The 50477-nt window shown below is 53.4% G+C and carries 52 protein-coding genes and 3 pseudogenes; 32 read left to right on the top strand and 23 right to left on the bottom strand.

The features are described from left to right. Window positions 1-137 precede the first annotated feature (137 nt). From ACQUTP_RS24795 to ACQUTP_RS24760, 8 genes are all read right to left on the bottom strand, one after another. The gene (locus ACQUTP_RS24795) at window positions 138-701 is read right to left on the bottom strand and encodes a methyltransferase (protein ID WP_047062065.1); all 564 of its coding nucleotides are present in this window, start codon (window positions 699-701) and stop codon (window positions 138-140) included. Window positions 702-748: 47 nt separating this feature from the next. After that, a complete protein-coding gene (locus ACQUTP_RS24790) occupies window positions 749-2104 on the bottom strand; it encodes a DUF3560 domain-containing protein (protein WP_023320091.1) in 1356 nt (451 codons plus the stop codon). Window positions 2105-2155: 51 nt separating this feature from the next. Then, the gene (locus ACQUTP_RS24785) at window positions 2156-2386 is read right to left on the bottom strand and encodes a hypothetical protein (RefSeq protein WP_001568051.1); all 231 of its coding nucleotides are present in this window, start codon (window positions 2384-2386) and stop codon (window positions 2156-2158) included. Between the two features lie 91 nt (window positions 2387-2477). After that, window positions 2478-2705, bottom strand: coding sequence for a hypothetical protein (locus ACQUTP_RS24780; protein ID WP_047062066.1), 228 nt, complete (start codon window positions 2703-2705; stop codon window positions 2478-2480). A gap of 784 nt (window positions 2706-3489) precedes the next feature. Continuing rightward, complete coding sequence (locus tag ACQUTP_RS24775; protein WP_004118473.1) at window positions 3490-3807, bottom strand: hypothetical protein; 318 nt, start codon at window positions 3805-3807, stop codon at window positions 3490-3492. Between the two features lie 34 nt (window positions 3808-3841). Then, a complete protein-coding gene (locus ACQUTP_RS24770; protein WP_023320090.1) occupies window positions 3842-4096 on the bottom strand; it encodes a DNA polymerase III subunit theta in 255 nt (84 codons plus the stop codon). 236 nt (window positions 4097-4332) lie between these two features. Beyond that, window positions 4333-4758: an antirestriction protein gene (locus ACQUTP_RS24765; protein ID WP_047062067.1), complete on the bottom strand. Its 426-nt coding sequence runs from the start codon at window positions 4756-4758 to the stop codon at window positions 4333-4335. Between the two features lie 522 nt (window positions 4759-5280). Then, window positions 5281-5511, bottom strand: a complete 231-nt coding sequence (locus ACQUTP_RS24760; protein WP_047062068.1) for a hypothetical protein — start codon at window positions 5509-5511, stop codon at window positions 5281-5283. Window positions 5512-5723: 212 nt separating this feature from the next. On the opposite strand from ACQUTP_RS24760, the gene umuD reads away from it, so the two are divergent. From umuD to ACQUTP_RS24740, 4 genes are all read left to right on the top strand, one after another. Beyond that, on the top strand, window positions 5724-6149 hold the full coding sequence (umuD, locus tag ACQUTP_RS24755; protein ID WP_047062069.1) for a translesion error-prone DNA polymerase V autoproteolytic subunit: 426 nt from the start codon (window positions 5724-5726) through the stop codon (window positions 6147-6149). Continuing rightward, window positions 6149-7420, top strand: coding sequence for a Y-family DNA polymerase (locus ACQUTP_RS24750; RefSeq protein WP_004118485.1), 1272 nt, complete (start codon window positions 6149-6151; stop codon window positions 7418-7420). The genes umuD and ACQUTP_RS24750 overlap by 1 nt, the downstream gene beginning before the upstream one ends. Window positions 7421-7498: 78 nt before the next feature. After that, window positions 7499-7750, top strand: a complete 252-nt coding sequence (locus ACQUTP_RS24745) for a type II toxin-antitoxin system Phd/YefM family antitoxin (protein ID WP_004118488.1) — start codon at window positions 7499-7501, stop codon at window positions 7748-7750. A gap of 53 nt (window positions 7751-7803) precedes the next feature. Beyond that, entirely contained in the window at window positions 7804-8109 is a 306-nt protein-coding gene (locus tag ACQUTP_RS24740) for a hypothetical protein (protein WP_016156495.1), read from the top strand. 937 nt (window positions 8110-9046) lie between these two features. On the opposite strand, the gene ACQUTP_RS24735 is transcribed toward ACQUTP_RS24740, so the two are convergent. Next, a complete protein-coding gene (locus ACQUTP_RS24735) occupies window positions 9047-10018 on the bottom strand; it encodes a ParB/RepB/Spo0J family plasmid partition protein (protein WP_047062010.1) in 972 nt (323 codons plus the stop codon). Continuing rightward, entirely contained in the window at window positions 10018-11184 is a 1167-nt protein-coding gene (gene sopA / locus ACQUTP_RS24730; protein ID WP_000523813.1) for a plasmid-partitioning protein SopA, read from the bottom strand. Before sopA ends, ACQUTP_RS24735 begins: the two co-directional genes overlap by 1 nt. 751 nt (window positions 11185-11935) lie before the next feature. Here sopA and ACQUTP_RS24725 point away from each other — a divergent pair. Next, window positions 11936-12946 carry a RepB family plasmid replication initiator protein gene (locus tag ACQUTP_RS24725; RefSeq protein WP_000200071.1) on the top strand — a complete coding sequence of 337 codons (1011 nt, stop codon included), beginning with the start codon at window positions 11936-11938 and terminating at the stop codon, window positions 12944-12946. A 716-nt stretch (window positions 12947-13662) separates the two neighbouring features. Here the strand turns inward: ACQUTP_RS24725 and ACQUTP_RS24720 are convergent. From ACQUTP_RS24720 to ACQUTP_RS24685, 8 genes and pseudogenes are all read right to left on the bottom strand, one after another. Further along, window positions 13663-14403, bottom strand: coding sequence for a tyrosine-type recombinase/integrase (locus ACQUTP_RS24720; RefSeq protein ID WP_428902479.1), 741 nt, complete (start codon window positions 14401-14403; stop codon window positions 13663-13665). Between the two features lie 331 nt (window positions 14404-14734). After that, window positions 14735-15065 (bottom strand): annotated as a pseudogene (locus ACQUTP_RS24715) (type II toxin-antitoxin system RelE/ParE family toxin). Continuing rightward, a complete protein-coding gene (locus ACQUTP_RS24710; RefSeq protein WP_153669782.1) occupies window positions 15052-15324 on the bottom strand; it encodes a type II toxin-antitoxin system ParD family antitoxin in 273 nt (90 codons plus the stop codon). Before ACQUTP_RS24710 ends, ACQUTP_RS24715 begins: the two are co-directional and overlap by 14 nt. Before the next feature lie 224 nt (window positions 15325-15548). Further along, entirely contained in the window at window positions 15549-15896 is a 348-nt protein-coding gene (locus ACQUTP_RS24705; protein WP_227542162.1) for a hypothetical protein, read from the bottom strand. A 253-nt stretch (window positions 15897-16149) separates the two neighbouring features. Then, window positions 16150-16533, bottom strand: coding sequence for a hypothetical protein (locus ACQUTP_RS24700; protein ID WP_225045521.1), 384 nt, complete (start codon window positions 16531-16533; stop codon window positions 16150-16152). A 251-nt stretch (window positions 16534-16784) separates the two neighbouring features. Next, window positions 16785-17219, bottom strand: coding sequence for a hypothetical protein (locus ACQUTP_RS24695; RefSeq protein ID WP_016236299.1), 435 nt, complete (start codon window positions 17217-17219; stop codon window positions 16785-16787). Window positions 17220-17783: 564 nt separating this feature from the next. Then, a complete protein-coding gene (locus tag ACQUTP_RS24690; RefSeq protein ID WP_428902478.1) occupies window positions 17784-18593 on the bottom strand; it encodes a hypothetical protein in 810 nt (269 codons plus the stop codon). Window positions 18594-18610: 17 nt separating this feature from the next. Next, window positions 18611-18973 carry a hypothetical protein gene (locus tag ACQUTP_RS24685; RefSeq protein ID WP_000533745.1) on the bottom strand — a complete coding sequence of 121 codons (363 nt, stop codon included), beginning with the start codon at window positions 18971-18973 and terminating at the stop codon, window positions 18611-18613. Between the two features lie 568 nt (window positions 18974-19541). Between ACQUTP_RS24685 and ACQUTP_RS24680 the strand changes: the two genes are divergently transcribed. From ACQUTP_RS24680 to ACQUTP_RS24620, 13 genes and pseudogenes are all read left to right on the top strand, one after another. After that, a complete protein-coding gene (locus ACQUTP_RS24680; protein ID WP_110222068.1) occupies window positions 19542-20636 on the top strand; it encodes a transcriptional regulator in 1095 nt (364 codons plus the stop codon). Window position 20637: 1 nt separating this feature from the next. Beyond that, complete coding sequence (locus ACQUTP_RS24675) at window positions 20638-22866, top strand: KAP family P-loop NTPase fold protein (RefSeq protein ID WP_181466055.1); 2229 nt, start codon at window positions 20638-20640, stop codon at window positions 22864-22866. A gap of 300 nt (window positions 22867-23166) precedes the next feature. After that, the gene (locus tag ACQUTP_RS24670; RefSeq protein ID WP_032415726.1) at window positions 23167-23415 is read left to right on the top strand and encodes a hypothetical protein; all 249 of its coding nucleotides are present in this window, start codon (window positions 23167-23169) and stop codon (window positions 23413-23415) included. Further along, window positions 23412-23984: a hypothetical protein gene (locus ACQUTP_RS24665; protein WP_181466054.1), complete on the top strand. Its 573-nt coding sequence runs from the start codon at window positions 23412-23414 to the stop codon at window positions 23982-23984. The genes ACQUTP_RS24670 and ACQUTP_RS24665 overlap by 4 nt, the downstream gene beginning before the upstream one ends. A gap of 30 nt (window positions 23985-24014) precedes the next feature. Further along, complete coding sequence (locus ACQUTP_RS24660; protein ID WP_181466053.1) at window positions 24015-24509, top strand: DNA-binding protein; 495 nt, start codon at window positions 24015-24017, stop codon at window positions 24507-24509. 60 nt (window positions 24510-24569) lie between these two features. Further along, a complete protein-coding gene (locus tag ACQUTP_RS24655; protein ID WP_004213596.1) occupies window positions 24570-24773 on the top strand; it encodes an HHA domain-containing protein in 204 nt (67 codons plus the stop codon). Window positions 24774-24786: 13 nt separating this feature from the next. Continuing rightward, window positions 24787-25017, top strand: coding sequence for a hypothetical protein (locus tag ACQUTP_RS24650; RefSeq protein ID WP_181466052.1), 231 nt, complete (start codon window positions 24787-24789; stop codon window positions 25015-25017). A gap of 116 nt (window positions 25018-25133) precedes the next feature. Further along, the gene (locus tag ACQUTP_RS24645) at window positions 25134-25388 is read left to right on the top strand and encodes a hypothetical protein (RefSeq protein ID WP_044246670.1); all 255 of its coding nucleotides are present in this window, start codon (window positions 25134-25136) and stop codon (window positions 25386-25388) included. Between the two features lie 414 nt (window positions 25389-25802). After that, window positions 25803-25951, top strand: a pseudogene (locus ACQUTP_RS24640) (aldo/keto reductase); the annotation flags it as partial. 438 nt (window positions 25952-26389) lie between these two features. Then, window positions 26390-28891 (top strand): phosphoenolpyruvate--protein phosphotransferase, encoded by a 2502-nt coding sequence (ptsP, locus tag ACQUTP_RS24635; protein WP_009484311.1) that lies wholly within the window; start codon window positions 26390-26392, stop codon window positions 28889-28891. A 23-nt stretch (window positions 28892-28914) separates the two neighbouring features. Then, complete coding sequence (locus ACQUTP_RS24630) at window positions 28915-29934, top strand: PTS fructose transporter subunit IIC (RefSeq protein ID WP_023287117.1); 1020 nt, start codon at window positions 28915-28917, stop codon at window positions 29932-29934. A gap of 1 nt (window position 29935) precedes the next feature. Continuing rightward, complete coding sequence (locus ACQUTP_RS24625; RefSeq protein ID WP_009484314.1) at window positions 29936-30790, top strand: helix-turn-helix domain-containing protein; 855 nt, start codon at window positions 29936-29938, stop codon at window positions 30788-30790. Further along, window positions 30787-31176, top strand: coding sequence for a PTS fructose transporter subunit IIB (locus ACQUTP_RS24620; RefSeq protein WP_009484315.1), 390 nt, complete (start codon window positions 30787-30789; stop codon window positions 31174-31176). Before ACQUTP_RS24625 ends, ACQUTP_RS24620 begins: the two co-directional genes overlap by 4 nt. Before the next feature lie 97 nt (window positions 31177-31273). Here ACQUTP_RS24620 and ACQUTP_RS24615 read toward each other — a convergent pair whose 3' ends face one another. From ACQUTP_RS24615 to ACQUTP_RS24605, 3 genes are read right to left on the bottom strand one after another with little or no spacing between them, the layout of a single operon-like run. Continuing rightward, complete coding sequence (locus ACQUTP_RS24615; RefSeq protein WP_009484316.1) at window positions 31274-32014, bottom strand: phosphatase; 741 nt, start codon at window positions 32012-32014, stop codon at window positions 31274-31276. Between the two features lie 56 nt (window positions 32015-32070). Continuing rightward, the gene (gene tkt / locus ACQUTP_RS24610) at window positions 32071-34065 is read right to left on the bottom strand and encodes a transketolase (protein ID WP_009484317.1); all 1995 of its coding nucleotides are present in this window, start codon (window positions 34063-34065) and stop codon (window positions 32071-32073) included. Next, the gene (locus tag ACQUTP_RS24605) at window positions 34066-34731 is read right to left on the bottom strand and encodes an HAD-IA family hydrolase (RefSeq protein WP_023287118.1); all 666 of its coding nucleotides are present in this window, start codon (window positions 34729-34731) and stop codon (window positions 34066-34068) included. A gap of 362 nt (window positions 34732-35093) precedes the next feature. On the opposite strand from ACQUTP_RS24605, the gene ptsP (ACQUTP_RS24600) reads away from it, so the two are divergent. From ptsP (ACQUTP_RS24600) to tal, 5 genes are all read left to right on the top strand, one after another. Beyond that, on the top strand, window positions 35094-37604 hold the full coding sequence (ptsP, locus tag ACQUTP_RS24600; protein ID WP_023287119.1) for a phosphoenolpyruvate--protein phosphotransferase: 2511 nt from the start codon (window positions 35094-35096) through the stop codon (window positions 37602-37604). 60 nt (window positions 37605-37664) lie between these two features. Next, window positions 37665-37985 carry a PTS fructose transporter subunit IIB gene (locus ACQUTP_RS24595; RefSeq protein WP_009484320.1) on the top strand — a complete coding sequence of 107 codons (321 nt, stop codon included), beginning with the start codon at window positions 37665-37667 and terminating at the stop codon, window positions 37983-37985. Between the two features lie 166 nt (window positions 37986-38151). Beyond that, window positions 38152-39255 carry a PTS fructose transporter subunit IIC gene (locus ACQUTP_RS24590; RefSeq protein ID WP_023287120.1) on the top strand — a complete coding sequence of 368 codons (1104 nt, stop codon included), beginning with the start codon at window positions 38152-38154 and terminating at the stop codon, window positions 39253-39255. A 9-nt stretch (window positions 39256-39264) separates the two neighbouring features. Further along, window positions 39265-40518 carry a class II D-tagatose-bisphosphate aldolase non-catalytic subunit gene (locus tag ACQUTP_RS24585; protein WP_001515338.1) on the top strand — a complete coding sequence of 418 codons (1254 nt, stop codon included), beginning with the start codon at window positions 39265-39267 and terminating at the stop codon, window positions 40516-40518. 84 nt (window positions 40519-40602) lie between these two features. Continuing rightward, the gene (tal, locus tag ACQUTP_RS24580) at window positions 40603-41553 is read left to right on the top strand and encodes a transaldolase (protein WP_009484323.1); all 951 of its coding nucleotides are present in this window, start codon (window positions 40603-40605) and stop codon (window positions 41551-41553) included. A gap of 447 nt (window positions 41554-42000) precedes the next feature. Here the strand turns inward: tal and merR are convergent, their stop codons facing one another. Then, window positions 42001-42456 (bottom strand): Hg(II)-responsive transcriptional regulator, encoded by a 456-nt coding sequence (gene merR / locus ACQUTP_RS24575; RefSeq protein ID WP_001166628.1) that lies wholly within the window; start codon window positions 42454-42456, stop codon window positions 42001-42003. Between the two features lie 71 nt (window positions 42457-42527). Between merR and merT the strand changes: the two genes are divergently transcribed. From merT to ACQUTP_RS24530, 9 genes are all read left to right on the top strand, one after another. After that, complete coding sequence (gene merT / locus ACQUTP_RS24570; protein WP_001294656.1) at window positions 42528-42893, top strand: mercuric ion transporter MerT; 366 nt, start codon at window positions 42528-42530, stop codon at window positions 42891-42893. 15 nt (window positions 42894-42908) lie between these two features. After that, a complete protein-coding gene (merP, locus tag ACQUTP_RS24565) occupies window positions 42909-43184 on the top strand; it encodes a mercury resistance system periplasmic binding protein MerP (protein ID WP_000732275.1) in 276 nt (91 codons plus the stop codon). A 27-nt stretch (window positions 43185-43211) separates the two neighbouring features. Beyond that, window positions 43212-43637, top strand: a complete 426-nt coding sequence (gene merC / locus ACQUTP_RS24560; RefSeq protein WP_000522996.1) for an organomercurial transporter MerC — start codon at window positions 43212-43214, stop codon at window positions 43635-43637. A 38-nt stretch (window positions 43638-43675) separates the two neighbouring features. After that, complete coding sequence (gene merA / locus ACQUTP_RS24555) at window positions 43676-45361, top strand: mercury(II) reductase (protein ID WP_000209296.1); 1686 nt, start codon at window positions 43676-43678, stop codon at window positions 45359-45361. 17 nt (window positions 45362-45378) lie between these two features. Next, the gene (gene merD, locus ACQUTP_RS24550; protein ID WP_001277466.1) at window positions 45379-45744 is read left to right on the top strand and encodes a mercury resistance co-regulator MerD; all 366 of its coding nucleotides are present in this window, start codon (window positions 45379-45381) and stop codon (window positions 45742-45744) included. Further along, window positions 45741-45977 (top strand): broad-spectrum mercury transporter MerE, encoded by a 237-nt coding sequence (merE, locus tag ACQUTP_RS24545; RefSeq protein WP_001087807.1) that lies wholly within the window; start codon window positions 45741-45743, stop codon window positions 45975-45977. Before merD ends, merE begins: the two co-directional genes overlap by 4 nt. A 65-nt stretch (window positions 45978-46042) precedes the next feature. Beyond that, window positions 46043-46255, top strand: a complete 213-nt coding sequence (locus ACQUTP_RS24540; protein WP_000993245.1) for a DUF3330 domain-containing protein — start codon at window positions 46043-46045, stop codon at window positions 46253-46255. 175 nt (window positions 46256-46430) lie between these two features. Next, complete coding sequence (locus ACQUTP_RS24535) at window positions 46431-46991, top strand: recombinase family protein (RefSeq protein WP_001161490.1); 561 nt, start codon at window positions 46431-46433, stop codon at window positions 46989-46991. Window positions 46992-46994: 3 nt separating this feature from the next. After that, window positions 46995-49961 carry a Tn3-like element TnAs1 family transposase gene (locus tag ACQUTP_RS24530; protein ID WP_001138014.1) on the top strand — a complete coding sequence of 989 codons (2967 nt, stop codon included), beginning with the start codon at window positions 46995-46997 and terminating at the stop codon, window positions 49959-49961. A 138-nt stretch (window positions 49962-50099) separates the two neighbouring features. Here the strand turns inward: ACQUTP_RS24530 and ACQUTP_RS24525 are convergent. Beyond that, a pseudogene (locus ACQUTP_RS24525) lies at window positions 50100-50366 on the bottom strand (DDE-type integrase/transposase/recombinase); the annotation flags it as partial. Between the last annotated feature and the right edge of the window lie 111 nt (window positions 50367-50477).

Genomic DNA, 50477 nt, shown 5'->3' with positions numbered 1-50477 from the left:
AGGCAGCAAACAGGGAAGACGCGGAAAGGAAATGCGGGCGGCGCGTCAGCGCGGCCCGGTTTTCCCGGCGCCGCAGGCGCGCGGTCTTTCGAGGCGCGGCCAGACGGGGACAGGTGCCCCGCCGGCTTAACGTGTCATCAGACGGTAATTCTGAGAATGGCGGTCGCTACCTGGGTATACGTGAATGTTCCCCGTGGCAACGGCTCCCAGACGTCCGCCAGGGACTCCAGCGCCTTTTGCTGACGCGGCCCGTCCAGACATATGCCCGTCAGAATCCCGCCAGGATCAAGCAGAGTTAATGCCCGCCGGATATGCCGGATATCATCACCGCGATGAAACGGCGGATTCATGATAATTCGGGTATACCGGCGCTCCGGATGATATTCGAGAAAATCTCCGCACCAGATCCGGACCTCCGGGAAATGCGCCTGCAGGTGACGGGCTAACCCGGCGTGCAGCTCCACGGCGTCACACTTCGCCCGGGGGACTGCATCCCTGATCGCCTGCAGTATGGCGCCCGTTCCGGCACTGGGTTCCAGTATGCGATCGGTTTCCCGGACATCAGCCAGCTCAACCAGCCGGCGACATTCCGGGGAGGGGGTAACAAAAAGCTGCGAGCTACCCTGAATTTCAGCGACAGGGGCGCGCCCTTCCAGTTTGTCCCGCATCGCCTGAATACGGTGTTTAAGGTCATGATGCATGAATGTACTCCCTGACCTCCCCGGCAAGATGCCGGGGAGCCTTCCTGTTATTTTTTCGGAATTTCAACGGTTTTCATGTCTGTGATATACACATTCACGAGCGTACAACCGTGCGTCATGCACCGGCGGAAGCGGTAGGCGCCGTGTGTTTCGGTTTCTGCAGCACCCCGCACGCCTTTATAATCAGCGGGTAATTTCGCCCACTCGGCTTTTGTCATTTCCCGGAACCCTTCCCCCGGATAATTGACGATCGGTGGGCGCTTCGCCGCTTTCTTCGCGTCGCTGGCTTCCTCCGCTGTCGGGGCTTTGTAGTCCGTGATACGGTCGGGCGTGAGTTTCATCGTGCCGCTGTAGCCCAGAAAGCGATAACCGGGCGTTTCGACTGAACTCACCTCCCCCTTACTCCGGTTAACCCGGAGAATGGTTAACCATTCTCCCCGGCTCAGTACCTGCCCGCCTGGTTCAAATTCCTGTGTTCGGGTGACAACTCCACCGTTTTCATTGAGCATCGCGCGTTCGTAGGCCAGGCGGTTCTGGTAATGATTAACCCAGCGCTGTTGGTGGTTAATCGTGCGCTCATGACAGCGGATCGCAATATCACGCGCCTGTTCAAAAGTAATGATCTCCTCAGACAGGGCAGAATGGAGAGACATCGAGCCCTCATACTGGCTTTTCTCTGCCGGGCGGGGGTATTTGTCGAGCGTGAAGCAGGCATGAATATGATCATAATTACTGACCAGTAACGCCATTTTCAGATCGAGCGTCTGCGCACGCCACATCGTCATATACTTTTCAGACCGGGCAATGTGCTTTTGGGACTTGCGTAATTCCGCCTCGATTTTTTTGATACGGCGGTAACGCACATCCGGACGCTCCTTGTATTTCGCGTGCCGCAGAGAGGCCTGCGCGCGCTGTTCCCAGTATTCGGCGCGCTCGAACAGCATCACCGCACGTTTCATGCCGTTCTCAATTTTCTGCGCATGCCGGCGCGCGCGGCGCTCGCTGTGGTGGCCTACCAGGATCGGCTGTCCCAGCGGGACAGCCGATGCCAGCGAATCAACATGCGCAAGCGCCTGCTCCGATTCAACCGCCCGCCGGTCACTGTAGTCACTGAACCGCCCGGCGCGCTGCTCCTGGCGATCAAACAGGGTGCTGTCCTCGTCCTCGATATCACCGGCGAGGGAAAGCAGGACATCCTCCCGCCCCGGCGTCCAGGCTGGCGCCACAAAGAGTTCCTGTTTGGGCGCCCAGCGAAAGCCTGCTTTGTTGATCAGGGAATACGTTTCTTCATCGAGCCGTAATGATGCGTAAAGTCGCAATTTATTATCATCGGGTGAATAGGTTGCCCGGTAAGTCTGGCTGACGGTATTTTCCGTCATGATCTGTGCGGTAGTCGGTGCCATTGTGTTTTCTCCTTCCTGCAGTTGCCGCCCCTCGCGGGGCGGCTCACCTCATCAGTTAAATGCGCGTTTCAGTTCCAGCGTGCGGAGTACCTGCCCGAGGGCGGTATTTTTCATCGCGGGGATGTGGACACCGCGCCCTTTGCGGTGACTTCTGGCGATATGACGCCCGAAAGCTCTGAGAGCGGGATCAATCTCAGGTGCGGTGATATCTGCACGCAGAATGCGCGAATGACGACGGGGCTTTACAGCGCCTGCGGAAGGTGAAAAAATAGAAACGATCATAAAGTTGACTCCTTATGGTAGTTAACTAAGCCGGAAAAACCGTTCGTGCGATTTTTACGGCGTGGGAGAAGCAGGGTTTACCCTGCTTTTTTCATACCTGCGGTTTGCTTCCCGCCTCTTCTTCCTCCTTCTTAACTTGATCGGTAATGTCTTCAGGTGCGCCCAGAAACCAGCCTTTGACGGGTTTACAGCGTTCAATAAACGCTTTTATCGCCCGTTTTCCGGTCGTGGCCTGCACCCGGGTAAACATCGGCAGATTGCCGCTGGCATTGCTTCCCAGAAATGCGATCCGATACGTTCGCAATGAAGGATCCTGCATTTTTCTTTTTCCTGATTTTTAAAGAACATCACCCGTTGAGTTGCCGGGGCCGCGGTTTTGACTTTGTGCGGGGACCTGCTGAACCTGCCCCCTGGATATAACCTTCACCCGTTTGAGAGCCGTTCGCCGCGAGGGCGTAAACGAGCACGGCCCGGTGCAGATGTCCGGGGGTGAGCGGGAAATTTTTTTCGGTCTAATGAAGCGCAGCGGAATGGCCGGGAAAAATTTATTGCGAAAGGCTCTGCCATCCCCTGGACAGCAAGACGGGTTGTGCTTGTCTCAGCCCCGGCGAATGGACTCAAACGGGTGATACGGCGCCAGGGGGAAGGAGCAGGCACCCGCCGCAACGACGAAGAGCGCGGGCGCGAAACGGCGTTGCCCTGCAGAGTGCCGGCAGCCCTTCGCCGGCACGGTGAAAGCGGCGCGGCCGGAACGGTCGCAGCAAGCGCTGCCGTTGACCTTGACCTCAGACATCAGACACTAGCCGTCAGGCCCGAAACCGCTTGCGGGTTCGGCGGAGCCCGGCGGGTGCGAAGCAGCTGCCCTGGCGGAGTGTGGCTCGACGACCGGACAGCGCAGCTGGCCGGGAGCCGAAGGTGTCCAGTGCGGATGTGCTTTTAAAGCCTTTAAGGGTTAAAAAGAGACATCACAGCAGGAAGAAGAAGAGAAAGCAGACAGACAGCAGGGATCAAACCGGAAACGTAAGGATGCAGGCTGGAGAGAATATGTTTTTCATGCCGCCGGAAAGTAGCCATGATAAACCGGCGGCATACCAGACGGGGCGTCAGGAACGGAGCTTATTTTCCTTCCTGAACTGCGCAACGCTATACCAGATTGAAGCCAGGAAAGCGAAAACGGTGATCAGAACACGAAATTCGTCACCCGGCTCTTTCCCCTTCAGCATCAGCGTTATGATGATGCCGGCAACGATAATCCACGCAATACCACTCCAGAGGCGCAGCTTATCCGCCACGACATTAATCAGAACAAAAGCAACGGCCAGGATAGCCCCCCACAGAGCCGGAACAGGCTGAAACGGAATAAAAAACAGGTTAATACCGGTTAAAAGCGTCACGGCAGCAAACATCAGAGACATACGCACAGATTACCCTCCCTGGACACACTGAGTAAGAAAATCAATTCTGCTGATCCTCGCCCGGTTTATTATATTCAGGCGCATTTGCGCGCGGCAACTGCTGACTGTTCAGCCGATGTACGCGGAGCCGTTCACGGAAATACTCGCGCAGGTGCTCAGGCTGTTCCCGTTCAACAAGTTCCGGCACGACGGGCTTGCTCATCCTTTCCTGCCAGGCGACAGCAGCGGCCACCTTATCGACGGCAACTTTGTCCTGCTCCTCTTTTGAAAAAGAGGCAATATTCCACTGCGACATACGCAAATTCCGCAAAAGGAGAAAAGGTACGCAGATATTACGCTCTTAATCCTTAACTGGCGACCTGTTGAGGTGAGGCCAGTACGCAGCGCCGCAGGCGTGGCGAACCGCCTCACCGGCAGGCGAAGCCTGCCAGGATTTTCGCGCGGCCGCACCGATCTGCGAAGCCGGGTAAGCTCCCCACAGATCGTGCCGTCTCAGACCTTAAACGGGGCGTCGGGCGCCCCGATGTAGTATCAGTCCAGAGCCGCATAAATAGCAGCGCATTCGTCATGAGAGTCAATGAAATTCCACAGCTGCGATTCCCGCAGCATCAGGTGGCGTGTCAGGGCTGCATCACCGCGTTCATGGTGCAGCCAGATACGGCGGTTGATCGCCAGCGCCGTAATGATAACTCCGGCCGCATCCGCGCTGACGGACCGATCAAACCAGTTATCCGGGTTAGTCAGATGGAAACGGTCACCGTCAGGCATCATGTAGCCGCCGCCCTCCGGAATACGGATGAAATGCCAGAAACCTCCGCAGTAATCGGTGATGTGTTTCTCAGCGAGCGCATAGACCTGCATCTCTCCGGCAAGAAAATCGTTACCAAACAGATCCGGCAGGAACGAGAGACGGTCGGTCTCCTCTACATTCAGCATGGTTTGACGGGCATGATACATAGCAACCTCCACAGGTTCATAAGATTGCGGCACCGGGTTGTGCCGTGCCGACACGACAGCCCGGCGGAAAGCGGAAGATGCAGGGGCGACACCGGAGGCCGCAGCGCAGATAAAGCACGAAGCTGGTCTGGACGGTTTTCGAGCGAAACCTGAGCGAGAAAACGACGGGAAGAACGGCGAGCATCATAAAAAAACTGCGACCGGGCGAGGATGGCGGCGTCAGCGAACCCTTGCATCTGCAGCAGCCGGGCTAAAGTGAAGGCACGGCACTACCCGTCGCGATGAAGGAGGTTGAATAAAAGGTTTCTCTAACCCGTATTTCGACCGCAGGGAGAAAAGCGGAAGCAAATGTCGCAACGCGACAGACGCAGGAATCAGGCCGCAGACCGGAGGGAGGGGGCCGGACAAAGCGGAGCCGGCGGCAACGACAAGCCGGCGACGTCCTTATCCGGTGTTGATGGCATGGCGCCAGTTTATCAGTTGCCTGTCACCAGGCGGCCCGGGAGACCTCTCGTTCTGAGCTTACCGGCGATCTGGTTGATCACTGGCCACGGAGATACCAATGTACATACCGCTTCCCCAGATAATCTGAGAGAGCACAAATAGCCACTGAGGGACGTCAACAATCAACAGCGGAAGAAGAGCAACCGTCACGATTAAAATCAGGCGGCTACCGAATTGCCGGCGCACCGGTTCAGCGGCGTCAACCGGGACGCCTGCATATCGCAGAACCTGCCTTAAACCCGTATTCATAATCACTCCACTCAGAATAAATGCACTGTACTTCAGTATATTACATTTTATTAGATAACGATTCTCCGGACTGGCAGTGATCCTTCTGAAATTTCCCTGTTTTTGCAGGAACAGCAAATGGTTACAGACAACGGCAACAAGATGACTTGAAAAAAAACGGCCTTCGCAAAATAATACTGTATATATATACAGTTTCAAGCGAGGGAAAAACGATGAAGTTCATTCCTGCAGTATCAGAAGCCAGCATAGTAAAAATTCCTTTGTTCACAGAGCGATGCCCTGCGGGTTTTCCGTCACCGGCTGCGGACTACACGGAGTCTGAACTGGATCTGAATGAGTACTGCATTCACCGGCGCCACTCCACCTATTTTGTCAGGGCGATTGGCAACTCAATGACTGATATTGGCCTCTATTCCGGCGATCTGATGGTCGTGGATAAAGCAGAACAGCCGCGGCACGGGGATATTGTTATCGCGGAAATTGAGGGTGAATTCACCGTAAAACGCCTGCTTCTGACGCCGCGGCCAGCCCTGCAGGCGATGAACCCGGACTTCCCTTCCCTGTACCCGGATCCGGAAACGCTGCAAATTTTCGGCGTGGTGACGGCCTTCATTCATAAAACCCGGAAGGCAGACTGATGTTCGCCCTGGCAGACGTCAACTCCTTCTACGCCAGTTGCGAGAAGGTTTTCAGGCCGGATTTGCGCGGCAAACCTGTCGTCGTTCTCAGTAACAACGATGGCTGCGTTATTGCCCGGAGTGCTGAAGCCAAACGGCTGGGTATAAAGATGGGAACCCCCTGGTTCCAGCTCAAAGAGGCGCAGTTTCCTGAAAAATTGTACGTTTTTTCCAGCAACTACGAGCTCTACGCGAGCCTGAGTAACCGTGTGGTCGCCCTGCTGGAAGAGCTGTCGCCCCGCGTCGAACAATACTCAATTGACGAATGTTTCCTGGATGCCCGGGGAATTGGCCACTGTATGGATCTGGAGGATTTTGGCAGGCAGCTGCGTGGGCATGTTCTCAGTGGAACCGGACTGACGATCGGTGTCGGCTTCGGCGCCACAAAAACACTGGCCAAATCGGCGCAGTGGGCGTCAAAGGAATGGCCACAATTCAGTGGGGTGCTGGCGCTGTCGCCCGAAAATCCACGCAGAACGGCAAAATTACTCAGCCTGCAGCCGGTGGAAGAAATCTGGGGCGTAGGGAACCGGATAGCGAAAAAGCTGCACGTTATGGGGATCACCACTGCCCTGCAGCTGTCGCTGACGAACCCTACATTTATCCGGAAAAACTTCAACGTAGTGCTGGAGCGCACGGTACGTGAGCTGAACGGCGAGAGCTGCATTTCGCTGGAGGAAGCGCCGCCGCCGAAACAGCAGATTGTCTGCAGTCGCAGCTTCGGGCAGCGGATCACCACCTACGAAGAAATGCGCCAGGCCGTCTGCCAGTATGCCGAGCGCGCGGCGGAAAAGTTGCGCGGTGAGCGACAGTACTGCCGGCATATCAGCACCTTCATCAAGACATCCCCTTTTGCGGTTAATGAGCCGTATTACGGTAACGTGGCCACGGAAAAACTGAACACCCCTACCCGTGACACCCGGGACATTATCGCGGCAGCGGTCAGGTCTCTGGACAGGATCTGGCTCGATGGCCACCGCTACGCAAAAGCGGGGATAATGCTCAATGATTTCAGTCCGAACGGCGTCGCGCAGCTGAATCTGTTCGATGACGTGCAGCCACGGCCGCACAGCGATGCGCTGATGAAGGTACTCGACGGCATTAATCATTCCGGACTCGGGAAAGTCTGGTTTGCCGGACGGGGTATTGCGCCGGACTGGCAGATGAAACGGGAGATGCTGTCACCGGCATATACCACCCGCTGGAAGGAGCTGCCGGTTGCCCGTTTCTGACCGTCGAAATGACAGACGGGACTTGCCGCAAGAGCTTACTTTACCGATCATACAGATGACTTGTCTCAGGGGGGAACCATGACAAATATCATTCTGTGTGATGTGACTGCCAGCATCAGCGAACTTAAAAACGATCCGGTGGCCACCGCCAGTGCCGGCGGCGGCTACCCGGTCGCGATTATTGACCGCAACCGCCCTGTTTTTTATTGTGTGCCCGCGGCTCTGTATGAACAAATGCTCGATGCGCTGGACGAAAAAGACCTGGTGCAATTGATAACAGAACGTCAAAACCAGCCGCTGCGTGAAGTGGATCTCAATCAGTATCTGTGATGTGCTCCGGTGCGAGGAGCAAGGAATGTATTAAATCAATGTTAAGGAACAATATGGGTAGCAAAATCGCAGGTGTGGTTTTCTTATTCTTCACTGTCTGGGGAATGGCTTCAGTGATTGAATTGCAGTACTGGCGTAACGCTGATACCTATCCTGTCTGGCTGACAAAACATCTCCGGATCTCTCCCGAAAATAACGAAAAGAGCCTGATAAGGATAGGAATGGAAACCTTTGACAAGGTATGTGGTGATAACAGGGGCCTCCTTGCCGTCACCCAAAAACAAAACGGTATGTTTATGCGCTGTGATGATTCCCCCGGATTTTTTTCATGGTTCAGCGGCGTTTACAAAGTCAGTTAATCAGATAACGTGTTGGACTTTCAATATGTTACCCACACGGTTATCCCCCGTTACTGTGAATAATCAATATATTGTGTCTCAGACAGCTGCTTTTTCTACCATATGTTGTGTCCCTGATATCCCCTCGGACGGCGTGACAAACGACATCACACTGGAGACGCTGATGACGGGACCATGTTCATCCAGGGTCGTAAGAACGGCCGGGACTGGTTACCGGCCGGACGAAGGACCGGCCAACGCGCAGCGGCGGCAGCTGGTTTTAAAAATGCTGGCGAAATTTAAAATTAAGCCGCACACCCCGCGAAATTTTGCAAATTTCACTCAACATGCTTCGTTCAGATCCCAACAGAGCTTTCACCATCACCTGTAATAGCCGCCCTGCTGCGTGATTACTCCGCTCAACAGGTTGCTGGCGACAAGCCAATACCTGTTCGTGACAGGCATTGCTTAACCGTTGTCCCAAACTAATAATGTGCCGACGATGCAGGTGGGACCGTGGTCCCAGGCAGATTACCTGACCGACGATGCAGGTGGGACCGTGGTCCCAGGCAGATTACCTGACCGATGACGCAGGTGGGACCGTGGTCCCAGACAGATAACCTAACCGACGACGCAGGTGGGACCGTGGTCCCAGACAGATTACCTGACCGATGACGCAGGTGGGACCGTGGTCCCAGACAGATTACCTGACAGATGACGCAGGTGGGACCGTGGTCCCAGACAGATAACCTGACCGACGACGCAGGTGGGACCGTGGTCCCAGGCAGATAACCTGACCGATGACGCAGGTGAGACCGTGGTCCCATGCAGATAACCTGACAGACGATGCAGGTGGGACCGTGGTCCCAGAGAGAATATTCAGGCCAGTTATGTTTTCTGGCCTGTGAGAAAGGAAATGAAGTAAAGGGAGATAACCGTAGACTAAAGCGTGTCCGTATTAGACTCTTGGTTTCTCAAGCTCCTTAAGAATGGCTTCTATTTTCTCTATACACTCCGCAGGAATGCGGGACCGATCTAGGTTAAGCACCATTTTATCGCCCTTATACAATGCTGTTGCCCCTGGAGCAAACTGATGACGTGAGCTCAGATTAACTCTTGATGCGCGAGATTGTTTCAGTACGGATGTTAAAAGACTAATGACCTCTTCAGCTTCAAAGATTAGTCCCGCTTTCTTCTGATCGTGGAGAGTCTCAGCCTGCTGCTTCAGTAATTCTTCTTTATCTGCAAAAGCCTTCTGAAGGGCTTCACCTGACCGGGCAGACAGTTCTCCAGGATGTGCAAACAGGGCAACAACTGATTTAGGCAGTTTGGCCGTATTGATACAGCGGGTAATGATCTTACGAGAGATGTTTTCCGCATCGGCAAGCGCAGAAATATTTCCGGCAAACTCATTCTGCAGCCGGCTTGTATAACGCAGGCCACGTTCATAAGCACTCGTCGGCCGATAATCGTTACCCAGCCGGGACAATGCAGCCATCTGCTCGTCGTCCAGTTCACCAACCAGAATGCGATAATCACTTTCCGTCAGGATTGCGGCTTTACGGCGACGGCTGCCGTCTGCAATTTCTATGACATCAGAAACCCGGCGGCCGAAAGCTGGAGTCTGCTGACCGGTCAGTAAAAATGAAGGTATGAGATCATCCAGAGCATCTTCGGTAAGTAGTTCCTGATCACGCTCATTTCCTGACCATACGCGTGAGGCGCTCTCAACAGAGTCTCCCCGGAGCACCTCAAGGGTAAATTTTACTTCCCGTCCACATACCGGAAGAGAGATAGCATTACCGCGGGCCATAGCACCCACGCGCGCAATTAATGAATCCACCATCGGCGCGGCCGGCGCCGGTGATGAAGTATCTTCAGTCGATTGAGTATGTGTGGTATGCCTTGGAATGACAGGGGCACGCTTCATTATCTAATCTCCCAGCGTGGTTTAATCAGACGATCAAAAATCTCATTACAAACAGGTTCCCAGATTGAAAGTGCGTTTCGCCATGCGCCGGTCGAAGAACGTTGATCAATCGCCTGTTCGAAAACGGTTCTCATGCGGATCTGGCCTTTACCAACTTCATCGGTTTCACGTACCACATTTTTAAGAACCATGCTTCCCCATGCATCGCGAATTTGTTCTTCCATCCACGGTGACTGCGAACCATTGTTATTACTGTATTTGGTAAGCAGAATACGGACATCCGGCTCAAAGCCTTTAAGATCCACATTCCTGAGCAGATCACGAAGCATATCGAAAAACTGCAGTGCAGAAGTGTAATCGAACAGCTCTGCCGGGGTGGGAACAATCAGCACATCAGCAGCGCATACGACATTGATCGTGCCAATACCGAGGTTCGGTGCGCTGTCGATAACAATCACATCATAGTCATGAGCGACCGTTTCAATAGCAAGGCGGAGCATCAGATGCGGGTCGGTGGGCAGTTTTCCTTCATCAAATTTGCCCATCAGTTCAGTTTCAATGCGATGCAGTGCCAGGCAGGACGGAATGATATCAAGGCCAGGCCAGCAGGTTGGTTTTATCGCATAACTGGCATCATCCTTTTCACCAAGATAAAAGGGCAGGAGAGTATCTTCCGCGTGTATATGAAGATCGGGCACCCATCCGTGATACATCGAGGCTGTGCCCTGAGGATCATTACCCTCGACAAGCAGAACGCGTAATCCTTTCAGGGCCAGGTCCTGAGCCAGGTGAACAGAAACGGAGGTTTTGTAAACACCACCTTTGTGAGCAGCAACACCAATCACCGGCGGAAACGCATCTTCAGCACGGCGCAGTCGTGTACCAAATACATCCCGCATGTGATTGATTTGCTCGATGGTATAACCAACGCGTTGCTCAACTCTTCCACGGGTTTCCATATCAGGGTGAGGCAGCCGGCCAGCTTTCTCGGCATCCCTGATAGCCTGAGATGACACGCCAACTAAATCAGCTGCTTCACCAATCCTCCAGCGCCGGGTTATTTTCCGGGCTTCCGGACTGTCATCATTAAACTGCGCAATGGCGATTGCTTTCGTCATTTCATGACCAGCACTTATGCACTGGTTGAGTGTATCCATGAGTCCCATACTGAACATCCTTTAATCATCACTTTGCATTATTTTATTAAATCTTGGAATTTATTGCAAAGCAACAATAAAAACGCAAAGTGCACGAAAAAGTGCAAAGTGAACCGCATTGGGTGATGCAAAGACCGCAGGGGAGTACAAAAGAGTACATACCGCAGCCAATATTAATCACTGCCGCTCGCCGCAGTAAGCGATCTCACGGAGTGAGAAAGCGGCGAGGAAGCGGAAAATCACAGAATTCACAGATTGCACGTACGTCGGGTTGCTTAAGATGGCTCGGGATCAGCCAGTTATAATGAAATTGACTGCGATATGTAATATATTGACTGTGGCATGATACTTACTGTATCTGTGTCGAGAAAGAGGAAAGACGACTCAGCATACCGCAGTCAATGTTTCATTGTTGTACCTGTAGATCTCAATCTTCCAGAGCGTATTCAGGAAAATCAGGCCAGGGTTCTGGATACCTGGTGTGGCGCTTCCGGCCTTGTATCTGAGTTATTCAAGGTCTCGATCCAATAATTGATCCCAAGGAGATCATAGTGAGATCCAAAAGAGATCCCCGGATCGCTCCAGCATGCGCTGTAACTGGCTTTAACGTCTGTCTGGATCGACTGCGGAATGTAAAATGTTGACTGTTATATGCATAATCTAATACTGTGATATGCAACGGTATTTACTGAGGTATGTATATCCGTTGACTGCGATACGTATTACTACATCCTTTTGTGGATAACCGTTGAGGATCAAGATGACGAGCGAAAATAACAGCTTACTTCTGAACCTTCAGGAAGTTGATAAGACAACCGGCGAAGTTGTTAAGCTGGATGTCAACAGCACCAGTACCGTGCAGCCAGTAGCGCTCATGAGACTCGGTCTCTTCGTCCCAACTCTGAAATCAACAGGGAAGAGCAAGGCGAACCGGAAAAACGTTACAGACGCGACTGAGGAGCTTGTACAGCTGTCTATTGCCAAAAGCGAAGGGTACACTGACGTTAAGATCACCGGTTCGCGTCTTGATATGGACACGGATTTTAAAGTCTGGCTGGGGATAATTCGTTCCATGTCGGAGTATGGGGTAAAAAGTGACACCCTGGAACTGTCGTTCGTCGAATTCGTTAAGATGTGCGGATTTAACTCCCGTCGTTCAAACAAAAAAATGCGCGATCGCATCAGTAATTCCCTGTTTAAACTTGCCTCGGTTACGCTGAAGTTCCAGAGCGAGACCAAAGGATGGACCACCCATCTGGTGCAGTCAGCCTATTATGACATCACCGAGGATATCGTTGAGATAAAGGCTGAACCTAAGCTGTTTGAGCTTTACCACATGGACAGAAGGGTACTGCTGCGGCTGAAAGCCATTGACGCCCTGCAGCGCAAGGAATCAGCCCAGGCGCTTTATACCTACATCGAAAGTCTTCCCCAGAATCCCGCACCTATTTCCATGAAACGGATGCGTGACCGGCTAAATCTCACCTCAAATGTCTATACGCAGAACCACACGGTGCGTAAGGCGATGGAGCAGCTGCGGGATATTGGTTATCTGGATTACACCGAGTTTAAACGTGGCCGAGCCACCTATTTCAGCGTGCATTATCGCAACCCCAAACTCATCAGTGGTCCTGTGAAGGTTCCGCGCAAAGAGGAAGAAGAGAAGGCGCCAGAGCAAAATTATGACGAAGTCATTAAGGCGCTGAAGGCTGCTGGCATCGATCCTCTTAAACTGGCTGAAGCCCTCTCAGCGATGAAGCCAGAAAATTGACTGCGATATGCATATCATGACTGCCGTATGCCGCTAAGGACATTCCATTGACTGTGATATGCATCACGCATACCGCAGTCAATATTTATTCTCTATCATCTCTGCCCGGATCGAACAATATTGACTGTAATATGTGATTTGGGGTCGTGATACGCAGATATTGACTACGGCATGCGGGTTAAATGGGGGTAATCCCTGGTCTGTTAACCATTCCATGGGTGATAACATGCCACAGTCAATTTTTCAGTAAAGCTCTATACCCCTTATGAAAATCTCAATCGGGTGCTGAGACGGTCATGTTACCTGACGGTATCCGTTCCCCTGTGTACTGCAGGTTTAGCCCGGCAGGATGAGACTGCAGCTGTCTGTATAACCCGGCGCCAGCTTCACACTGCTAAATGCGATTAGGAAACGGGAGCCGGATGGCAGAAAGGTGTTGGCCACAGATGGTGAATGACTTTCGCGGTTAACGGGATGATTTGCTGAGCTTCCAGGAAAAACGCACAGTGGGATGCACGGCCAGTATGCCTGCATTGTGCCCTGTCTTGACTGCGGTATGTTGATGCCTGCAGGATTGCAGGTCACCGGGTAAGACCATGGCGGTTCAGTCATCAGCATGATGGCCTGGTGTGCTAGAGCAGGGAGGGGGCTGAATGCTCTCTGCTCCTGTATTCCGTATTAGCGGAATACAGGACGTCATGCAAGGGCCGTCAATCTCAGCCGGCCGGGGGCAGGGAGCGAAGGATCTCCGCGGCATCTCGCCCATCACCGGTAAAGGGAACGGCCAGGGTGGCAGCCATGTCCAGCGCAAATACCCGGGTATAGACTTCCATCGAGCGCGGATCCTTATGCCCGGCCAGTGCCTGGATGACCTTCCTGGGCTGCCGGTGATAAAGCATGTGCATAATATAGCTGTGACGGAAAGTATGCGGCGTCACGGGGATCGAAAAATGCACGCCGTCAGCTTCAGCCCGCTTCACCGCCTGTTTCAGCCAGTTGCGCATTGTCTCATCCGTGACCGGCCATAACGGCTCACGCCGGCGGGGGCGGGTGGTGACCATCCAGCTTTCCATCTGACGCACAAAACTGGCATCCGTCAGCGGTACCAGACGCACTTCATCTCTTGGCGGCCGGCCACGACGTGCCCGCACTTTTTCCGACAGCACCCGAACAAAAGGGCGCAGACCATCCAGGTCGAACGATTCCGGGGTGAGCGTCCGGGCTTCACCGATACGGATCCCGGTATTCCACATGGTGGCGAACAACATGTGGTGACGCTGGTCAGGCATATACCAGAGGAGGGCGCTCACTTCCGGCGCCAGGAGGTAAGCCGGCGTGGCACCTGTTGAGGTGGCCATCCGCCGGAGTGCCACCGCGGTCGCAAAATCAACGCCCGGGGCGATCGGCAGCAGAGAGACGCGTTCTGGTGAATTCTGCAAGGGAATGATGCTGTTCATGAGTTATTTTTCACGTAGCGCACGCACTGTTTATGGATACAGGTATTTTGCACCTGACGGGCCGATCCTGCCATGACAATAAATCGCAGCGCGCGGATCCTTTTATTGTCTTATCCCGCATTATTGCGGGTAAAACCAAATGCGTAAAGGATCGTTTTTCTGCTCAGATCCTCCATGAAGCCAGTAATGACGCGGGTTGATGGCTGTTTTACGGTTTTTGGGAGAATTGGGGTAATGCCAGGACAAACAGGATCGAACAAAAAAAGGAAGGGAGCAGGGAAGGGGAGGATGCGCTACGTGAATTCTGACCTGGTACACCCCTGTAACCCTGTCAGTTTTCACGCAGCGCAATGTGGTTGCCGACTACTGCCCAGTTGAGATGACGGCCGGCATCCTGATGCTGACTTAATATACGGATAATAATAATTTCAGTATCAGTCTGCAGAAAATAAAGCATATGTCATTCAACGGGTAGTGCCAATATGTATTCCCCCAGTTCAGGACGGGGAGTACCGATATTATGAGCACTCCAAAACAAAAAAAAAGCGGAGAGCTGATTAATATATCTGTCGGCCCTCTCCTCACCGAAAATGGTGGTAGCCGTAATACCAGATATCCTCAAGATCCTGACTGGCTTTAGGTGTGAGTTTAACGTTTTTCACCGGCAGGCTTTGTGCCTGCTTTAACTTTTTTCAGGAACGCGTCCTTTTCCCACACCACAGGCTCGCCGCTGCTCAGGCCTTCTGCCAGTAAATTCCGCAGGGTCTGGAGACGTGATTCTGCCTGTTTCTCGCGAAGGAGACGAAGTGACTCGCGGATCACCTCACTCTGCGTACGATAATCACCTGATTCAATGAGAGATTCTATGAAGTCACGGAGTTCGTGTCCGAGATCCACTGTTATTGTTCTGGCGATATACAAGCCTCACGATTGTAAGTTTAAATCTTACAATCAGTTTGAATGATACTCAAAGGTGCGTCCAGTACTGAATATTTGGGATAAATGGAGGAATGTCAGGATGTAAGTAACAGAAAAGAGGACGGCTCCTGCTGTCATCCGTCCATCTTCAAAGTAAAGTTTCTTAGTGTGTGTGGGAATAATCCTTGTTTCTGGCAAAAAATGTTATAAACCAAAAGATAATATAATTAAGAACACTCAATATCTTCCTCATCATCGCGTTCATAGCGATTTCCAGTAATTATTCTTATATCTAGAGCTGAATGGAGCATCTTATGAATTTTCATCAGACTGGCACGTTTGATTTCATTTTTTGTTGTTGGTGTACTGTCTCTGAATGCCCATTTGTAAGGTGTCAGGCTACTAATCTTGAAACCTACAATTCCAACTGTATAAAGACAAAGCATTATTTCATTAATGACATCCTGTTCTCTTGATTCTCCTTCTAAAAATTTGTTTGCTGTAATAGCACATGGATCAGTAGTATTTTGAATGGATAATTCACGTAATACCGCGTCTATAGTGTTTTTTGACATAGATGTTCCACTAAATTTATCAGGAAGATTTCTCAGTATTTCAATTGTTTCCTCAAAGGAAGGGTATATCCCCCCCATTCTTCTTTTAGAGATCTCAGGCGCTTTAAGGAATAGACTGCCTCCGCTTTATGAATTGAATCCCATGATATTCTTTCTCTGTTAAGTGCCACATTAAAACACTCATTCACGTATTGTAAAACGTCTCTTGGTCGAAATAATGTTCTTTCAATTATATATTCAATAGGGGTGATGCCTAAATGCCCCCCTTTGCTTTTGGAAATATATCTTTAATAGTAACATCTTCTCGAGTATATTGTCTTTTGTATACCTCTCGCACTCGTTTTTGGACTAATTCGGTTAGTTGTTGAGAGGTCCATTTTATATCAAGTATATATGACTCATATTTTTCCTCCTGAAAACCAGAGCCTCTTGTAATATTAAATACTGATCGTAAAAGGTCCAGGCGTAAAGCAGCTATTATTTTGATATTTTTAATTTTACGAAACACCTTAATCTCTTCAATTAGCGCTCTTATAAATTTATATCTTGTATCATTTTCCGCCCAGTTATCATACAGTTGATCAATAATGATGTAATAGTTTTTTTGTGGGTCATCAAAAGAATATTCAGCAAGCAATGAAAGTATTTCATTAAGTTTTTGAATCTGTAACCTACTGACAACCTCATTTGCTCGTTTCTTAACATCATGTATTTGTTCTTCGGTTAGTTTTTTTGCATATTCAGCACTAAGATTTACAGCACTGTATTCTGTGCCAATCGAAGCCTTAGTATCACGTTCCAGTTTGTATGTTATTTCCCTAAGATGGGTGTCAGTATCTATCCAAAATTTATCTCCCCACTCCCTAAAATACTCAAGGGCTTTTCGTTTTATCTCATCTTTTTTAGCCTGCTAAGCAAGTTTGAGAAAAAGCTATTCGTATCAGATTCACTCTTAATGTCATGGCGTATTTTTAATAATTCCATAATTAAAATATGTCGCCATAATACTTTATAAAACATATCAAGATTAACATTTAACTCTTCAAAAAATGAAATTATATCTGAATGCTCTAGAAAACCTATTGAAATATCATTAGGGTCAAGTTTTTTATATTTATGTGCTTTGTTTGCCACCATGTGCAACAAAGCACTTTTTCCTGCGCCTGTTCTTCCTATAACTATAGATGATGTATCAGATGGGTTTAATAGTTTAGAAAGATAACCACTATCAATAAAACAGTTTTCCAAGAGAAGTGTGTCTGATTCAGCGTCCAATTCGCCGATTTTAAAATTTTGCCTTATTATTATAGGGTTTATGCTCATAATTTCCTCAACGCTATTAATTGGTTTTATTATTACATTATAATTGATTTTTGATAATTGTATTTAAATTGATAGAAATTGCGATGGAGATCATAGAATAAAAGTATTGAGTGTTTCAATTTTTATTAATAGTTGCAACTATTAGGATAACTGCTTCTCGCTTGTTCTTTGTCGTCAATATTTTCAGCTCAATATCATCTCGAACGTTCATGCTTCAGTATGGCTTCTGCTATTCGTATTCAGAAACGTGCGTCTCTTCTTCAAGCGGCTCAAACCATTTTTCTTTAGCGACTTCATTGAACTTCTTACAAATGGTGTAAAGAGTTACGTTAGAAAGAGCATAGTTACGGGAAAACTGACGGGCAAAATTGGCACTCTTGGCCTATCGCTCAGCGCCTGGTTAATGCGCGCACCAGTGTTCCAGAGCTTCGACAGCAGCATTTTGTGCTAAAGATCCGGGCCGTAGTAAGCTCACTTCCACCGCCAGCACGGCAGGGTAATCGATGACCACAGGCTACTGAGCAACCGAGACTGTCTGCAGTACGAGTATAATGATTCCAGTTATCAGGATACATCTCTGTCTGTTGATATGTTCAGCGCTGAAGCAATGATTTCCCGGTTTTCCTCACTACGCCAGTTTCCGAAATAGTCCACCTCCTGGCACAGGGAACGGTGTGCTGCCTCTATAAGGTCAGACACTCTCTGAAGAGCATTCTGTAGCTGCTGCGCTGATATACCTCTTGGCACATCATGCTCATCCACCCCGTTACGGTGCACAAGGTCGTTTCGCCAGTCTGCAATAATGTCCAGCGGCTTAACCGGCCAGACGGGCGGAGTATGCAGCACGGCGCTGAAATAGCGCTCAATGGTTTTAACGTTATGAAACGTCATTCGGGAAACATAATTGCGTGCGGCGGGCCTGAACATATCAAGTTCCATCTCACGCACAGACTGCTTTTTGTTTTTTTTGACGCGTTCTGAATTCAGGTAATATTCATCCCTGAAGCGTTTAAGAGGCCAGTCATGTTCCAGCAGAGCCCTGGCGCAGTACATCAGGTATGCTTCCATGACAGTCACTGCATGGACGAAAGACATCCTGTACACCAGTTCTGGCTGCTCTCTGTCGAGCAGGGCATGTAGCTTCTGCAGCTCCTGTCTTGCGTGCCGGTGACGCTGATGAACATCGTTCAGGGAAACCACGAACAGTCCATGTTCATGATCCCACTGAGCCTGATCAGCAAGCGCCTCCTGCTCCCAGTAATACAGGTTCGCGGCCTCCTCCCATGCTTCAGACTCAGAGACAATATCCGGGTAATTTTCCTCAAGCCATTCATTAAATCGTTCCGCTTCAATATCAATCATCATGTCTTTCATATGAGAAATCTCGCCTTCTATTTCTGTTGATCAGCTGCAGCTGCTTTTACGATGGCGTCTATTGCCTTTTCAACCGAAAACGGTCTCAGCTCACCGTTGCTCAGTTGGACCTTATAGCAGGGATGTGACACCCAGCGGCCATTCGTAAAACGAGGTTCATTCTGAACCGTAAAATGTTTAATCAGACGACCGTTCAGTTCCCAGCCCGGACAACTGTCACAATAGAGGGTGAACAGTTCCTTCAGCTCTTCAAAATAGTCACCTTCTGAAATGATCCCGACAGCTTTCACGTCAGGTCGTTGATCCATGTAATAGCCGCGGGCTTTCTGTTTTGATGCAAATTCCTTCTGACCAATCTTCACCGGTATTGAACGTCCCATTCTGAACTCCTTTGTGTTTAGCTGACAAATAGTCACTCGCCACAACCAGTTTCACGACATTAACTCTTCTCATCATCATGAAGGATTATTTTCCAAGCCGTGATTATTTTTCACCTGATAACAAGCAGCCATATAACCACGTAGTTAAATTACCGGGTCCCCGTTTTCACCTGATCCGACTTTCTATAATTTAACGGATTTCCGGAAGTGTACCACGCACACGAAATAACCATATCGCCCTTTTATGGTGGTGAGCGGCCGGTCACGGGGCAGGGGAAGGACACAACATATAGCGTCACAGCCAGCTGAGAACACCGCTACATCTTGTGTTGCCGGGCCGCAGCGTGCCGGAGGCCGGAAAGCAGATCCGGGACCACCAGAAATCGGATCTGACCGGGAAAAGAAAGCACAAAGATGAATACAACCGGAAAAGTGACATCATGTCATAAAATTGACTGATCTCAATTCATATGATTCACTCTTAAAAACATCAATTCATGCTAGTTTAATGGCATGACGTAAATTTTTGACTCTTACAGAAGTCATACACCTTGACAGGAGCTCCACTATGCTGAGCCAGCTGACCCTGCGTTTTCCCAAAAAATTGATCGAAAGCCTGAAAAATCGCGCCGCAACCGAAAATACCTCAGTCAATGCGCTGGCCGAGCGTCTGGTGGAAACCAGCCTCAAGGGCAGCAGTGTCACCGACGATTATCTGCGCCTGGCCACCGACCCGGATGCCGCCGTGCGCCAGTTGTACCGACAGGTCGTGCTCGGTGAAAACTTCGGCCGTCAGGGACTGACCCGGGCCGAACTGAAATTCATCATTGAGCTGGCACATCAGGCCTATAACCGGGGTCCGGGGCTGAGTCAGCTGGTTCGCCTGCCGGTGCTGCGGGACCTGCTGGGGATCACCTTTGAGCTGCTGAGCTGGCAGGCCGCAAACGGGGTGGCTGTCGACAGCCATTACCTGAAAAGTACCTTCGGCCTGGCGGGGGAAGACTGGGATACCGAAACCGCCCGCTTTATGGACAGCCTGCCTGCGGCAGTGACCTGCACACGCGCGGAGATGTGGCTGCGGCCGCTCGCCGGCTACTGTTTTGACCTGGCGACTTTCCCGGATGAGACACTGGCCGGGATCTTCACTGTTGCCCGTCTGAAAGCGATTTTTCCGTTACTGATCCATGCCCGCAACTGGGATATGTTCGTGCAGGAGAAATTTATAGAAGAGCTGAAGCCGCAGGTGAGCGCCACCACGGTCGCCCTGCAGGCAGGACCGGTGCAGCTGGAGATCCGGGTGGAAGGGCAGGCAGACGATCTGCGTTCTGCGGCCTGGTATGAAACTCCCCGGTTGTATCTGATGCTCAGCGGACCAAACTTCATCGTGCCGTTTAACTGGGCACACTTCAGTGAGCTGCTGCGGGCATTGCAGGTCTGGCATGCCGGGCCGGAGCAGATGCCGCGCGGATACCATGGCCATGCCGTGATGTTCTCGCCTCCTGGCAGTGCTGCCGATAACGGTTTTTTGGGCTTTGATGCGCTGCGGGTGTTCCTGACAGCCGGAGAATTTGAAAGCCTGGTCAGCCAGCTGGTGAACTGTGCGGCGCAGGCCCCGTTCGCCGATGTACTGAACGGCCTGCGCGCCATTTACGGGGATTTATAATATGAGTCACTCAGCGGACAGCAGTGCTGCGGGGAACGACAAACCGGTGATCTGCGCGGAAGAAGACCGTTACGGGTTTAATGAAATGGCGGTCAAACTCGCCGGAAGCATCATTCAGCTGGATCGCAGGATCAGCACTGTCATCGGTATCGAAGGCCGATGGGGGTCGGGCAAAACCAGCCTCCTGAATCTGCTGCTTAAGCAGATGAAGAATGACGTACCTGATGGCACACACGTCCTGCAGATAGCCCCCTGGCTTTCCCCCTCAGGCGACAGTGCCGTTGAAGCCCTGTTACTCCCGGTAGCCGCGATCCTTGATGACGAAGCGGCAAAAAGCTACCCCTGGTGGCGCAGGTGCTGGCACAAATGGCGAAAAGGGAAGGCGTCGTCGCTGGCGGGGAAGGTAGTCAGTTACGCACAACAGGCTTCAGGTCGCCTGGCTCCTCTGGCAGAACTTGCCGGTAATGTCATGCCCGGGGGAGGGATCGCGGCCAGCGTTCTGAAAACCGTCTCCACGGCAGATCTGTCTGCCCGACGACAGACCACTGCCGAACTGCGGAATGAAATTGAGAAAAAGATGGCCAGTCTCAATCTCAGCTTTATTGTCGTACTCGATGATCTCGATCGTCTTGAACCCACCCAGGCCATAGAGGTGCTTCGCCTCATACGTTCTGTCGCCGATTTTTCCGGTTTTCACTACGTGCTCTGCTATGACCCCGACGTTCTGGGTCATGCGGTAGAGCAGGGTCTCCATGTGGCAGACGGCCGACACTATCTGCAGAAAATTATTCCGTTGTCGTTTAATTTGCCCCGCCCGGAGGCGTTCGATTTAAGGCAGGAATTTCTGAGGGGAGCGCTGGAGCTTTACGTGAAAGTGCACAATGCGAAACCGGACCAGACCCTGTACTACGATCTTAAGGAAGTGGCGGTTACCTTTGGCGCCACCCTCCGAATGCCACGCGATGTCAGTCATGTACTGGGCAGCCTGGCCTTCCGGTATGCCAGGCTAAAGGAATATGTCTGGTTCCCTGATCTCTGTCTTTTGCAGCTGCTGCGCGTCACACTTCCTGACTGGTATGACTGGACAGAGCATTATCTGACTGAGTATGCCGTTGTCGCGTCAGGGGATGGCACTGTGTCCGACAAAGAGGAAAAGCGGATGGAGGACACTCTCCGGACGTTGCTGGAGGAGTTGCCTGTCGTATCGCCTTTGTCAGTGATGAAATTACGGCGCTGGCTACCCGGGATTAGCGGCGTGAATGCAGCCTCTCCACGCCTGTTCAGCCCGGTCAGTGAGTCCGACGAACAGACGCATAACCAGGACAGGCGACTCAGCAGTAGCTTCTACTGGCGCTGCTATTTTGCCTTCACGCCCTCCAGAAATATCATTCAGCCTGCCTTTTTTGAAAACATATTTCAGCTTGCCGGAAACCCGGCAGATGCGTCGGCACTGGCCGCTCATTTGCTGGCGCTGATAGCCGATAACGGATTCGCCTCACGCACCCGCTTTGAGTACTTCCTTGAGCGTCTGACACCACTCATGGTGTCCCGGCTGACACAGGAGCAGTGCCGCGGGTTGCTCGGTTTTATCCTTGAAAATGGTGATGAAATCATTAAGCGCTTTAAGACGCGAGGAGCATGGCTATCGATAGGCGACATGGGGCTTAATGAGGTCACAGACAGACTATTTCGTCATCTGAACAGTCTTAATGCCGGGGAGATGCTGAGTTATATGCGCGAGTCTTTGACGGATGAAAAGCGCTTTCACTGGTCACTTACTTACCTGCGCCATCTCCTCTGGCAGAATGGTCTGGCGGGCAACCGGCCTGCCGCTGTTGAAGACAGGGTTATTGATGATGCCAGCCTGAAAGAACTTAATCAGGCGGCGTCAGCATGGCTGGAACGCCAGGAAAGCACACCTGTGCTTCTCAAACTCAACGACCTGTCGGATCTAGTTTTTGCCTGGCACGATATTTCAGGGCCGGAGGCAGTCAGTACGTGGCTGCAATCGGTTACCCGTAGTGATGAAGACTTTTTACGGGTCATGTTACAACTCAGATATGAAGGTGTCAGCACAGCGAAGGGTTTTTACAAGGCACTTCGACTGGGGGACATTGCTGCATTTTTTGGCAATGAACAGGCCATTACACAACGGCTGAATCGCATTGAGGCATCAGGACTTTATCCGGAACAGGTAGATGAAGTAAGGACTGCTATTGGTTTGAGCTAGCCCTGGGGCCCAGCCGATTAGCCCCGCGTTGCAGTATGTCAGTTAAGAAGGCTGATCCGTCTGGAAAAGTGGCTCCGTAACCGGAGCCATTTTTTTTCCGTGAAAGCATCTTTTCGGATCTGCGCGGAGGGAAACGCGCAAAGGATATGATAATAAAACCACACACATAAAATCATACTGAATGTGATATTTAGCATTAAACACATAATAATATCTGATATGATATTTGAATTATGAGTAAGAAATCATACATGATATGATTTTCTACTTAACCGGACATTATCAGACGGAGCGGGCAGGATGGATGACGAAATGATGTTTTCGCTCAGCTATGAGCAGATGACGCAGATGGCAGAGGAGGAAATAAAGCAATGCGATTTTCGCAGGGATGGCACCCATTATGTCTGGGAAGTGAACAAGGCTCATGACATCCTCCGCTTCTGGTATCTCCTGGCGCTGCGCGGACACACGGGCCTGGCCACCACTCGGGTCGAAGCAGACTATAAACGGTTAAAAACGCTCATTTCTCAGAGGAACGAGGGACAATGACGCGGGAAAAATCCCGACGTCCGTCGCCGCTGCAGCGGCGGGTGCTGATTGTGCTGGCCGCCCTCGGTGCGAAACGTCCGGGGCCGGTGGCGACGCGGGATATTGAGCGGGTGCTGGAGCAGGGTGGGGACGCCCCGGTGTACGGGCCGAATCTCCGCGCCTCCTGCCGGCGCATGGAAGCCGCGGGCTGGCTGCGCACCCTGCGCGCCCCGAATTTGCAGCTGGCCGTCGAGCTGACGGAGGCCGGTCGCGCCATTGCAGAACCGCTCTTCCAGGCAGAACGCGAGGCTGAAACGGCACGACAACGGCTGACAGACGTCCGGCGTCTGCCGTTACGCCAGACGTCTGCCGGTGATGCGGTGGAGCTGCAGCTGGATGAAGGCTATTACACCATCAGGGAAGCGGCCTACGTGATCCGTCTGGACGGTACCACCTGCCTGCAACTGACGGATGCCGGCGGCATACGCCGGATAAAAGAGGGCGATCCCCTGCAGGTGGCCAGCTGGTATCAGACCTGTTTTGATGCAGGCCTGCCGGTCACCGTCCAGGTGAATGAGAGCCGGGACTGATCGCCACCACACAAGGAATATGAGCATAAAATGAAAGTCACTGAACCCGGGCTGAATAAGCTGATCGATAACCTGAACACCCTGATTTGCGAGGACAGCCTGCTCACGCCCCAGGAGCGTGAAACGCTGGTACTGGCCGTCGCCGCTATCGGCGCCATGAAAGCGCGCGTCGGCTTGAAAAAAGGCGATGCGCCGACCGTTGCCAGACGGGAAAAAAGGGAGAAAAAAGACCGCCAGCCTGATCCGCGTTTTCCGCGAGCCGGTCATCCCTGGCAGGAAGACGAAAAAACCTTACTGAGTGATGCGCTCGATTCGGTACCGGACGAAGAGATTGGCAGGCATCTGTTCTGGCTTTCCGAGAAACTGGGCAGAACGCCTTTCAGTGTTGCTTTCCAGATCGCGGCAATCAGGGAGCTGCAGGACGGCTGGGAGGAGCAGTTCAGGGAGATTTCGGATAACATTCGCTTGTCCGGTCTGAGCATCAGTGATTATCTTACACAGAACGGCACGGGCCATAACGCCTGAAAGAAATTTGCGTTATTTGTAAAATTAAATACCAGGGAAGCCTCAGGATATAAAAAACTAATGACGAAACAGGAATGGATTTTACGACTACGGCGCTGTACATCGAAGGAAACCCTGGAAAGGGTTATAGAAAAAAATAAATATTCTCTGTCAGATGATGAGCTTGAGCATTTCAATGCCGCGGTTGATCACCGGCTGGCGGAGATGACGATGGGAAAGTTGTATGATCGGGTACCGCCAGGTGTCTGGAAATTTGTGAAATAGAACAGGTGACCTTATGAGTTACGGCTGGCTCTTCGAAAGTCCGGATAATGACATTTCGGGTGATAATCATATCAATCTGGAACACCTCCCTCCTGAGCTAAAACAGGTTGCTATCCAGATAGTACAAAATCAGTTTGATCGTGATACTGCAGAGAAAAAACTTGCAGAATTAATCCAGAAACTCGAGTTTGATATAACTGCAGCAGAACTGTCAGCATATCTTTTTAAACCGGGAAATGCCTGACGGCTTACCCGGTAGCGATAAGAGGTATGATTAAACGTCAGATTGCCTTTAGTGTGTAGTTAAATCATAATCACAACAACGTTAATCTGAAACTGATATTGCCGGAGGGGATCATCATGACGGGAAGAGGCATTAACACAGTACGTATCGGCGATGAAGTGAAGCACATCACCGAGCTCGATGCACTAACACTCATGCATGAATGGTCAAAACTTACAAAAGAAAATGCAGACCTGTATGACTATAACCGTCAGGTTAATCGGGGGTGGCGCGGCTTTATTCTTCGCCTGATGGGTATCCATTTGCCTGAAAAAAACCGTGTTTGTCTTTATGGCATTAATGCCAGAAAAGAATCCATCTATCCCGACTGAAGCCGTGCTGGCAGTGATAGTGAGCAGGCCATTGCAGAAGAACAGCTATAATTTGACGTTAAGCGCTTGATATTTAACATAAAACGCATTAAGCGCACCAATGCTGTAGAGGCTCAATGCTAATGTCTATTTGGGGGCTGCGGATGTTTTCCTGTGTACGATTATAATCGGCGCTTTGTCAAATTCCTCGACATGACTTTGATGTGCATCTGCCACTTGAATATGATGACCTGGCTGCCTTTTTCATATAATGCCGTATTCATCGCCGCTATTGCCGCAATAGTGCTGGCGATCACCACCGGCCTGGGCGTTGGTGGTATTTCCGTAATTGTCGGCACTGTGTTCATGTTCTTCTCTATGAATGGCATCATCGCGGCGACATCCTCGACTTGCGCACTGGATGCAGTGCTTAATACAAAACTGCAACGGCTGGAAGAAAACCTGGGGCTGCCGACATCATTCTTTCACAGGATGACTCACGTCAGATAACCCAGGCGCTTGAAACGATTAAAATCGTCGGCGAGCGTTACTCTCCTGAGCATCAGGCTCGCGTAGGTCGTTAATACCCGGACGGGTCCGTACTTTATTGCGGACCCTTGTTTCGCTTCATTAATCAGGCAGATAACTCAGATTGTTTTAAATCAGGTACATATCTGCTAACGCCATAGTGATAGATGCCGCCGGAGAAGTCGTTAATAGACACGCCGGAAACAGATCATCCTGCCTACCCCCGCACCATTTCATGAACCTGTTTGTATTAGCTTTAAATTTGTGATCCATATTGCAAAAACGGTTCAAAAACCAGAAACAAAAAAACAAACTAAATCAAACAAATAATTGAGAATTAATCATTCAAAAATATGACAAAAGTCACAAAATCACAATCAGGTAACTATTTTTAATAAAAGGTCACTTTTTTACTATATCATCACCGTTGCGAACAGGGAAAGATAGCGAGATCGGCAACACGTTGACGCGCACAATAGCATACAGGAGTTGAGATGGCGGTGGTTATAACCTATGTATGTGAGCTTCATGAAGGTGTTCATGCCCGGCCTGCCGGATACATCGCGCGGCTATGTAATCTTTTCCAGGCAGATATCGACTGGGAAAACACCCGTACGGGACTACTGGCAAATGCAAAAAGCGCCCTCTCGCTGATTGCCAGTGACACGCTGGTAAACGATACATGTCGCATCACCCTTTGCGGAGAAGATGAGCAACAGGCCGCAGTCCAGCTGCGCACGTTGCTTTCCGATCTCCCGACCTTCAGCCTTGAACCGGAACCCGCAACCACGTGGGGCTATCTTCCCCGCTGCCTGCGGGAACTGAACCCGCACGTGATTCAGGGAACTCGCATAAATAAAGGCGCAGCCATCGCCAGACCACAGGTAATACAGAGCCTGGCTTTCACCGATATTATCGCCCGCAATCCAGGGCATATCGACAATATTGAAAGCGAAAAAGCCCACTTTCTTGCCGGGTTAGATTCATTACGCCTAGAGCAAGAAGCCGCACTCGGAAAAAACCAAGGTATTGAGCACGACCTTATTGCGGCACATCTATCTCTGATAACCGACAGCGCATTTCAGGATAGTGCGATCGGTTATCTGAATAACAACATGAATGCCTGGTCGGCTATAGCGCAGGCGTCCCTAGACTTTTGCCATCAGCTTGAGCGCTCGCCTAGCCAGTATCTTCAGGAGCGCGCCCTGGATATTCTTGATATCGCGACGCAGCTCATCAGTGCGATCTATGGCGAACAGGCTCTGGCTTACCACCCGCCTTTGCTAAATGAACCGACAATTGTTTTCGCCAGTCACCTGACCCCCAACCAGTTTCTGGCGCTAAACCGCAAACACCTTGCAGGTCTGGTGCTGTCCTCTACGGGGAAAACCTCCCATACAGCCATACTGGCTCGTTCGTCAGGTATCCCAACCCTAGCGGATATCGATTTTTCATCGCTGGATATCGATGTCGAGCAGCTGATAATCATTGATGGTGAGCCAGGGATCCTGATTACTCATCCGGATGAGAAAGTTCTGCGCTACTACCGTCATGAAATTGCCGTCCAGCAGGATATGCAGCAGCGGCTGCGGGAAAATGCTTTAGCGCCCGCAAGAACCCGCGATGGGCATCGCGTAGAGGTAGCCGCTAATATTGCAAGCCTTGCCGAAGCGCAGGCGGCCTTTGAAAACGGCGCGGAAAGCATCGGCCTGTTTCGCACCGAGATAACCTATATGGGCCGCGATTGCCCGCCCTCCTGCGCTGAACTGACAGACCTGTATAAACAGGTTGTTACTCTGGCAGGGGGGAAGCCCGTTATCTTTCGCACCTTCGATATCGGCGGTGATAAACCGGTTGGATATCTAAGCGTCGACAATGAAGAAAACCCGTTTCTTGGTTTCCGGGCAGTGCGTACTTATCCGCAATATCGCGACCTTTTTTCCACCCAACTGAAGGCTATTCTGAGCGCCTCAGCATCAGGTAAAGCCAAAATTATGCTGCCGATGATTTCTCGGGTGGAAGAACTTATCTGGTGTCGTGAGGTACTGGAATCGGTTAAACAGGAGATGCGCCACGAGGGTCTGGCATTTGATGAACAGACAGCGCTCGGAATCATGCTGGAAGTACCTTCGGTACTTTTCTCTATGGCGGAGATGGCAGAACATGCGGATTTCTTCAGCGTGGGCAGTAATGACCTGACGCAATACTTTTTCGCCGCAGACCGGGGTAATGCCCAGGTAAAAACGCTTTATGACAGTTACACTCCACCGTTTTTACGCGCCCTGCAGTTCGCAGTGAAAGAGGCTCATCGCGCCGGTAAACCTGTCGGGTTGTGCGGTGAACTCACTGCTGACGAAACCATTCTCCCACTGCTTATCGGCATTGGCTTTGATGAATTGAGTATGAACTGCACCGCGATTCCGGGGATTAAGCACGCTCTGGGCCAACTCAGTGCCGGAGATTGCCGGTCGCTGGCGCAGAATCTTTTGCAAAATCACAACGCACAACAGTTCAAAGCCGCATTACATAACTCGAGCCTTAGTGCGGCGCAAAAGCCGCTGCTATCGCCGGAGATGGTTTTATGGGGAATTGACGCCGCTGATAAAAACGAGGCTATCAAAATGATGGTTGATAACCTGTGGCTTCAGCAGCGCACCAATACACGTGACAGGCTCTGCAGTGATATCTGGGCTCGCGAAGTGCCTTTTCCTACCGTCGTTGGCTCGGGCTTTGCTATCCCCCATGCCCAAACGGACGCTGTCAGGGATTCCTCCGTCAGTATTGCCACGCTCAGGCAACCTATCGCCTGGGGCGGCGTCATGGTGGATACCCTGTTCATGCTGACGATTAGCAAATCCGCGCAGGATAACGAGCATATGAAGTACTTCTCCACCCTGGCGCGCATGCTCATGAATGATGAATTTGTCAGCAAGATTAAAGCGGCAAAAAGCCCGGAAGCGCTTTACACGCTGATATCCAGAACTCTGGTCTTCTGAGCAGCAAACGTTACGAGGCTGACATGTTAAAACTATTAAAAAATACTAAACGACATTTTATGACCGGCGTCTCCTACATGATCCCGTTTGTCGTCGCTGGTGGTGTTCTGTTGGCGCTCGCGGTGATGTTTAACGGGGAAGCCGCCGTACCGGACCATGGTTTCCTGAAGGCCATGTCGCAAATTGGTATGGCTGGCTTAACCCTGTTTATCCCCATCCTGTCAGGATTTATCGCGTATTCGATGGTCGATAAACCGGGCATCGCGCCGGGTGCCATCGGCGGCCTGATGGCTTATCAGATGGGCGCCGGATTTTTAGGCGGCATGCTCTCCGGGATTATTGCCGGGCTGGTGGTCTATGTTCTGTTGAACCTGATCGCCCGGCTTAAAACCCCCCACTTCCTGCGCATGGTATTACCGATATTTATTATTCCGCTGATCGGGACCTTTCTCACCGGCATGGCGGTGTATTACATCATTGGCGACCCGATTGCCGTGCTAATGAAGTGGCTTAGCGTCTGGCTTGGCAATATGCAGGGCGCGTCGTTTATTATCCTCGGTACCATCCTGGGCTGCATGATCGCCGTTGACATGGGCGGCCCAATGAATAAAACCGCTTTTTTCTTTGCTGTTGCACTGATCTCAACGAACCCGCAGCTGATGGCAGCAGTCGCTGCCGCCGACTGTACTCCGCCTCTGGGGCTGGCGCTGGCAACCTTTCTGTTTAAAGACATCTTTAATGATGTGGAGCGAGAAGCCGGTAAGCCAGCGATAATTATGGGCTTTATGGGGATAACAGAAGGGGCAATTCCGTTTGCGGCGGCGGATCCGGTACGGGTGATCCCGGCAATTATGCTTGGCAGTGCGGTTGCGGCAATCCTCTCACTATGGTTTGGCGCAACCAACGCCGCCCCGTGGGGCGGACTTATCGTATTACCGGTAGTCAGCAACCATTTTGGCTACATCGTTTCGGTGGTCGCCGGGAGCATCACCACCGCCTTTGCGGTGAAAGTCCTGAAGACAGTTATCAAACCTCGGGCATAATATGGCTACATTTATTCAATCTATTCTCAGTGAATTCAGCGCTCAGGGCTCGATAGACAAAGGCGTCATGGTAGCTAACGGCAATACGCAGGCTCCGGCGATGGCCTACCATCTGCACGTTCCGCGCATTGAGTTGACGGTAAAGGGCACACTTCGCATGCTGCTGCCGAAAGGCGTGGACTGCATCGTGAAATATGAACGTCCGGTCGGCACCATCACCTATATCCCCGCCAATAGCTGGAACTCGCCGCTGTGGGAAAGCCCGGTTATTTGCATGTCGATAGTCTTCTGGAAGCAGGACGTCGGTTTCAGCATCAGCAACTGGGATGGCACGCAGTTTAAAGAGGTAGAGAAGTACAATCTGCAAAACTCCAGCAGTACGGTTCGCGATCGGCTTCTCGACCTGGCTGAATCGCTGGCGTGGTCGCAAGATACCACCAGCGAGACCTTTGCCCACGTGGTCTATGCGCTGCTTAACGACCTGCTGTATCAAATTACCGATGGCCTGAATAACCAGCGAGCTCCCTTCTCATTGCTGGACGAAATTAAGAGCCATATCGATAGTCACTACCACACGGACATTAGCCGGGAAAGCGTCGCCGAAACGTTTAATATTTCCCCAGGCTATCTGTCGCGTCTGTTTTCGAAGGAGTCAGACGTGAAATTTAACGAATATCTCAAGTTAGCCCGCATTTCACGTTCAAAAACGCTGCTGACCAATACCAATCTGAAAATAAACGAAGTTTCAGAAAAGTGCGGTTTCACAGATACTAACTATTTCTGCAAGGTGTTTCGCGATATCAACGACTGTACGCCGCTTGAATACCGCCGCAAAAATAAAGGAGCAAGATCATGACCACTCGTGCAACAAGAGATGAGATTCAGCCTTTCTCCAGCGAACGTAATCTGCATATTGTGGCGGTGACCGCGTGCGCGACCGGCGTGGCGCATACGTACATGGCCGCAGAACAGCTGGAAAAACTGGCGAAGCAGTATTACTTTGCGATCAAAATCGAGACTCAGGGCGTACTGGGGCTTAAGAATCCAATTACCGATAAAGATATTTTCGAGTCTGAGCTCACCATCATCGCATCCGATATTACTATCGATAATCCTTCACGCTTTGAAGGTTGCCGTATTCTGAATGTTTGTATTAATTCGCTGTTACTCAAACCAACTGAGGTTATCGCCGCCATTCGCAAGTCTTTAAATCTGCCGCGAGGCAACGTTATTGACCTGTAGGTGGTTTTCCCTGGCTCTAACAGTCCAGTCTCAAAACCGCACAGACACGCCGAACTTCCTCTCCCATTATTGGGAGAGGGTTTAACCCACAAGATTTTTAGCCAGGAAGCCCATAAAGCTCGGCTATCCGCCCCCCGCCGTGCTGTTCCAGAAACGTCAGCACTCGTCGCACAGAGGTATTCAGCACTCTTGATGCTGGAAAATCAGCCTCCACCAGCAGATGCTGACAGGCGCTAAAGTCCCCCAGAGAAAACGCGCTGTGTGAATCGCTACCCAATGAGAGAAGTCCGCCGCTGTCGCGCACGGCTGCTACAATTTTGCGACAGTTCCCCTCACTGCCCTTACGTGAATGGACGAAAGAGGCGTTATTGACCTCCAACGCCACATGACACTCCTTAGCCGCGGCCACCACCGCCGGGATATCAATCGGATACTCCGGGTTACCGGGGTGGCTGATAATATGGACCTTGCCGCTCGCTATTACTGCAATCAGCGCATCGGTATTGGTGGTGATGCCCGCAGGCGCAAACACCTGCTTATGGAATCCGGCAATCACTAAATCCAGCGACGCACGCATTTTGTCGCTGCAGTCGGTCTCACCACCAGGTTTGATATTGGCCTCAATACCGCGCAGGATCCCCACACCATCGACAACGCGCGGCAGCACACGCAAATTATTAAAGTGAAACGGATGTGGCGCATCAACCATTTCCGGGCCATGGTCGGTAATGGCGATCAGGCGAATATGTTTACGCGCCGCGGCGGCGATATAGTCATGAACCGTACTATAGGCGTGGGTGCTGGCCAGGGTATGCATATGAAGGTCGACGGGATACATGTTATCTCTCCCCTTAATGAAAAACGGCCCCTTAGCATGTAAGAGGCCGTTAAAGGTTAAGCCAGAAGCGCTTTTGCCTGCTGCAACACCACCTCAACGGTAATGCCAAACTCCTGATAAAGCTGTTCCGCCGGGGCGGACTCGCCGTAGGTCTGCATACCGATAATCGCGCCGTTCAGCCCGACATATTTAAACCAGTAATCCGCGATCCCCGCTTCCACGGCAATACGCGCAGAAACCGCCTGCGGCAACACCGCTTCACGATACGCCGCATCCTGCTTGTCGAAGACATCGGTGGACGGCATGGAGACCACCCGCGCCTTCACACCTTCAGCCGTCAGTTGCTGCCATGCGGCTACCGCCAGCTCCACCTCCGAGCCGGTCGCGATAAGGATCAGCTGCGGTTGCCCCTCGCAATTCTTCAGTACATAGCCGCCGCGCGCGATATCCTGCACCTGCTGCCAGGTCCGTTCCTGCTGGGTCAGGTTTTGCCGGGAAAAAATCAGCGCCGTAGGACCATCCTGGCGCTCAACACCATATTTCCACGCCACCGCCGACTCCACCTGATCGCAGGGACGCCAGGTGCTGAGGTTCGGCGTCATGCGCAGTGAGGCAATTTGCTCGACAGGCTGATGGGTCGGGCCATCTTCGCCCAGGCCAATAGAGTCGTGGGTGTAAACCATCACCTGACGCTGCTTCATCAGCGCCGCCATGCGCACTGCGTTGCGTGCGTATTCGACAAACATCAGGAACGTCGAGGTGTACGGCAGGAAGCCACCGTGCAGCGCAATACCGTTGGCGATAGCGGTCATACCGAACTCTCGCACGCCATAGTGAATGTAGTTCCCGGCGCTGTCTTCGTTAATCGCTTTAGACCCGGACCACAAGGTCAGGTTCGATGGAGCCAGATCCGCAGAGCCGCCGAGGAATTCCGGCAACAGTGGACCGAAGGCTTCAATCGCATTCTGCGAGGCTTTACGGCTGGCGATTTTCGCCGGTTTGGCCTGCAATTTTTCAATAAACGCCTGCGCCTTGCTGGCAAACTCTGCAGGCAGTTGCCCATTCACCCGACGGGTAAATTCATCTGCCAGCTCGGGGAACGCTTTCGCGTATGCGGCAAACTGCTGGTTCCACGCAGCCTCCTTAGCCTGCCCTGATTTGCGGGCGTCCCACTGCGAAGCTATCTCAGTGGGGATAACAAACGGTGGATACGGCCAGTCCAGCGCTTCACGCGTTGCCGCCACTTCAGCCTCGCCCAGCGGCGCGCCGTGGACATCATGAGTACCCGCTTTATGCGGAGAGCCAAAACCAATCACCGTTTTGCAGATAATTAACGTCGGCATGGTGGTAATCGACTTTGCAACATCAATCGCGGCACGAATGGATTCAGGATCATGCCCATCGACTCCGCGTACCACATGCCAGCCGTAAGCCTCAAAGCGTTTGGCGGTGTCGTCGGTGAACCATCCCTCGACGTGACCATCGATAGAGATGCCGTTATCGTCGTAGAACGCCACCAGCTTACCGAGCTTCAGCGTCCCGGCCAGGGAGCAAACTTCATGAGAAATGCCCTCCATCATGCAACCGTCGCCCATAAAGGTATATGTGAAGTGATCGACAATGTCGTGGCCCGGGCGGTTAAATTGCGCCGCGAGGGTTTTCTCGGCGATAGCCATGCCGACCGCATTGGCGATCCCCTGCCCCAGCGGCCCGGTGGTGGTTTCGACGCCCGCGGTGTAACCCACCTCTGGGTGCCCCGGCGTTTTCGAATGCAGCTGACGGAAGTTTTTCAGCTCATCAATCGGCAAATCATAGCCGGTAAGGTGCAGCAGGCTGTAGATCAGCATTGAGCCGTGACCGTTGGAGAGCACAAAACGGTCGCGGTTAGCCCACGCGGGGTTATTCGGGTTATGGTTGAGAAAATCCCGCCACAGGACTTCGGCAATATCCGCCATTCCCATCGGTGCGCCCGGATGACCGGAATTAGCTCGCTGAACGGCATCGACACTCAGCATACGGATGGCATTGGCCAGGGTTTTTCGTGATGACATTTAAAACTCCCTCTGAATCTTAAGTAAAAAATCTGCCTCGCCCTTGCGCGTTACGCGCAGGTCGAGGTAGTTATCAATGGTTTTCCAGGTATCGATATCGTGAACTACAGACTGGCGAGTCAGGACTTCAACCACCACGCACCCTGCCTGGGTGGCAGAAAGCAGACCGGCAGTGGAGTCTTCAAAAGCGAGGCAATTAGCGGGAGAAAGACCGAGTCGGGCTGCACCCGTCAGGAACGGCTCCGGATGCGGCTTGCCATGATGAATATCTTCGCTGGTCACCAGCACCGGCGGAACGGGGAAACCGGCTTGTCGGATCCGTGCTGAGGCAACCTTCAGCGACCCGGAAGTCACAATGGCCCAGGGGACCTGCAACTGCTCAAGCTGGCGGAGAAAATCAACAGCCCCGTTAACCGCAGTGATGCCGTCAGTATTGCTCGCTTCAAACTCTTCCAGCGCGAGAAATTCGTCGATGATGATCTGTTCGCTGGCATCGGGCATAAAGTGGCGCAGCGTACTCAAAGCGGGTTTACCGTGGAGATAATGGCATACCGTCCCCGGTTCCAGCCCTTTTTTAGTGGCCCATAAACTCCAGGAGGCCTCTACGAAATCCAGCGAGTTCACCAGCGTCCCGTCTAAATCCAGTAATATTCCACGAAAATGCATCGTAATTACCACAACGAAATAAATAGAGTGTGTATTATTTTGTACTCCATTACCCATGACCATTGAATAGAAAGAAAGTCACTTTAATAGCAATTACGTGACCACTGCTCACCCGTTAATAATAGTGCGGCTGCCATCACAATTACTTAAATCATCTCGCAACACACACACCACAGTAATTCCATATAATTTCATGACCTCGATCACAAAATAATAATCAGGCTTTTTTATTCAAGCAAAGGTCACTTTTTTTCTATTCAAAGATAACTGAGAACGATGAAGGATATAAAACATGAAATGCAGACACCCACATCTGCAAAGAAAATTAATTAGCCCTGGCTAAATGATTATCGGGAGCAATGATGTCAGAGATAATAACGTATCAATGTGATCTAAAGGATGGTATTCACGCCAGACCGGCGGGGTATATCGAACGGCTGTGCAATACATTTCAATCTACGGTGTGCTGGAATAATATTCGCAGCGGCATTCAGGGTAATGGTAAAAGCGCCCTCTCGATTGTCGCCACCGATACCTTACTCAACGACGCCTGTGAAATTACAATCAGCGGAAAAGATGCTGCAAACGCTGCTCAGCAGCTGAGTGCGCTGCTTAAAAAACTGCCCTCCTTCGAGGTTAGTCATGCAGATGAAGCCGCAGCGCCTGCGGGCTATCTCCCGCGTTCGCTGCGGGAGACTCAGCTCAGTTTTATTCAGGGTTCACGCATCAGCGGCGGTGTTGCCATTGCCAAACCCGTTCGTATTCAGAGCCTGTCTCTGGACGAAATGCTGGCGCGTAACCCGGGCGGTGAGTATTCCACGGAGCATCAGCAGCGTATTTTTCTGGCGGGTTTAGAGGCGCTTAAGCAAGAGAAGCAGGCTGCGCTGGAAATTAAAAAAGGCGTTGAGCACGATATTTTACAGGCGCATTTATCCATTATCACCGATGCGACCTTTCAAAGCCATATCTCCTCGGCGATTTCCGGTGGTGACAATACCTGGGATGCGGTGATTAAAGCTGCAATGGAATTCTGTGAAATTCTTAATCGCTCATCAAGCAAATACATTAAAGAGCGGACCCTGGATGTTCTCGATATTACCGGACAATTACTTACTGCGATCTATGGCCCAGGTATATTACCGCAGAACAGTCTTGAATTAACGCAACCATCGATTATTCTGGCCAACAGTCTGACACCAAGTCAATTTCTCGGGATCAATAAAGAGTTTCTTGCCGGGATGGTATTATCCGCCACGGGTAAAACGTCGCACACCGCTATCCTTGCACGTTCGCTCGGTATCCCGACTCTGACAGATATTGATTTTTCGACCCTGCAGCTGAATACAGAAATGGACATCATCATCGATGGCAATCCGGGTATTTTAATTATCGCTCCGGATGAGAAAGTCCTGCGCTATTACCAGAATGAAATTGCCGTTCAGCAGAGTATGCAGCAACAGATGCTGGCTAATGTCTATCAGGCAGCGACCACCAGCGATCATCACAGCATTGAGATAGCCGCCAATATCGCCAGCCTGGCGGAAGCCGAGGCAGCCTTCAGCAACGGCGCTGAAGGCATCGGACTATTTCGTACCGAAATGTCATTCATGGACCGTGAATCCGCACCGGACTACCACGAACTGGCTGAGCTCTACAGCCAGGTGATACAAGTTGCACAAGGGAAACCGGTTATCTTCCGCACCTTCGACATTGGCGGCGATAAACCTGTCGACTATATGAGCATCGGCGAAGAAGAAAACCCGTTTCTCGGCTTCCGGGCGGTGCGAACTTATCCGCGTTATCGCGACCTTTTCGCCATGCAGCTCAAGGCTATCCTCAGCGCCTCGGCTTTTGGCGATGCCAAAATCATGATCCCGATGATCGCCAACGTTGATGAAGTTATCTGGTGCCGTGAAGTCCTCGAAGAGGTCAAAAGTACGATGCGTGATGAAAGGTTGGCATTCAACGACAGCATCTCGCTCGGCGTGATGCTGGAGATCCCCTCCGTTATCTTCGCGATTAGCGAAATAGCGGAATACGCGGATTTCTTCAGCGTGGGCAGCAACGACCTGACGCAGTACTTTTTTGCCGCCGACCGTGGAAATACGCAGGTTGAGGCGGTATACGACAACTATTCCCCGGCATTCCTGCGCGCCATGCAGTATGCCGCCGACGAAGTCCACCGCGCGGGCAAGTGGATAGGTATCTGCGGAGAATTGGGTGCAAGCAAAGATTTTCTGCCGCTATTCGTTGGCATGGGCTTTGACGAACTCAGCATGAGCGGCACCTCGATTCCGGGTGTAAAACATGCGCTGCGCGAGCTGAGTTATGCCAAATGCCAGGGGCTGTCGCAGAACATTGTGGCGTTAAAACGTTCCGCTGATGTCAAAGCCGCGCTGCGTTCACCGGACGTAAAAGCGGTCAGCAAAATGCCGATCCTCGCCCCGGAGTTTATTCTTTGCGGACTACAGGCCAGAGATAAAAACGAAGTTATCAAAAAGATGACCGACAATCTGTGGCTGCACCATCGCACCGATAATCGGGATCAATTAACCGATGATATCTGGACCCGCGAAGACTCATTCTCCACCGCCGTGGGCTATGGCTTCGCCATTCCGCACACCAAGTCGGACCATATTCACTACTCCACCATCAGTATGGCAACCCTTGCGTCGCCCATTATGTGGGGCGATCAGGAAGTCGAAACCGTATTCATGCTCACCGTCAGTAAATCCGCCGACCCTAATGAGCATATGAAATATTTCTCCACGCTTGCCAGAAAGTTAATGAAAGAGGATTTCCGCAATGAAATAAAACAGGCCGAAAACGTCAACGTACTCTACAACCTGATGGCCAATACTCTGGCCGTATGAAATCAGGATTTATTAAGCAATGTTTAAAACCACAGCCAAATAAAAAATCAGGAGTCACTCATGAAAATTGTCGGAGTCGCAGCATGCATTACCGGAGTCGCCCACACCTATATGGCGCAGGAAGCTATCGAGCAGGAGTGCAAAAAAAGGGGTTATGACGTCAAAGTCGAGACCCAAGGCGGCATGGGAATTGAAAATGAATTAAGCGAAGATGAGATTGCCGAAGCCGATGTGGTGATTCTGGCAATTGCTATTGGTATTGAAGGCGTTGAGCGCTTTGAAGAAAAAGAAGACGCTGGACTGATTATTTCGCTGAACCCGGCAGAGGTGGTTCGCGATCCAGCAGCGATTATTGACCGGGCTGAAAAACTGGTGAAATAACCAACCCACCGGTCCTGATTTACTTTCGGCATTCGGTACCGGTGAATAATAACGTTAATTAAATTTCTGCGAACTCTTTATTTAAATTACGACGTAAATGCGTCCGGGGATGATTTCGCCTGAATATCACAATCATCTTAAAAATAAAGATTCCTGGAGGATGAAAATGTCGGAAAAAATGAAAGTCATCAAGGATGATTTAGTCAAAGCATTTAGTACCGGGGTGTCATATATGATGCCGGTGGTGGTGGTCGGCGGTATCTGTCTGGCACTCTCCCTGATTGGCGGTGAGCCGGTCGCGGGTAAAGGCATGGTGGTGACCAACCCATTCTTATTAAACCTCGGCGCTATCGGCAGCGCGGGCCTCGGGATGATGATCCCGGTGCTGGCGGCGTATATCTCCTACTCTATCGCCGGTAAGCCGGGGCTGACGCCGGGTTTAATCACCGGCTTTATGGCCAGCACGCCGCTGGGTGCAGACCATGTGGTAACCGGTTTTCTGGGGGCGATGCTGCTCGGTATTCTCAGCGGATACGTGACCAAATGGGTAAAAGGCTGGAAAGTCGGTAAGGTGCTGATGCCTGTTATGCCGATCATGATTATTCCCATCGCCTCAAGCGTCATCGTCGGCATGCTCTATCTGTATGTACTGATTGGGCCCATCGGTTTTGCCATGAAATGGCTGGTTTCCATGCTCTCACAAATGCAGGGAAGCAGCGGACTGGTACTTGGTCTGATTGTCGGTGCCATGGCGGCCTTTGATATGGGTGGCCCGGTCAATAAAACCGCGACGGCATTTACTCTCGCATTAATGGCTGAAGGTATTTATGGTCCGAACGGCGCTTACCGTGTTGCCTGTGCTATTCCGCCACTGGGCATTGCACTTTCTACTTTTATTTCACCACGTAAATGGGCTGAAGATGAAAGACGAATGGGAACCTCTGCTGCCTTTATGGGATTAATTGGTATTACCGAGGGGGCCATTCCTTTCGCCGTTAAAAACCTGAAGACCGTTCTGCCATCAATAATTATCGGCAGCGCCGTCGGTGCCGGTCTGGCAATGGTTCACGGCGTTGAATCAATGGTTCCACACGGCGGATTAATTGCCATCGCAGGCGTCAATAAAGCACCTGTATGGTACGCCATCGATATGGCTATCGGCGTTATTGTCACCGCAATCTGCCTATATATTCTGCGCCCCAACATTAGCGAGCCGGTAAAAAAAGAGTCGGCTAAAAAAACAATCACTTCTGATATGAATAAAGTCTGAGGAGTTATCATGAAAAACACAATGAAACAGTACGTCGATTATATTGTTAACGGTGGAAAATCAACAATGCTGGGAATTGGCCCCATGTCTCCGGCATTAATTCAGGCCTGTTTTGAGCTGGGTAAAGAAAAAGACCTGCCGCTGATGTTTATTGCCAGCCGCAACCAGGTTGATGCAGATGAGTTTGGCGCGGGTTACGTTAACAACTGGGATCAATTTCGCTTTGCCGCCGACCTGAAAGCGATGGCGGAAAAAGTCGGCTTCGACGGTGATTACTTCCTCTGCCGCGACCACGGTGGCCCGTGGCAGCGTGATAAAGAACGCAAAGACCATATTCCTGAAGCCGAAGCGATGGCGCTGGCGCGCCGCTCTTATCAGGTCGATATGGACGCCGGTTTCGACCTGCTGCACATCGACCCTACAAAAGACCCGTATGTCGTCGGTAAAGTCATTGATATCGAACTGGTGCTGAGTCGTACCGTTGAGCTGATCCGCTTCTGCGAAGAGTACCGGAAGGCAAATAACCTGAAGGAGTTCTTCTATGAAGTCGGAACTGAAGAAACCAATGGCGGCCTGACCGACGTCAGCGCCTATGAAGGGTTTATTATCGAGCTGAATAAGCGTCTTGCTGCCGAATCGCTGCCGCAGCCGCTGTTTATCGTTGGTCAGACCGGTACCCTGACCCGCCTGACCAAAAACGTTGGCCATTTTAACGATAAGCAGTCCGCAGAGCTTTCGGCTATCAGCACCCGTCACGGCGTTGGTCTGAAAGAGCATAATGGTGACTATCTTCCGGATGAGATCCTGTTGAAACATCCGGGTCTGGGCATCACGGCAATGAACGTCGCCCCAGCCTACGGCACCATTGAAACCCGCGCTTATCTGAAGCTGGCGGAAGTCGAGAAAGATCTGGCAGCAAAAGGCTTTATCAAGTCAGCGTCTGATTTAAAAACCGTCCTGACCCGCGAGTGTGTGCTGAGCCACAAATGGGAAAAATGGATGACTGATGAGCACAAAAACAAGTCTGAAGAGCAAATCTTTAACGAGCCAGAATTGTTGAAAGAGATTCTTGAACTCAGCGGCCACTACAACTACGAAAAACCAGCGGTAGTCAAAGAGATGCAAACCATGTTTGCTAATCTGAAGTCGTTTGGTGTCGAACCCGAGCGTTATGTGGTTAATAAAATTAAAGATATGATCCAGAACGAAGCAGAGTGCTTCAATATGCCAGGCCTGACCACCCGCGTCGCGCAGGCAAAATAACCACCTATCCAGCTTAGCAATAAGGAGCGGGCTCTGGCCCCTCCTTGCTATTTGCTGCCCAATTATGAAATACAGGTTTATGCCATGAATCAGCTTGAACAACTAAAGCAGCGAACCACGATTGTTGCCGACAGCGGGGATATTGACAGCATTATGGCTTACCAGCCTGAAGATGCGACCACTAACCCTTCGCTTATTTATAAAGCGGCGCAGCTTCCGCAGTACCAGAAACTGGTAAAAGATGCCGTCGCGGCGGTGAAGTCCCGCCAGAATGGAAAGCCGGTACAACCTGCGGATATTGCCGATTATCTGGCGGTGAGCATCGGGGTGCTGATCCTGAAAAACGTTCCGGGTCGTATTTCAACTGAAGTGGATGCTCGCCTCTCGTTTGATACCCAGGCCAGTATTGCTAAAGCGCGGGAAATTATTGCACTGTATGAAGAGAAAGGTATTGGCAAAGGTCGGGTTTTGATTAAGCTTGCTGCCACCTGGCAAGGGATCCGTGCCGCAGAAACGCTGGAAAAAGAAGGTATCCAGTGTAACCTCACGCTACTGTTCTCCTTTGCCCAGGCCAGAGCCTGTGCCGATGCCAATGTTTTCCTGATTTCCCCGTTTGTGGGCCGTATCTACGACTGGTACAAGAAAAACAACCCTGATACCACCTTCACCGTCGAGAACGATCCGGGTGTCGAATCAGTGCAGAAGATCTATCGCTTCTATAAAATGCACGGCTACCGCACCGTGGTGATGGGTGCCAGTTTCCGTACGCCGGAACAGGTGCTGGCGCTTAACGGATGCGATCGTCTTACCGTTTCCCCGGCGTTGCTGGCGCAGTTGCAGCAAACTCAGGGGGCGGTACCAATGCCGCTGACGTATGAAGGTGAAATCCAGGCGAAGCCCATAGCGATGACCGAAGCTGAGTTCTACTGGGCTCATAATCAGGATGCGATGGCAGTGGAAAAGCTCGCCGAAGGTATTCGCCTGTTTGCCGTGGACCAGAACAGTCTTGAGGCACTGCTGAGTCAATATCTGTAAGCTCCCCTAGCAAATATCCTATGCAGGTAGTTGATTCTTAGACGGGTCCGCAGTAAATATCGGACCCATTATTCCACGTAGCGAAGTGCATCTATCCATGGTTACCTCCAGTGGCCAGACTTAAAGTATAGATAATGCCGCGTCAGCGGCATGGAGGCGCCAGCTGAAGTTGAATGGAGTACTGCGGGTAAATGGCGCCGTCGCCCGGCGCAGCCGGCTACTGTTTTGACAGGTTCTGCCTCACCGACCCCCTTCCCTGCAAAGCTATACCCGCTTAAAACATCTCAGATGCCTCTGTACGCGGTCGGAGTGGTCCCGACAAGGCGACAGCCGCAGTCGGGGCGTATCTCCGCGTTAGCGGGCCGGAGGGCCGCTTACGAGCGTGTACCAAAGAATTGCCCGCAGCTCCCTCCAGGGGTCGTCTCAGAATTCGGAAAATAAAGCACGCTAAGGCGTAGTCACCCCGTGACTCCCCCGCGCCGATGCAGCGAGCTTCGTTCCGTCTTGCAGTGACGCAATCAGCGGGCAGGAAACGTTCCCTTTCCGCGCATGGCAGGCGCACACCAGTTCAGACAGCACGGCCTCCATGCGTGCCAAGTCGGCCATCTTCTCGCGCACATCCTTGAGCTTGTGCTCGGCCAGGCCGCTGGCTTCCTCGCAATGGGTGCCATCCTCCAGCCGCAGTAGCTCGGCGATTTCGTCCAGGCTAAAGCCCAGCCGCTGGGCCGATTTCACGAACCGCACTCGTGTTACATCCGCCTCGCCATAGCGGCGAATGCTGCCATAGGGCTTGTCTGGCTCCGGCAGCAGGCCCTTGCGCTGGTAGAACCGGATGGTCTCCACATTGACCCCGGCCGCCTTGGCAAAAACGCCAATGGTCAGATTCTCAAAATTAATTTGCATATCGCTTGACTCCGTACATAACTACGGAAGTAAGCTTAAGCTATCCAAACCAAATTTGAAAGGACAAGCGTATGTCTGAACCACAAAAGTCTGAACCACAAAACGGGCGCGGCGCGCTCTTCGCCGGTGGGCTGGCCGCCATTCTTGCGTCGGCCTGCTGCCTGGGGCCGCTGGTTTTGATCGCCTTGGGGTTCAGCGGGGCATGGATCGGCAACCTGACGGTGCTGGAACCCTATCGCCCGATCTTCATCGGCGCAGCGCTGGTCGCGCTGTTTTTCGCCTGGCGGCGCATCTACCGCCCGGCGCAAGCCTGCAAACCGGGTGAGGTCTGCGCGATTCCCCAAGTGCGAGCTACTTACAAGCTCATTTTCTGGATCGTGGCCGCGCTGGTCCTGGTCTCGCTCGGATTTCCCTACGTCATGCCATTTTTCTATTAATCACAGGAGTTCATCATGAAAAAACTGTTTGCCGCCCTCGCCCTCGCTGCCGTTGTTGCCCCCGTGTGGGCCGCCACCCAGACCGTCACGCTGTCCGTGCCTGGCATGACCTGCGCCTCTTGCCCGATCACTGTCAAGCACGCGCTTTCCAAGGTTGAGGGCGTGAGCAAGACCGACGTAAGTTTCGACAAGCGCCAGGCCGTCGTCACCTTCGACGATGCCAAGACCAACGTCCAGAAGTTGACCAAGGCGACCGAGGACGCGGGCTATCCGTCCAGCCTCAAACGCTGATCCGTTAACCGAACTCGGGAGCGACACATGGGACTCATCACGCGCATCGCTGGCAAAACCGGCGCGCTCGGCAGCGTCGTTTCCGCGATGGGCTGCGCCGCCTGTTTTCCTGCCATCGCCAGCTTTGGCGCGGCCATCGGACTGGGCTTCTTGAGCCAGTACGAGGGGCTATTCATTGGCATCCTGCTGCCGATGTTCGCCGGCATCGCGTTACTCGCCAATGCTATCGCTTGGCTCAATCATCGACAGTGGCGACGCACGGCGCTCGGCACGATAGGCCCGATCTTGGTGCTGGCAGCGGTGTTTTTAATGCGGGCTTACGGCTGGCAGAGCGGTGGACTGCTCTATGTCGGCCTGGCCTTGATGGTTGGGGTGTCGGTCTGGGATTTCATCTCGCCAGCACATCGCCGCTGCGGGCCGGACAGCTGTGAATTGCCAGAACAACGTGGCTGACGGCAACAGCCGTAGCCACCACAGAAAAGGAAAAATACATGACCACCCTGAAAATCACCGGGATGACCTGCGACTCGTGCGCGGCTCACGTCAAGGAAGCCTTGGAGAAAGTGCCCGGCGTGCAATCGGCGCTGGTGTCCTATCCGAAGGGCACAGCGCAACTCGCCATTGAGGCGGGCACGTCATCGGATGCGCTGACTACCGCCGTGGCCGGACTGGGCTACGAGGCAACGCTTGCCGATGCGCCACCGACGGACAACCGCGCCGGCCTGCTCGACAAGATGCGCGGCTGGATAGGGGCCGCTGATAAGCCCAGTGGCAACGAACGCCCGTTGCAGGTCGTCGTCATTGGTAGCGGTGGAGCCGCGATGGCGGCAGCACTGAAGGCCGTCGAGCAAGGCGCGCAGGTCACGCTGATTGAGCGCGGCACCATCGGCGGCACCTGCGTCAACGTCGGTTGTGTGCCGTCCAAGATCATGATCCGCGCCGCCCACATCGCCCATCTGCGCCGGGAAAGCCCATTCGACGGCGGCATGCCACCCACACCGCCGACGATCTTGCGCGAGCGGCTGCTGGCCCAGCAGCAGGCCCGTGTCGAAGAACTCCGTCATGCCAAGTACGAAGGCATCCTGGACGGCAATTCAGCCATCACCGTTCTGCACGGTGAAGCGCGTTTCAAGGACGACCAGAGCCTTATCGTTAGTTTGAACGAGGGTGGCGAGCGCGTCGTGATGTTCGACCGCTGCCTGGTCGCCACGGGTGCCAGCCCGGCGGTCCCGCCGATTCCGGGCTTGAAAGAGTCACCCTACTGGACTTCCACCGAGGCCCTGGCGAGCGACACCATTCCCGAACGCCTTGCCGTAATCGGCTCGTCGGTGGTGGCGCTGGAGCTGGCGCAAGCCTTTGCCCGGCTGGGCAGCAAGGTCACGGCCCTGGCGCGCAATACCTTGTTCTTCCGTGAAGACCCGGCCATCGGCGAGGCGGTGACAGCCGCTTTCCGTGCCGAGGGCATCGAGGTGCTGGAGCACACGCAAGCCAGCCAGGTCGCCCATATGGACGGTGAATTCGTGCTGACCACCACGCACGGTGAATTGCGCGCCGACAAGCTGCTGGTCGCCACCGGCCGGACACCGAACACGCGCAGCCTGGCATTGGAAGCGGCGGGGGTAGCCGTCAATGCGCAGGGGGCCATCGTCATCGACAAGGGCATGCGCACCAGTAGCCCGAACATCTACGCGGCCGGCGACTGCACCGACCAGCCGCAGTTCGTCTATGTGGCGGCAGCGGCCGGCACTCGTGCGGCGATCAACATGACTGGCGGCGATGCGGCCCTGGACCTGACCGCAATGCCGGCCGTGGTGTTCACCGACCCGCAGGTCGCCACCGTGGGCTACAGCGAGGCGGAAGCACATCACGACGGGATCGAGACCGACAGTCGCCTGCTAACACTGGATAACGTGCCGCGTGCGCTTGCCAACTTCGACACACGCGGCTTCATCAAGCTGGTCATCGAGGAAGGTAGCGGACGGCTCATCGGCGTGCAAGCGGTGGCCCCGGAAGCGGGTGAACTGATCCAGACGGCGGTGCTCGCCATTCGCAACCGTATGACCGTGCAGGAACTGGCCGACCAATTGTTCCCCTACCTGACCATGGTCGAAGGGCTGAAGCTCGCGGCGCAGACCTTCAGCAAGGACGTGAAGCAGCTTTCGTGCTGCGCCGGATGAGGAAAAGGAGGTGTTCAATGAGCGCCTACACAGTGTCCCGGCTGGCCCTTGATGCCGGGGTGAGCGTGCATATCGTGCGCGACTACCTGCTGCGCGGATTGCTACGGCCGGTCGCGTACACCACGGGCGGCTACGGCTTGTTCGATGACACCGCGTTGCAACGGCTGCGCTTTGTACGGGCTGCCTTCGAAGCGGGTATCGGCCTGGACGCACTGGCGCGGCTGTGCCGGGCGCTGGATGCTGCGGACGGTGACGGTGCGTCTGCGCAGCTTGCCGTGTTGCGGCAACTCGTCGAGCGTCGGCGCGAGGCCCTGGCCAGCCTCGAAATGCAACTGGCCGCCATGCCAACCGAACCGGCACAGCACGCGGAGAGTCTGCCATGAACAGCCCAGAGCACTTGCCGTCTGAGACGCACAAACCGATCACCGGCTACTTGTGGGGCGCGCTGGCCGTGCTCACCTGTCCCTGCCATTTGCCGATTCTCGCCATTGTGCTAGCCGGCACGACGGCCGGCGCGTTCATCGGGGAGCACTGGGGTATTGCAGCCCTCACGCTGACCGGCTTGTTTGTCCTGTCTGTGACGCGGCTGCTGCGGGCCTTCAAGGGAAGATCATGACCGCTTCCCAGCCAGCCGAGAGTGGGCAGCTTTGAGCTTCGCTACCAATCTGGAGGAGTACCACCATGAACGCAAACGCCCCGAACACTGCCAGTTGCACCACCTGCTGCGTATGCTGCAAAGAAATTCCGCTCGATGCCGCCTTCACCCCGGAAGGCGCGGAATACGTCGAACATTTCTGCGGGCTGGATTGCTATGAACGCTTCCAGGCACGCGCCAAGGCCGCGACAGAATCTGACATTGCGCCTGTCCCTGGCGGTTCGCAGCCGTCAGATTGAGGCATACCCTAACTTGATGTCAGGCAGGGCCGCGCCGCTTCGTCAGAATAGAGTCTGCTTTCCCATTTTTTGACACATGCCCGCGAAGGTTATAGATTTCAGCCTGACAGAAATGGGCTTTGAGGCACAACGGAACAGAAAGTGCACTTAAGCCGCCTTCAACCAAGGAGACATCGTGCAGGGGCACCGCATCGGCTACGTCCGGGTCAGCAGCTTTGACCAGAACCCGGAACGCCAGCTGGAACAAACCCAGGTGAGCAAGGTGTTCACCGACAAGGCATCGGGCAAGGACACCCAGCGCCCCCAGCTCGAAGCGCTGCTGAGCTTCGTCCGCGAAGGCGATACAGTGGTGGTGCACAGCATGGATCGGCTGGCCCGCAACCTCGATGACCTGCGTCGCTTGGTACAGAAGCTGACTCAGCGCGGCGTGCGCATCGAGTTCCTGAAGGAGGGCCTGGTGTTCACTGGCGAGGACTCGCCGATGGCCAACCTGATGCTGTCGGTGATGGGGGCCTTCGCTGAGTTCGAGCGCGCCCTGATCCGCGAGCGGCAGCGTGAGGGCATCGCCTTGGCCAAGCAGCGTGGCGCGTACCGGGGCCGCAAGAAAGCCCTGTCCGATGAGCAGGCTGCTACCCTGCGGCAGCGAGCGACGGCCGGCGAGCCCAAGGCGCAGCTTGCCCGCGAGTTCAACATCAGCCGGGAAACCCTCTACCAGTACCTCCGCACGGACGACTGACACATGCCGCGTCGCTTGATCCTCTCGGCCACGGAGCGGGACACCCTGCTTGCGCTGCCGGAAAGCCAGGATGACCTGATCCGCTACTACACCTTCAACGACTCCGACCTGTCGCTGATCCGCCAGCGACGCGGCGACGCCAACCGCCTCGGCTTCGCCGTGCAGCTCTGCCTGCTGCGCTACCCCGGTTACGCGCTGGGAACCGACAGCGAGCTGCCCGAGCCGGTCATCCTGTGGGTGGCGAAGCAAGTCCAGGCCGAGCCGGCGAGCTGGGCAAAGTACGGCGAGCGCGACGTGACCCGTCGCGAGCATGCCCAGGAACTGCGCACCTACCTGCAACTGGCCCCGTTCGGCCTGTCCGACTTCCGCGCCCTGGTGCGCGAGCTAACCGAGCTGGCCCAGCAGACCGACAAAGGCTTGCTGCTGGCCGGTCAGGCCCTGGAGAGCCTACGGCAGAAACGACGCATCCTGCCGGCGCTGAGCGTGATTGACCGGGCCTGCTCGGAAGCCATTGCGCGAGCCAATCGGCGGGTCTACCGCGCCCTGGTCGAACCACTCACGGACTCGCATCGGGCCAAGCTGGACGAGCTGTTGAAGCTCAAGGCCGGCAGCAGCATCACCTGGTTGACCTGGCTGCGCCAGGCACCGCTGAAACCCAACTCTCGGCACATGCTGGAACACATCGAGCGGCTGAAGACATTTCAGTTGGTGGACTTGCCCGAAGGCCTGGGCCGGCACATCCACCAGAACCGCCTGCTCAAGCTGGCCCGCGAGGGTGGGCAGATGACGCCCAAAGACCTCGGTAAGTTCGAGCCGCAGCGCCGCTACGCGACCCTGGCCGCCGTGGTGCTGGAGAGCACCGCGACCGTGATCGATGAGCTGGTCGATCTGCATGACCGCATCCTGGTCAAGCTGTTCAGCGGCGCGAAGCACAAGCATCAGCAGCAGTTCCAGAAGCAGGGCAAGGCGATCAACGACAAGGTGCGCCTGTACTCCAGGATCGGCCAGGCGCTGCTGGAAGCGAAGGAAAGCGGCAGCGACCCCTATGCCGCCATCGAGGCGGTGATTCCCTGGGACGAGTTCACCGAGAGCGTCAGCGAGGCCGAGCTGCTGGCCCGGCCGGAAGGCTTCGACCACCTGCACCTGGTCGGCGAGAACTTCGCCACCCTGCGCCGTTACACGCCGGCCTTGCTGGAGGTGCTGGAACTGCGCGCCGCGCCGGCCGCGCAAGGCGTGCTGGCAGCCGTGCAGACCCTGCGTGAGATGAACGCCGACAACCTGCGCAAGGTGCCGGCCGATGCACCCACGGCCTTCATCAAGCCGCGCTGGAAGCCGCTGGTGATCACCCCGGAAGGCCTCGACCGGAAATTCTACGAAATCTGCGCCCTGTCCGAGCTGAAGAACGCCCTGCGCTCCGGCGACATCTGGGTCAAGGGCTCGCGGCAGTTCCGCGACTTCGACGACTACCTGCTGCCGGCCGAGAAGTTCGCCGCACTCAAGCGCGAGCAGGCCCTGCCCCTGGCGATCAACCCGAACAGCGACCAGTACCTGGAAGAGCGTTTGCAGCTGCTGGACGAGCAGTTGGCCACCGTCACCCGCCTGGCCAAGGACAACGAGCTGCCCGATGCCATCCTCACCGAGTCAGGGCTGAAAATCACCCCGCTGGATGCGGCGGTGCCGGATCGGGCGCAGGCGCTGATCGACCAAACCAGCCAGTTACTGCCGCGCATCAAGATCACCGAACTGCTGATGGACGTGGACGACTGGACGGGCTTCAGCCGCCACTTCACCCACTTGAAGGACGGGGCCGAGGCCAAAGACAGGACGTTGCTGCTGTCCGCAATCCTCGGTGATGCGATCAACCTCGGGCTGACCAAGATGGCCGAGTCGAGCCCCGGCCTGACCTACGCCAAGCTGTCCTGGCTGCAAGCCTGGCACATCCGCGACGAAACCTATTCGGCGGCCTTGGCCGAGCTGGTCAACCACCAGTATCGCCACGCCTTTGCCGCCCACTGGGGCGACGGCACGACCTCATCCTCCGATGGCCAGCGCTTCCGCGCGGGTGGCCGGGGCGAGAGCACCGGGCACGTCAACCCGAAGTACGGTAGCGAGCCGGGACGGCTGTTCTATACCCATATCTCCGACCAGTACGCGCCGTTCAGCACCCGCGTGGTGAATGTCGGCGTCCGCGATTCCACCTATGTGCTCGACGGCCTGCTGTACCACGAGTCCGACCTGCGGATCGAGGAGCACTACACCGACACGGCCGGCTTCACCGATCACGTCTTTGCCCTGATGCACCTGCTAGGCTTCCGCTTCGCGCCGCGCATCCGCGACCTCGGCGAAACCAAGCTGTACGTGCCGCAGGGCGTGCAAGCCTACCCGACGTTGCGCCCGCTGATCGGCGGCACCCTGAACATCAAGCACGTGCGTGCCCACTGGGACGACATCCTGCGCCTGGCCAGCTCGATCAAGCAGGGCACCGTCACCGCCTCGCTGATGCTGCGCAAGCTCGGCAGCTACCCGCGCCAGAACGGACTGGCCGTGGCCCTGCGCGAGCTGGGCCGGATCGAGCGCACGCTGTTCATCCTGGACTGGCTGCAAAGTGTTGAACTGCGCCGCCGCGTGCATGCCGGCCTGAACAAAGGTGAGGCGCGCAACTCGCTGGCCAGGGCGGTGTTCTTCAACCGCCTTGGGGAAATCAGGGATCGGAGCTTCGAGCAGCAGCGCTACCGGGCCAGCGGCCTCAACCTGGTGACGGCGGCTATCGTGCTGTGGAACACGGTGTACCTGGAACGCGCCACCCAGGGGTTGGTCGAGGCCGGCAAGCCGGTGGACGGCGAGCTGCTGCAATTCCTGTCGCCGCTGGGCTGGGAGCACATCAACCTAACCGGCGATTACGTCTGGCGGCAGAGCCGCAGACTGGAAGACGGGAAGTTTCGGCCCTTACGGATGCCCGGAAAACCTTAGCGTACGATTTTTTCCGAATTCTGCGGGCTCCCCGACTATGCTCAATACTCGTGTGCACCAAAGCGAGGTGAGCATGGCGACGGAGGCTCTGTTGCAAAGATTGGCGGCAGTCAGAGGTAGGCTGTCGCTCTGCGCCGATCAGGCGGCTGCTGCGAAATGGTGGTTGAGCATGCCCATGGCCTCCGTCAGCGCCGAGGGCCCAATGCCAAAAGCTCTCTCCACAAGGCGCACCTCGCCCCTGATGCCGGGCTGCAGGCACCAGGGGCGAGCCTGTCCTTTGCGCAGGGCTCGCATGACTTCGAATCCCTTGATCGTGGCATAGGCCGTGGGGATCGATTTGAAACCGCGCACCGGCTTGATCAGTATCTTGAGCTTTCCGTGATCGGCCTCGATCACGTTATTGAGGGCTCTGTTGCAAAGATTGGCGGCAGTCAGAGGTAGGCTGTCGCTCTGCGCCGATCAGGCGGCTGCTGCGAAATGGTGGTTGAGCATGCCCATGGCCTCCGTCAGCGCCGA

This window comes from Klebsiella sp. 2-CIP_Kleb., from assembly GCF_050378715.1.
GTDB lineage: Bacteria > Pseudomonadota > Gammaproteobacteria > Enterobacterales > Enterobacteriaceae > Klebsiella > Klebsiella quasipneumoniae.
The sequence above is the reverse complement of the archived record's forward strand: the minus strand, read 5'-3'. Positions and strand labels throughout refer to the sequence as shown.

Coding starts and splice junctions, on each gene's coding strand:
- ACQUTP_RS24795 (WP_047062065.1), bottom strand. CDS start 701: ATGCATCATGACCTTAAACACCGTATTCAGGCGATGCGGGACAAACTG.
- ACQUTP_RS24790 (WP_023320091.1), bottom strand. CDS start 2,104: ATGGCACCGACTACCGCACAGATCATGACGGAAAATACCGTCAGCCAG.
- ACQUTP_RS24785 (WP_001568051.1), bottom strand. CDS start 2,386: ATGATCGTTTCTATTTTTTCACCTTCCGCAGGCGCTGTAAAGCCCCGT.
- ACQUTP_RS24780 (WP_047062066.1), bottom strand. CDS start 2,705: ATGCAGGATCCTTCATTGCGAACGTATCGGATCGCATTTCTGGGAAGC.
- ACQUTP_RS24770 (WP_023320090.1), bottom strand. CDS start 4,096: ATGTCGCAGTGGAATATTGCCTCTTTTTCAAAAGAGGAGCAGGACAAA.
- ACQUTP_RS24765 (WP_047062067.1), bottom strand. CDS start 4,758: ATGTATCATGCCCGTCAAACCATGCTGAATGTAGAGGAGACCGACCGT.
- ACQUTP_RS24760 (WP_047062068.1), bottom strand. CDS start 5,511: ATGAATACGGGTTTAAGGCAGGTTCTGCGATATGCAGGCGTCCCGGTT.
- umuD (WP_047062069.1), top strand. CDS start 5,724: ATGAAGTTCATTCCTGCAGTATCAGAAGCCAGCATAGTAAAAATTCCT.
- ACQUTP_RS24750 (WP_004118485.1), top strand. CDS start 6,149: ATGTTCGCCCTGGCAGACGTCAACTCCTTCTACGCCAGTTGCGAGAAG.
- ACQUTP_RS24745 (WP_004118488.1), top strand. CDS start 7,499: ATGACAAATATCATTCTGTGTGATGTGACTGCCAGCATCAGCGAACTT.
- ACQUTP_RS24740 (WP_016156495.1), top strand. CDS start 7,804: ATGGGTAGCAAAATCGCAGGTGTGGTTTTCTTATTCTTCACTGTCTGG.
- ACQUTP_RS24735 (WP_047062010.1), bottom strand. CDS start 10,018: ATGAAGCGTGCCCCTGTCATTCCAAGGCATACCACACATACTCAATCG.
- sopA (WP_000523813.1), bottom strand. CDS start 11,184: ATGGGACTCATGGATACACTCAACCAGTGCATAAGTGCTGGTCATGAA.
- ACQUTP_RS24725 (WP_000200071.1), top strand. CDS start 11,936: ATGACGAGCGAAAATAACAGCTTACTTCTGAACCTTCAGGAAGTTGAT.
- ACQUTP_RS24720 (WP_428902479.1), bottom strand. CDS start 14,403: ATGAACAGCATCATTCCCTTGCAGAATTCACCAGAACGCGTCTCTCTG.
- ACQUTP_RS24705 (WP_227542162.1), bottom strand. CDS start 15,896: ATGTCAAAAAACACTATAGACGCGGTATTACGTGAATTATCCATTCAA.
- ACQUTP_RS24695 (WP_016236299.1), bottom strand. CDS start 17,219: ATGAGCATAAACCCTATAATAATAAGGCAAAATTTTAAAATCGGCGAA.
- ACQUTP_RS24690 (WP_428902478.1), bottom strand. CDS start 18,593: ATGAAAGACATGATGATTGATATTGAAGCGGAACGATTTAATGAATGG.
- ACQUTP_RS24685 (WP_000533745.1), bottom strand. CDS start 18,973: ATGGGACGTTCAATACCGGTGAAGATTGGTCAGAAGGAATTTGCATCA.
- ACQUTP_RS24680 (WP_110222068.1), top strand. CDS start 19,542: ATGCTGAGCCAGCTGACCCTGCGTTTTCCCAAAAAATTGATCGAAAGC.
- ACQUTP_RS24675 (WP_181466055.1), top strand. CDS start 20,638: ATGAGTCACTCAGCGGACAGCAGTGCTGCGGGGAACGACAAACCGGTG.
- ACQUTP_RS24670 (WP_032415726.1), top strand. CDS start 23,167: ATGGATGACGAAATGATGTTTTCGCTCAGCTATGAGCAGATGACGCAG.
- ACQUTP_RS24665 (WP_181466054.1), top strand. CDS start 23,412: ATGACGCGGGAAAAATCCCGACGTCCGTCGCCGCTGCAGCGGCGGGTG.
- ACQUTP_RS24660 (WP_181466053.1), top strand. CDS start 24,015: ATGAAAGTCACTGAACCCGGGCTGAATAAGCTGATCGATAACCTGAAC.
- ACQUTP_RS24655 (WP_004213596.1), top strand. CDS start 24,570: ATGACGAAACAGGAATGGATTTTACGACTACGGCGCTGTACATCGAAG.
- ACQUTP_RS24650 (WP_181466052.1), top strand. CDS start 24,787: ATGAGTTACGGCTGGCTCTTCGAAAGTCCGGATAATGACATTTCGGGT.
- ACQUTP_RS24645 (WP_044246670.1), top strand. CDS start 25,134: ATGACGGGAAGAGGCATTAACACAGTACGTATCGGCGATGAAGTGAAG.
- ptsP (WP_009484311.1), top strand. CDS start 26,390: ATGGCGGTGGTTATAACCTATGTATGTGAGCTTCATGAAGGTGTTCAT.
- ACQUTP_RS24630 (WP_023287117.1), top strand. CDS start 28,915: ATGTTAAAACTATTAAAAAATACTAAACGACATTTTATGACCGGCGTC.
- ACQUTP_RS24625 (WP_009484314.1), top strand. CDS start 29,936: ATGGCTACATTTATTCAATCTATTCTCAGTGAATTCAGCGCTCAGGGC.
- ACQUTP_RS24620 (WP_009484315.1), top strand. CDS start 30,787: ATGACCACTCGTGCAACAAGAGATGAGATTCAGCCTTTCTCCAGCGAA.
- ACQUTP_RS24615 (WP_009484316.1), bottom strand. CDS start 32,014: ATGTATCCCGTCGACCTTCATATGCATACCCTGGCCAGCACCCACGCC.
- tkt (WP_009484317.1), bottom strand. CDS start 34,065: ATGTCATCACGAAAAACCCTGGCCAATGCCATCCGTATGCTGAGTGTC.
- ACQUTP_RS24605 (WP_023287118.1), bottom strand. CDS start 34,731: ATGCATTTTCGTGGAATATTACTGGATTTAGACGGGACGCTGGTGAAC.
- ptsP (WP_023287119.1), top strand. CDS start 35,094: ATGTCAGAGATAATAACGTATCAATGTGATCTAAAGGATGGTATTCAC.
- ACQUTP_RS24595 (WP_009484320.1), top strand. CDS start 37,665: ATGAAAATTGTCGGAGTCGCAGCATGCATTACCGGAGTCGCCCACACC.
- ACQUTP_RS24590 (WP_023287120.1), top strand. CDS start 38,152: ATGTCGGAAAAAATGAAAGTCATCAAGGATGATTTAGTCAAAGCATTT.
- ACQUTP_RS24585 (WP_001515338.1), top strand. CDS start 39,265: ATGAAAAACACAATGAAACAGTACGTCGATTATATTGTTAACGGTGGA.
- tal (WP_009484323.1), top strand. CDS start 40,603: ATGAATCAGCTTGAACAACTAAAGCAGCGAACCACGATTGTTGCCGAC.
- merR (WP_001166628.1), bottom strand. CDS start 42,456: ATGCAAATTAATTTTGAGAATCTGACCATTGGCGTTTTTGCCAAGGCG.
- merT (WP_001294656.1), top strand. CDS start 42,528: ATGTCTGAACCACAAAAGTCTGAACCACAAAACGGGCGCGGCGCGCTC.
- merP (WP_000732275.1), top strand. CDS start 42,909: ATGAAAAAACTGTTTGCCGCCCTCGCCCTCGCTGCCGTTGTTGCCCCC.
- merC (WP_000522996.1), top strand. CDS start 43,212: ATGGGACTCATCACGCGCATCGCTGGCAAAACCGGCGCGCTCGGCAGC.
- merA (WP_000209296.1), top strand. CDS start 43,676: ATGACCACCCTGAAAATCACCGGGATGACCTGCGACTCGTGCGCGGCT.
- merD (WP_001277466.1), top strand. CDS start 45,379: ATGAGCGCCTACACAGTGTCCCGGCTGGCCCTTGATGCCGGGGTGAGC.
- merE (WP_001087807.1), top strand. CDS start 45,741: ATGAACAGCCCAGAGCACTTGCCGTCTGAGACGCACAAACCGATCACC.
- ACQUTP_RS24540 (WP_000993245.1), top strand. CDS start 46,043: ATGAACGCAAACGCCCCGAACACTGCCAGTTGCACCACCTGCTGCGTA.
- ACQUTP_RS24530 (WP_001138014.1), top strand. CDS start 46,995: ATGCCGCGTCGCTTGATCCTCTCGGCCACGGAGCGGGACACCCTGCTT.